The organism is Microlunatus sp. YIM B11417 (genome assembly GCF_059617205.1).
Map to the genome: position 1 here is coordinate 224936 of NZ_JCAMPJ010000006.1, position 57671 is coordinate 282606.

The window sequence follows — 57671 nt, forward strand, 5'->3', positions numbered from 1 at the left end:
GCCCCTCCTGCGACTCGACCCGGAAGTCCAGGGGCAGCTGCATCGGCACGCTCTCCGACGGCCAGGTCGGGGGAGTGGGTCCAGCTTCTCCTGGACGGTGAGCATCCGCCGATCTTCGCCACACCTCACCAACTTTCCTGTCGCTTTACCAGGGAAGCTTCTGTGGCAAAGCGACAGTTTTTCACGCAACGTGAAAAACCGGCCCGGCCCCGATCAGGGACGCGACTGCTCCAACAACCCGAGCAGGTAGTCGCCGTAGCCGGACTTGGCGAGCTTGCGGGCGCGCTCCTCGAGCTCGGCGTCGGACAGGAAGCCCTGCCGCCAGGCGGCTTCCTCGGGCGCGCTGACCTTCAGGCCCTGCCGGGCTTCGAGGGTACGGACGAAGTTGTTCGCGTCGTTCAGCGATTCGAAGGTGCCGGTGTCCAGCCAGGCGGCGCCGCGCGGCAGCACGGCGACCTGGAGCTTGCCGGCCTCGAGGTAGTGCCGGTTCACGTCGGTGATCTCGTACTCGCCCCGGGCCGACGGCTTCAGCTCGCGGGCGATCCGGACGACCTCGTTGTCGTAGAAGTAGAGGCCGGGCACGGCATAGTTCGACTTCGGCTTGGCCGGCTTCTCCTCGAGCGAGATCGCCTTGCCGGTGTCGTCGAACTCGATCACTCCGTACGCCGTCGGATCGGCCACCCAGTAGGCGAAGACCGCGCCGCCGTCAAGATCACGGAACCGGCTCAGGCTGGTGCCCACCCCGGGCCCGTAGAAGATGTTGTCGCCGAGCACCAGCGCGACCCGGTCGTCGCCGATGAAGTCCGCGCCGATCACGAACGCCTGGGCCAGCCCGTTCGGCGTCTCCTGCTGCGCGTACGTGATCGAGATGCCGAACTGGGAGCCGTCGCCGAGCAGCCGTTCGAACCCGGGCGCGTCGTGCGGCGTGGTGATCACCAGGATGTCCCGGATGCCGGCGAAGATCAGCGTCGACAACGGGTAGTAGATCATCGGCTTGTCGTAGACCGGCACCAACTGCTTGCTGATCCCGATCGTGACCGGGTGCAGGCGCGTTCCTGAGCCCCCGGCCAGGATGATGCCGCGCATCCACGGCTCCTCTCGCTGGCGGTGAAGGCCTGATATTACAAGCCTTCCAGCAGCCTGCGCAGGTTATCGCCGTCCCTGGCCGTGTCGAAGACGAAGTCGGAATGGAACGCGTCGGCGTTGAACTCGCCGTCCGGTGCCTGGATCAGCGCGGGGCACCAGAAATGGTGATAGCTGTCGCCCTTGACGGCGGAGATCAGATACTCGTTGGAGGCGGTGTAGCGGTCCGAGCCGATGACGATCCGGACGCCCGGCCGGTCGCTGTAGATCATGCTGAACATGGCCGAGCCGCCGTAGCCGGCGACCACCTGGGCGGTCGCGAAGATCGCCACCTGGTCGGGGATCGGCAGCAGTTCCGGCCGGACCACCTGGAACCCGTTGTCCAGGAAGATCTGCTCGACCTCGTCGCCGTTGCGGCACTGCCGGGTGCCGTCCGGCGGTCGCGGGACGAAGATCCTGGGCACCCGCTCGACCTTGGCGTCCGGACGGATCATGGCGCGCAGCTGGTCCCAGATCCGGCTCAGGTCCGGGTCGACGTAGCGCCGGTTGTGGAACTGCGGCGTGGCGCCGATCAAGGTCTCCACCCGGACCGGCTCGGAGAACGTACGGATGTCTTCCGGGCCGATCCCGAGAGCAGCCAGAAGCGTTGTCTGGAAGGGTTTCAGGCCGTCCGCGCCGCGCGGGACGGAGATCAGCAGCCGGCAGTCCGGGAACCGTTCCTTGGCCAGCCGCCAGCCCCAGAGCCGGGACAGGTCCTCGGTGACGAAGTGCCCGAAGTGGCCGGGGAACTCCGAGTCCAGGTGGAAGTAGGTGCCGGCCAGTTCCTCGACCGGCTCGAAGCTGTCGGTGAGCGCCGCCACCGTGTTGTTGATGTACGTGGTCCCGCGGGCGTGCCGCTTGTTGGCCAGCGGATGGTGGAACGACCAGGGCAGGATCGCGCCGTCCAGTACGGCCAGCTGCCGCGGCCCGCAGACCACGCCGTGATGCAGCCGGAGCACCCGGTCCGGCACCGGCCAGCGCTCCGGCAGCCGGAACGCGTACTGCGGATCGTTGACCGTGAGCCGGTTCCGCGCCGCGTAGGTGAAGCCGGGACGCCGGGTCAGCTCGCCGCCCCAGCGGTCGCCGAGCCTGGCGCTGAGGGCTTGCTGCACCTCCGCGTCGTACAGCTTGATCAAGTGTCGCCCGCGCTTGGTGATCATGATCGACCGCTCGGTGACGTCGGTGATCTCGAGATACTTGGCGAGCAGCGGCTCGGCGGCGATCAACGCCGACAGGTCGCGAGTGGTGGCCCGTCCCGGGCCCTTCCGCGCGCCCGGCGGCCGGTCGGCTTCGTCCTCCAGACCGGTGATCAGATAGCTGCCGCCGTCGACGAGGTAGTACGGGAAGCGGCGCAGCGCGTACTTCTTCACCCGGGTCCGGACCGTGGCGTCGATGATCGCGGGCAGCGGCGACAGGTCGCGCAGCAGTGCGGCGATCTCGGTCGCCTCGGTGACCGCCTCGACCCGGACCCGGTCCGGCAGTCCGGCCTGGGCCGAGACCAGCCGCAGCACCGGCCGCGGTCCCTTGCCGGTGATCAGCACCAGCAGCACCTCGGCGGCCGGGAACCGGTCCAGCGTGTCGGCCAGCTCGATCGGGGCGTCGGTGATGATCACGATCCGGGCCGGCTGTTCGGCCAGCAACGGCCGGACCTGCCGGGCCGGGATCCGGACCGGGCGGTGCCGGCGGACGAACGACGCCAGCGATTCCGACATCGAGCCTGGTGCGGCCGCGATCGCGCGGCGGGACTCCCCGGCGGCACGGAGCAGCCGACGACGGACTCGGCCGGGAAGTGCGCCGAGAGCGATGCGGCTCCGGCTGACCATGGTCCCCATCGTAGTGATCCGACGGCCGCGCCGCCCGCTCAGTACTAGGGTGTCAGCCATGTCGAAACTGCTGGTTACCGGTGGCGCCGGGTTCATCGGGTCGAACTTCGTCCGTTATCTGATCGAGCACACCGAACACACCGTGTCGGTGCTGGACAAGCTCACCTACGCGGGCGACCTGACCACGCTGGCCGGGCTCCCGACGGAACGGATGCGGTTCGTCCAGGGCGACGTCTGTGACCCGCAGTTGGTCGACGGACTGGTCCGTGACCACGACGTCGTGGTCCACTTCGCCGCCGAGTCGCACAACGACAACTCGCTGTCCGATCCCTCGCCGTTCATCCAGACCAACCTGGTCGGCACCTACACCTTGATCGACGCAGCCCGCCGGCACGAGGCCCGCTACCACCACATCTCCACCGACGAGGTGTACGGCGACCTGAAGCTGGACGACCCGGAGCGGTTCACCGAGCAGACGCCGTACAACCCGTCCAGTCCGTACTCGGCCAGCAAGGCCGGCTCCGATCTGCTGGTCCGGGCCTGGGTGCGGTCGTTCGGGCTGCAGGCGACGCTGAGCAACTGCTCCAACAACTACGGTCCGTACCAGCACGTCGAGAAGTTCATCCCGCGCCAGATCACCAACATCATCGACGGCGAACGCCCGAAGCTGTACGGGAACGGCCTGAACGTCCGGGACTGGATCCACGTCGATGATCACTCCAGCGCCGTGCTGCGGATCATCGAGCGCGGCCGGATCGGCGAGACGTACCTGATCGGCGCCGACGGGGAGAAGAACAACCGTGAGGTCGTCGAAACGATCTTGGAACTGATGGGCCGCTCGCGGGACGACTACGACCACGTGAACGACCGGGCCGGGCACGACCTGCGGTACGGGATCGACTGGACCCGGCTGCGCCGGGAGCTGGACTGGCAGCCGCAGTACCGCGACTTCGCCGCCGGCCTGGCCCAGACCATCGACTGGTACCGCTCCAACGAGTCCTGGTGGCGGCCGAAGAAGGCCGCGACCGAAGCCAAGTACGCCGCCGTCGGTCAGTGAGGGACTCGTGGCAGACCTGAAGATCGAGAAGACCGCCATCCCCGGGTTGTTGATCATCGACCTGGACGTCCGGGGCGACAACCGCGGCTGGTTCAAGGAGAACTGGCAGCGGCAGAAGATGATCGAGCTCGGGCTGCCCGACTTCGGCCCGGTGCAGAACAACGTGTCGTTCAACGCGACCCGCGGCGTCACCCGCGGCTTCCATGCCGAGCCGTGGGACAAGTTGATCTCCGTCGCAGCCGGCCGGATCTTCGGCGCCTGGGTCGATCTCCGGGAGGGTCCGTCGTTCGGCACCGTGGTCACGGTCGAGCACGGGCCGGAGCGGGCCGTGTTCGTGCCGAGCGGCGTCGGCAACGCCTTCCAGGTGCTCGAGGGCGGCACCGCGTACTCGTACCTGGTCAATGATCACTGGAGCCCGGCGGCGAAGGACTCCTACACCTTCGTCAACCTGGCCGATCCGACGCTGGCCGTCGACTGGCCGATCCCGCTGGCCGAGGGGGAGCTGTCCGAGGCCGACCGGAACCACCCGGCGCTGGCCGACGTGCGCCCGGTGCCGGCCGGGCGGACCTTGATCATCGGCGCCGGCGGCCAGCTCGGCCGGGCGCTGCAGCAGTTGCTGCCGGACGCCATCGCGCTGACCCGGGCCGACTGCGACCTGGCCGATCCGGAGGCCTTGGAGAAGATCGACTGGCGTTCGGTCGGGGCGGTGATCAACGCGGCGGCGTACACGGCGGTCGACGCGGCGGAGACCGAGGAGGGCCGGCGCCAGGCCTGGCAGGTCAACGTGCACGCGGTCGGCCGGCTGGTCGAGAAGGCCCGCGAGCACCGGCTGCCGCTGGTCCACGTCTCGTCCGACTACGTCTTCGACGGCACCCGGGAACTGCACGACGAGGACGAGCCGTTCGCGCCGCTGGGCGTCTACGGCCAGACCAAGGCAGCCGGTGACGCGCTGGTGCAGACCTGGCCGCGGCACTATCTGCTGCGGACCAGCTGGGTGGTCGGCGACGGCAAGAACTTCGTCCGGACCATGGCGTCGCTGGCCGACCGCGGCATCGCCCCGTCCGTGATCGACGATCAACACGGCCGGCTCACCTTCGCCGCCGATCTGGCGAAGGCGGCGGTCGACCTGTTGGCCGGCGCGAAGCCGTACGGGACCTACAACGTGTCCTGCGACGGCCCGGTCCGCAGCTGGGCCGACCTCGCCGCCGCCGTGTACGTCGCCCGCGGACGTTCGGCCGAGGACGTGACCCGGGTGAGCACGGAGGAGTACGGCCGGGACAAGGACCTGGCCCCGCGTCCCCGGCACAGCGCGCTCGACCTGACCAAGGCGAAGGCCGCCGGCCTCACCCTGCCCGACGGCGACCGGGCCCTGGCCGCCTACCTGGCCACGGTCGATCTGGAGTGAATTTCCGCCGGTCGGTCGCGGCGGGAATTCACCCGAGCCGGCCCCCGGAGCGTGCACGACGGCCTGCTGTCATCGTGCTAGCACACGATGGGGGTGATCGGCATGGCGACCATCGTGGTTCGCGATCTTGACGACGAGGTCAAAGCTGGCCTGCCGACACCGAAACGTCGGCCTGCCGACTGGGTTCGTCGGCAGGAGCGGCAGTTCTACGTCACGACGATCACGGTGGGCGAGGTCTTCGACGGGCTCGAGAGGTAGCCGGCCGGGCGCCGACGCAGCGAGCTGGAGGCGACTGCCGAGGAGCTCTTCGAGGACTTCCGCGACGTCATTCTGCCTTTCGACCACGCCGCCGCGCGAGGCTACGGGCGTTTGGTGGCTGCCCGCGAGGCTCATGGTCGGCCGATCAGCACGGAGCCTTCGTCAGTCCTTCTCGAACCGGCCGGGGACGGGGAGGTAGCGGCGCAGGAAGTCCTTGATCACCTGGTCGGTCCGGGCCGGGTCGGCGCCGGCGGTGTGGCCGTCGTTGAGGCAGATCGCGTCCGCGCTGCGGGAGCGGAGCAGCCGGTCCAAGGCGCCGGCGCCCGCGGCGGTGGACGGATCGACGTACTCGTAGGCGATCGGGCCGGGCACGGCGGCGCCGGTCGCGTAGGCGTAGCCCAGATAGAAGGAGCCGGCGGCGGCGACGTCGGCGGTGGTCCGGAACCGCGCCCGGCGGGTCGCCGCGAACACGTCCGGGAACTCGGTCTCCAGCGCCGTGATCACCGACCTGCGGGTGGCCACGGCGGCGTGGAAGTACTTGCCGAAGGTGAGCACGCCGAGCCGGTCGGCGAGCAGCCGGCGGGCGTTCTTGGCGGCGGTCGTGGAGGCGATCTCGCCGGCCGCCGGGGGATCGAGGTCGACGGTCAGCCGGGACGCGAAGAACTTCCCGATCCCGTTCGGGTGGAAGAACAGTTCCGGCTGCACCGGCCGGCCGATGATCATGTCGTCGTTGAGATAGAGGTAGTGCTCGGCCAGTCCGGGGATCCGGTGCAGGCAGGCCTCGATGGCGTGCGAGTTGAACGTCGGCAGGCCCTGGGCGTCCGGCCAGAGCTCGTCGTGTGCGACCACCGTCACCCAGTCGTCGTCCGGCCGCAGCCAGTGCGGGCGCTGGCCGTTGGTGACGATCCAGACGTGGTTGATCCACGGGGCGAACTGTTCGACCGAGCGGAGGCTGTGCCGCAACTCGTCGTGGTCGGTGAACCGGGACGGGTCGTCGGCGCGCTCGGTCGCGGTCTCCGGGTCCAGGGCGCCGGCGGCGGCCCGGCTGCGCTGCCAGTCGGGGTCGGCGCCGTCCACCCAGGTGTAGACGAGGTCGATCGGGAAGGTGACTGCGTGCACCGGCCGGCCGCCGAGCGCGGGTGGCACCGTCCCGCTCGGGCCGAGGTCGGACGGCCGCAGCCGGTCCACGATCTCGTTGCCGACCAGGCTGGTCAGCGACCGGTCCGGGCCCTCCCGCCAGAAGTGCACCTCGATCCGATGATCTTCACCGGTGCCGAAGCCCGGGTCCTCGGCGGCGACGCAGCACTCCCAGAGCGCGAAGCCGCGGGCGGCCGGCGGCAGCGGCCCGCAGGCCGGCCGGCTGACCCGCCCGGTCCGATCGCCGTTCTGACGCAGCGGTTCGGCGTACCACGCGGGGCCGAGCGCGGTGATCAACTTCAGCACCGCGGTACGGTCTCGCTCGCGGACCCCGAACGTGGCCCGGCGCCCCGGCCGGACCGGCAACGTCCAGAACTCGATCCGATGATCATGCAACAGTTTCCGGACCCGGTCGGCCACCTCGGCCGCGTGCTCGGGCAGCCGGAGTTCGGGCTTGGACCGGGCCAGCACCCAGAGCCCGTCGATCTTGGCCCTCCGGTACGCCAGCCCGCCGGGTCGCCCCAGCACGGCGCGGCCGGACGCGAACCGCCGGCGCAACTGGATCAGCTCGCGGACGGCGTCCTGACGCAACCCTCGCCGGCCGGTCACCCGGCCAGCTCCTGCCGGTGATCTCGGTCGTTCTCCCAGGGTGCGGGCACCGGGAAGTAGCGGCGCAGGAATCCCTTGATCAACTGTTCGTCGCCGTCCTCCCGGATCGCGTTCAGGCAGAACGCGTCGTAGCAGCGGTAGCGTGCGATGTCGGCCAGGTCGCGGGCGCAGGCCCGGCTCTCCACATCGACGTAGCGCTGAGTGATCCGGCCGGCTTTGGCCCGGCCGGTGGCCAGCGCGTACCCGTGGTGCAGGCTGCACGCGGCCAGGTCGGACAGCGACCGGAAGGTCGCCCTCCTGGTCTGCGCGAAGGCCGCCGGGAACATCGACTCCAGTTCGGCCAGCACGGACCGGCTCAGCGACTGCGGCACGTGCAGGTACTTGTGGTCGACCATCCGGCCGGTCGCCGCGGCGATCAGCATCCGGTTGTTCTTGCCGGACGCGTCCGGGGCCAGGTCGCGCGGCTCGGGCGGGCCGGGCGGCACCGACTGGTTGCTCGGGAAGACGATCGGCCGGCCGGCCGGGCCGTGGAAGAACGTCTCCGGCGCCACCGGACGGCCGAGGAAGAAGTCGTCGTTGAAGTAGAGGAAGCGTTCGGCCAGGCCGTCGATCCGGTGCAGGCAGGCCTCGATCGCCTGCGAGTTGAATGTCGGCAGTCCCGGCTCGCCGCGCCACAGGTCGGCGTGCGGGACGATGGCGATCCGGTCATGATCGCCGGAGTACCAGTGCGGCACCTGGCCGTTGGTGACGATCCAGATCCGCCGGGCCCACGGTGCGAACTCCGCGATCGACCGCAGGCTGTACCGGAGCTCGTCGTACTGCTGGAACCGGGCCGGTACGTTCGCCGCCTGGGTCGGCCGGCCGCCCGGCTGGGCCGCCGCGAACTGCCGCTGCCAGTCCGGATCGGCCGAGTCGACCCAGGTGTAGACCACGTCGATCGGCTCGGTGATCAACTCCGGCTCGAGCTCGTCGGCGCGCTCGGTGATCTTGATCCGCACCGCTGCCGGCCCGCCCAGGTGCCGCCCGGTGGTCGCGTCGACGGCATGCCCGGTGAGTTGCCAGGTGGTGCCGGTGAGTTCGGCCGGCAGGTCGCCGCCGGGAGTCCAGGGACGGCTGAGCGCCCGACTCGGCAGCAGCGTGGTCCTGATCGCCGGCCCGAGCACGAATCCGGCCAGGGTCCGGTCGGCCCGGCCGTCCTGGTCGCGTTCCTCGTCGTAGCCCTGCACCACCAGACCGGGGTGCCGGTCGGCCAGCGAGCGGACGGCCGTCCAGACCCGGTGCGGGTCGGCCTGGTCCACGGTGATCGTGATCGGTTGGTTCCAGCGCACGCTGCGCGTGGTCGGCCGGGCACCCGTACGGCGCAGTGCGCCCACCAGGTCCTCGGCGAGCCGGCGCCGGTGCGGGTCGAACAGCAGCCCGTCCACCTTGGCGGCCGGCACCGGGTGGCCGCGGTCGATCACGATCGCGGGTGCGCTGGCCGCGGCGGAGTCCCGGAGCGCCGAGCGGTGCCGGGTCCGTTGAACGAGATCGATGGCGAGGGCGAGCCGGTGTTGCAGGTTGAGCCTGGTCCGACGCAGCGCCCGGACGATGCCGCGAACGGTCGTGGTACGCGCGTGCACCACGACCGACGTCCAGGGCCGGGCCTCGCCGCCGGGTCGCGACATGCGCGCCACTCTACTGATCCCGGTGCACACGCCCGGTACACGGAGCCGAACGTGTCGGACGGCAGGTCCGGAAACCCGGCCGACAGGTCAGCGAAGCCGGGTCTGGCTGGTCGAGGTCTGCCGGCCGACCCGGTGCGTGACCGTCACCAACCGCGGCGGCTCAGTGCCCGCCGGCAGCTCGAACAGCCGGTAGACACCGCGGCCGGCGCCGACGCCGCGCTGCCAGGCCGCCTCGATCCCCTCGGCGGCGATCAGGACGTCCGCCGCCCGGTCGGCCTGGTTGAGAACGTGCACCGCGAGGCGGCGTCCGGTCAGCTCCGCGGCCACCCGGTACGGACGCGCCGGGTCGACCGGCTGCTCGGCCAGCGTCGCCTCCAGCCTCAGCGAGCCCGGGTGGATGATCTTGAGCACGTGCTGGGTCCGGGATCCGCCGAGCAGCTGTTGCGTGGTCGGGGCCAGGGTGACCGCGCGGTCGGTGTCCCAGGCCAGCCACAGGGTGACCTCGCCGCGGACGACCCGGAGGCCGCTCGCGACCCGGTCGACCGTGCTGCCGAAGACGTACGGGGTGCCGTCGGCGAAGCTGATCTCGTCCTCCGGCCGGAGCACCAGCGGGACCGCCTGCTCGGCCTCGCCGCCGGTGGTGAGCTGCTGGACGATGCCGTCGGACCAGAACGTGGTGGCGCTGCGGAAGCCCGGGTCGCCGGAGGTGCTGGTCGCGGCAGCGGCCGCGGTGAAGACGCCGGAGTGCCCGGTCAGTTGCTCGGCCGGGATCGCCGGCGCGGCCGGATCCGTACCGTCGTGATAGGTGGCGGGCAGGCTGCCGTACGCGGTGTGCGAGGCGGGCTGGTCCGGTGCCGCGGTGAGCCGCGAGGTCCAGGAGGCCTTGGTCCAGTCGTTCACCGACCAGAGCAGCGTGCCCGCGGCCGGATGCCAGAGCAGGCCGTTGCCGAACCGCTGCCGCGAGTAGCCGCTGACCCGGTTGCCGTGCAACGCGCCGAGGTAGTAGCCGGGCCGCCGGACGAACAGATAGTGCTGGCCCAGCGACGGCTCGCCGAACCGCAGCTCGGTGAACGCGTCCTCGGCGACGGTACGCCAGCGGGCGATCGCCGCCGCTCGCTGCGCGGCCGTCGGACCCTGCGGCGACCGCGGCACGTGCATCCAGGTCCGGGGCGACGTGTTGCCCTTCGCCGGCACCGGAACCGGCTCGGCCGATCCCGCCCAGGCCTCCCGCTCCGCGTCCTTCTCGGCAGCGGTCGGGTGGAACGCGGCGAGCGCGGGCACCCGGTCCAGGAAGACCCGGCCCAGCGACGACCGGTCGGCCGTGTCCGCGATCGTCGGCCGCTGGTCGGTGGCGCCGTTGCGGACGCACAGGCCCGAGTAGTGCAGCCCGCCGGACCCGTCCGGCTCCCAGACGACCGCGTACTGGTAGAAGTCGGCCAGGGCTTCGGCGAACCGCAGCGGCACCGGCGAATCGGTCTTCAGCGAGACGTCGGCGAAGTCGGGCAGCGCGACGGTGAACGAGTAGCCGAAGTCGTAGCCGAGCGGCTCGAGCGTGTGCCCGGCCGGGGCGTGGCTGTGCTGCCAGAGGAATTCGAGCCGGTCGTCGATCGGCGCGGCGATGGCGGGGTCGTCGAGCACGATCGCCACGTCGGAGACGCCGGCCAGCCCGGCGATCACCTGGTTGGTGACCGGAGTGGGCGTCCGCCAGTGCGGCCGGGACAGGTCGACCAGCCAGGCTGCCGCCTTCCGCAGCGCGGCCTCGATCTCGGTCTGCCGCTCGGGCAGGACGCCGGCCGCCCGGAGGTCGCGCAGAGTGGCGCTGAGGGCGACGGTGCCGAACGAGGTCGGGGCCAGCCCGTGCTCGGTCCAGGAGTACTCGGGCCAGGCCCCGTCGTCGTGCTGCAGGCCGAGGTAGAAGCCGAGCGCCGCGTCGAGCCGGGCCAGCAGCTTCGCGTCGCCGCGGTACGGATTCCACGGCCGCTCCGCCGCGTGGAACCAGGCCAGCGTGGCGACGTGCTCCATGATCCGGGCGTTGAACGGCTGGACAGGCGTCCGCCACCAGCCGTCCTCCATCCAGCCGTACCGTTCCGGGTCGTCGTCGACGATGCTGTTGGCCAGGGGCGCGACCAGGACCAGATAGGTGCCCATGATCTGCTCGTCGGGTGCGAACGTGCTCCGGTCCGGTGTCCCGGCCGGCAGCGGAGCGACCAACGGCAGCACGGTGCCGCCGGAGGTGGCGAAAGCGGGGAGCGGGCCGAGGCCCAGCCCGGTGGCGGCGAGGGCGCCGGTGCCGAGCAGCGCGCGGCGGGTCAGTGGGGGAATCGGATCGTCGGTCGTCCCGGTGCGGTGCGTCATCGCATCTCCAGAGTCGAAGAATGCGGGAGGAAGGGGGCGCCGTCGCCCACCCGCATGGACAAGCCTCATGCAGATTCTCGGGAATAACCAGAGAAGTTTAGGTACCTTCTCGATCGCTGGACGGGGGTGCGGTCGAGTGGCGGACCACCAGCGAGGTGGCCAGCTCGAGGTGGTGCGACTCGGGCTCGACGCCGGCGATCAGGTCGGCCACCATGCCGACCGCGACCGCGCCGAGCTGGTCCAGCGGCTGCCGGACCGTGGTCAGCGGGGGACTGCTCATCGTGGCCAGGATCAGGTCGTCGAAGCCGACCACGCTGACGTCCCCCGGCACCCGCAGGCCGAGCTGCCGGGCGGCCTCGATCACGCCGAGCGCCTGGAAGTCGCTGGCCGCGCAGATCCCGGTCGGCCGGTCCGGCCGGTCCAGCAGCCGGAGCGCCGCCGCCAGTCCGGCCTCGAAGGTGAAGTCGCCCGGCTCGGTCATGATCGACTCCGGCGCGATCCCGGCCGCGGTCAGAGCGGCCAGATTGCCGGAGGCCCGGGACTGCGACACCATCGACCGGTCGTCGCCGCGCAGCACCCCGAACCGCCGATGTCCCAAGCCCAGCAGGTGATCCGCGGCCGCGTAGCCGCCGGCCCAGTCGGTCGCGCCGACGCTGTGGTGGCCGACGTGCGGCGGCCCGAGCGGGTTCACCACGACCAGGGCGATGCCGGCCTCGGCCAGCCGGTCCCGCTCGCCGGCGTCGAGCACCGAGCTGATCGCGACCAGGCCGCGGATGCCGTGTGCCTGCAGGTCGTCGATCCAGTCCGGCCGCTGCCGATAGAGCAGCACCTCCAGCGGCATCCCGGCGGCGGCCGCCCGCTCCATCGCGCCGCGCAGCGGTTCGGCCGTGTTGGGCAGCCGCATCGAGCGCACCAGCAGCCCGATCCGCGGCCCGCCGGCCCGGCGCTGCCGGGGCGCGACATAGCGCTGTTCGGACAGGATCCCGGCCACCTTGGCCCGGGTCTGCTCGGCGACGTCCGGACTGTTGTTGGCGACCTTGGAGACCGTGGAGATGGAGACGCCGGCGAGTTCGGCGACCTCGGCCAGCGAGGGTCCGCGGCGGCGTCGGGCCGGGTTCGGCATCCTGACCTCCTGTGGGGACTGACGACGTTCCCGATACTATCGCTGAAACTTCTTGGCATGAGTTTCGACGAGTTCGCGAGGGGGAGTCATGGGCGAGGCCGGCGCTGACCTGTTGATCATCGGGGGCGGGCTCGGGGGAGTGTCCGCCGCCCTGGCCGCGCTGCGGCGCGGCCTGCGCGTGATCATGACCGAGCCGACCCGCTGGCTCGGCGGCCAACTGGCCAGCCAGCTGGTCCCGCTCGACGAGCACCTGTTCATCGAGCGCACCGGCGCGAACCGCAGCTACCGCGAGCTCCGGGACGGGCTGCGCGACTACTACCGGCGGCACTACCCGCTGACCGAGCGGGCCAGGGCCGACCCGTACCTGAATCCCGGCGCGGCCTGGGTGTCCCCGGTCAGCGTCGAACCACGGGTCGCGGTCGCGGTGATCGACGCGTTGCTCCAGCCGTACCTCACCGCGGGCCGGCTCACCGTCCTGCACGGGTACGAGCCGGTCGCGGTCAGCAGCACCGGCGACCGGATCGACGGCGTCACCGTCTGCGAGGTGGCCGGCGACCGCCGGCTGGACCTGACCGCTCCGTACGTCCTCGACGCGACCGAACTGGGCGACCTGCTGGACCTCGGCGGTGTCGAGCACGTGTCCGGCCGCGAGTCACGGGACCAGACCGGCGAGCCGGGCGCCGCTGAGACCGCCGATCCGGCCGACATGCAGGGCGCCACCTGGTGCTTCGTCCTTGATCATCGGGCCGGCGAGGACCACACGATCGACCGACCCGCCGACTACGACCGGATGAAGGCGCTGCACGATCATTCCGGCGGCGGGCAGCCGATGCTCACCTTCTCCCGGAAGCTCGATGAGAACGGCCGGCCGCGCCGGACGAACCGGCTCATTCCCAACCCGGACGACGATCCGGCCGAGGTCGATCTTGATCACCGGAACATGCCACCGGCGCCGGAACTGTGGACGTACCGGCGGATCGCCGCCCGGAACCAGTTCCGGCCGGGGTTCCTGGACAGCGATCTGGTCGTCGTGAACTGGCCGGCGAACGACTACACCGGCGGCCCGCTGTTCGGGGTGCCGGACGCGGCCGATCACTGGCGCGACTGCAAGGAACTCAGCCGCTCCCTGCTCTACTGGCTGCAGACCGAGGCGCCGCGCGAGGACGGCGGCACCGGCTTCCCGGGGCTGCGGCTGCGGCCGGACGCGGCCGGCACCGAGGACGGCTTCGCCCAGTATCCGTACATCCGGGAGTCGCGGCGCCTGCTGGCCCGGACCACGATCGTCGAGCAGGACGTCTCGGTGGCGTTGCGGGGCGACCGCGGCGCGGCGAGCTACCCGGACTCGGTCGGCGTCGGCCACTACTTCTGGATCGACCGGCATCCGACCACCGGCGGGCACCACTATCCGGGCGCGCTGCCGCAGCCGTTCGAGATCCCGCTCGGCGCCCTGGTGCCGCGCCGGGTGCGCAACCTGCTGGCGGCCGCGAAGAACCTCGGCACCACCCAGATCACCAACGGCTGCTACCGGCTGCACCCGGTCGAGTGGAGCATCGGTGAGGCGGCCGGTGAGACGATCGCGTACTGCCTGGACGAGAAGCTGGAGCCGCACCAGGTGGTCGAGGACCCGGCGCGGGTTACCGCTCTGCAGCGCCGGCTGAGTCAGGCCGGGGTTCAACTGCACTGGGATCCGGAACTGCGCTGGTCCCGTTGATCATGGTCTGGGCGCTGGTCACCCCGGAGTCCCGGACGAACAGCGCCGACAGCACCAGCAGGACCCCGATCCCGACGGCGCCCCAGAAGCCGGCCGGGGCGCCGAAGTGGTCGATCAACTGACCCAGTCCGGCGGCGCCCGCCGCGACGCCGGCCGCCATCCCGGTCGAGGTCCAGCCGAGCGCTTCGGTGAGCCGGGATGCCGGCACCGCCTCCTGGGTCACGGCGACCGTGGCGATCAAGGTCGGCGCGATGGCCAGGCCGCTCAGCACCAGCAGCAGGGCGACGACCAGCGGTTGCTGGACGAAGATCAACGGCACCATCGACGCGGCCAGCAGGACGGCACCGATCCGGAACCGTCGGGCCGGGCTGACCCGCCAGACGATGGTCCCGGTGATCACGCCGGAGATCAGCGAGCCGGACGACCAGGCCATCATGATCAAGCCGGCGAACGGCAGCACGCCGGCGGCCTTGGCGAACGCGACGATCAGGACCTCCATGCCGCCGAACAGCATGCCGAGCGCCGCGCAGCCGAGCACCACCGGCACCAGCCGGGCGGCCGACAACCGGGGCCGCGGTCCGGTCTGCTCGGACGGGTCGGTGACCGGCGGCTCGGTGCCGCGCTGGGCCGCCAGGGCGATCGCGCCGACCAGGCCGAGCACGACGCAGGCGATCAGGCCGAGTGCCGGATGCACCGACGTGGCCAGGAACGTCGCCAGCACCGGACCGACGATGAACACCACCTCGTCGACCACCGCCTCGAACGCGAACGCGGTGCTGAGCAGCGGCGAGTTCCGCAGCCGGTACGTCCAGCGAGCCCGGACCGCCGAGCCGGCCGACGGGTAGCCGAGGCCGACGCCGACCGCGGCCAGGCAGGTGACCGGGAGCGGCAGCCGGAGCAGCACGGTGATCAACAGCAGGGCCAGACTCAGGTTGCAGACCAGCCCGGCGATCACCAGCGACCGGGCCTGCCCGATCCGGTCGATCCGGCGGCCCCACCAGGGCGCGGCGACGGCGCCGACCAGGGTGGCGCAGGCGGTGACGATGCCGGCCTGCCCGTACGAGCCGGTCATCAGGGAGATCAACAGCACGATGCTGAGCCCGGTCATCGACACCGGGAGCCGGGCCACGAACCCGGCCACGGTGAACCCGAGCGCGGCCCGGTCCGACAACAGCCTCCGGTAGCCACCGAAGCCGGTCCGCACCGGTGCGTCCGGCCCCGTCGTCGCCGACGTCACATGTCCCTCCTTCGCCCGGCCCCCGCCCGCACTGGTCCGGTCCCGTTTGCAATGATCAGCAGGTGAGTGGTCCTGCCGCCTCTGTCCCCGACCTGAGCCCGTACGACGCCGTCCTGCTGGTCTCGTTCGGCGGGCCCGAAGGTCCCGCCGACGTCGTACCGTTCCTGCGGAACGTGACCCGCGGCCGGGGCATCCCCGACGAACGGCTGGCCGAGGTCGGCGAGCACTACTCCCTGTTCGGCGGACGCAGCCCGATCAATGATCAGTGCCGGGCCTTGCTCGCCGCGCTGTCGACCGAGTTCGACCGGCGTGGGATCAGCCTGCCGCTCGCCTGGGGCAACCGCAACTGGGATCCGTACCTGACCGAGGCGATGGCCGAGCTCGAGGCGGCCGGGCACCGGCGGGTGCTGGCGGTGATCACCAGCGCCTACCCGTCCTACTCGTCCTGCCGGCAGTACCGGGAGAATCTGTACGACGCCGCGGCCGGGACCAAGATCACGATCGACCGGCTGCGCCACTACGCGAACCATCCGGGCTTCGTCGAGGCCTCGGTGGACGCGGTGACCGAGGCGCTCGGCCGGCTCGACGACGCGGCGGATCCGCGGTTGATCTTCGTCACCCACTCGATCCCGACCGCGATGGCGGAGGCCAGCGGCGACGGCGGTTACGAGGAGTGGCACCGCACCGTGCTGGCCGAGGTGACCCGCCGCGTCGAGCAGCGGACCGGCCGGTCGTTCACCGCCGAGCTGACCTACTGCTCCCGGTCCGGGCCGCCCAGCCAGCCGTGGCTGGAGCCCGACATCAACGACCGGCTGACCGAGCTGGCCGGCCAGGGCGTGACCTCCGTGGTGGCGGTGCCGATCGGCTTCATCTCCGATCACATGGAGGTGATCTACGACCTGGACACCGAGGCCGCGGCGACCGCCGACCAGCTCGGCCTGGGCTTCGTCCGCGCCGCGACGGCGGGGGTGCACCAGGCGTTCGTGGCCGGTCTGGTCGACCTGATGGAGGAGCGGGCCGCCGCGGCCCGGGGCGAGGACCCGGAACGGCCGGTCGCCGCCGGACAGCCGGGCTGGTACGAGTGTCCGGTCGACTGCTGCCGCAACCTGCGCGAGCCGGACCGTCCTGCCCTGTGTCAGCGGGCCGATCAGGCGGTGCAGCGATGAGCGCGACGCTGCGGGCGGCCGTGATCGGCTACGGCGCGATGGGCCGCAACCACGCCCGGGTCCTGGCCGGCCTGGCCGGCGTCGACCTGGTCGCGATCGTGCGGCCCTCCGGCGACCCGGGCTCGGCACCCGCACCGGTCGTCCGGTCGGTCACCGAGGCGCTCGGGTACGGCGTCGACCTGGCCGTGGTCGCCGCGCCGACCAGCACCCACCTGGCCATCGGGCGCGAGCTGGCCGACGCCGGGGTACCGGCCTTGATCGAGAAGCCGCTGGCCGGGTCGGCGGCCGAGGCGCGCGAGCTGGCCGCGACGTTCGAGGCCCGCGGACTGCTCGGTTGCGTCGGCCACATCGAGCGCTACAACCCGGCCACCCGGGCCCTCCGGCAGCGGCTCGCCGACGGCGAACTCGGCGAGGTCCACTCGGTCGCGAGCCGGCGGATCGGCCCGTTCCCGAACCGGATCTCCGACGTCGGCGTGGTGCTGGACCTGGCCACTCACGACCTGCACCTGACCGCCTGGCTGACCGGGCAGCCGTTCGCCGAGCTGAGCGCACGGTCGGCCCGGCCCGGCGGCCGCGAGCACGAGGATCTGGTCACCATCGCCGGCCGGCTGGCCGACGGCACGGTGACCAGCCATCTGGTGAGCTGGCTGTCGCCGCTCAAGGAGCGTTGCACGGTGGTCACCGGAACCGGCGGGGCCTATGTCGCGGACACGCTGACCGGCGAACTGACCCGGCATGGCGACGGCGGCGAACGCACCGTTCTGGAGACCGACCGGCAGGAGCCGCTGGCGGTGGAGCTGGAGGCGTTCCGCAGCGCGGTCGCGGGCGAGGGCAGCGACGTGGTCACGCTCGCCGAGGGCGCCCGGGTGGTCGCCGCCGCCGAGGCTGTCCTGGAGGCCGCCCGGACCGGCGATTCGGTCTCAGTTCCCGCGGTCTGACGCTGGTGCCGGACAACGTTCCCTGAGCCTGTCGAAGGCAAGGCGGCGGTCGTCCTTGGCACTTCGACAGGCTCAGTGCGCGTTCGGCGCTCGGCTCCCGGCGGAGGGGTCGGTTCGCCACTATCATGGCGCGCGGATCGCGGGCGACACTGCGATGATCGGGCGATGACGGGTGCGTGAACGGTGCGGAAGGAGCGGCGACCGGTGTCCCAGCTGAGTCGGCTGCTGGCCGAGGTGCGGACCCAGCGGGTCTACCCGACCGCCTACCGCGCGGTACGCAAGCTGCACCGCCGCGTGATGGACGGCGAGCTGTTCACCGCGCCCCGGGCGACGCCGGCCGAGATCGAGGTGGTCTCCGGGCCGCGCCGGGAGGCGTTCTGGACCGCGCTGGTGGACGGACTGACCGAGCGCGGGATTCCGTACACGAGCGGGGGCAGCGATCGCGAATGGCGGCACCGGCTGCACCTGCGGGACCAGGACGCGGACGCCCTGCTGGCGCTGCTGGAGCAGATCGCGCCGGACCGGCCGGTGCTGTTCCAGGAAGGTCACCAGCCACACCTGCCGCTGACCATGATCACGAAGAGCTTCCGGCGGCGCCGGTTCAACCGGTTCGACCTGTGGCTGCTCGAGCAGTCCACCGGGGCACCCGGGGCGAAGCGGCCCGAGGGCCTGTTCACGGTGATCGAGATCGACTTCTGGGGCTCCCCGGAGCGGTCCTTCCGGGCCGAGCCGTACGCGGTGGCGCCACGGCCCAACGAGGTCGCGACCTCGATGCGGTGGCGCGAGCTGGACCAGGTCCTCGGCGTGACGGACCCGGCGACCCGGGCATCCGACCTGGCCGCCGTCGACCCGCTGCCCGACCTGCACGCCCGCGACTTCCCGATCGACATCGTCTACACCTGGGTCGATGATCAGGACCCGAACTGGCGGATGATCAAGAACGAGCACCTGCCGGACGGTTCCAAGATTACCGTCGGCGAGGGCCGGGCCGATCATGCCGAGCGGTTCCGGAACCGGGACGAGCTGCGCTACTCGCTGCGGTCGATCGAGATGTTCGCGCCGTTCGTCCGGCACATCTACCTGGTCACCATGGACCAGACGCCGGCCTGGCTGAATCTTGATCATCCGAAGCTGACCGTGGTCTCGCACTCCGACATCTACGCCGATCGGGCCGCGCTGCCGACGTTCAACTCGAGCTCGATCGAGACCCAGTTGCACCACATCGACGGTCTGGCCGAGCACTTCCTGTACTTCAACGACGACGTGTTCCTGGGCCGGCCGTGCTCCTGGCGGGACTTCTTCTGGGCCGGCGGGGCGACCAAGTTCTTCCCGGCCAACCACGCCGTCTCGGCCAACCTGATCCATGATCAGGCCGAGGAGTACCTGATCGCCGACCGCAACGCGATCCGGCTGCTCGAGGCCGAGTTCGGCAAGACGGTGCACCAGGGGATGATGCACACGCCGCACCCGGCCCGGCGTTCCGTGCTCTACGAGCTGGAGGAGAAGTACCGCGAGCAGTTCGCCGCCTGTGCCGCGAGCCGGTTCCGGTCCCGGCAGGACCTGCGCCCGATCGCGTTCTTCGGCCACCACTACGGCTTCGCCACCGGCCGGGCCATGCCGGCCGGGATCGGCAACCGCTACCTGGCGCTGTGGAAGCCGCAGATCGCCGCCCAACTCGCCGGCGTGCTGCGGACCCGCCGGTACCCGACCTTCTGCATCAACGACGTCGGCGTCACCGACGACCGCGAGGAGGAGGTCGACCAGCTGGTCGGCGCCTTCCTGGAGAGCTACTTCCCGCTGCCGTCTTCCTTCGAGCGATGAAGCTGATCAAGGAGAACCCCGCCCATGCACTACCTGTCGTTCCTGGCTGACCTGCACCAGCGGCTGCACCCGGAGACGTACCTGGAGATCGGGGTCCGCAGCGGCACCAGCCTCGCGCTGGCCCGGTGCCGGGCGGTCGGGATCGACCCGGACTACGCGATCACCGCCGAACTCGATCACTCGGTCGCCCTGTTCCGTACCTCGAGCGACGACTACTTCGCCCGGCCGGACCCGCTGCGGCCGACCGGCGGGCAGCGGATCGACCTGGCCTTCATCGACGGGCTGCACCTGTTCGAGTTCGCCCTGCGCGACTTCATGAACGTGGAGCGGCACGCCACGCCGCACTCGCTGATCGTGCTGGACGACATCCTGCCGAAGACGCCGGAGGCGGCGTCCCGGAACCTGCAGCGCGGCTCCTGGACCGGCGACGTCTACCCGATCCTGGCCGTCCTGGAACGCTACCGGCCGGACCTGATCGTGGTCCCGGTGGCGACCCGCCCGACCGGGCTGCTGCTGGTGTTCGGCCTGGACCCGGCCGACACCACGCTTCATGATCATTACGACGAGATCGTCGCCGAGTACCGCAGGCCGGACCCGCAGCCGGTGCCGCAGGAACTGATGGACCGCTTCGGCGTCTTCCCACCGCACCGGGTCCTCGAGTCCGACGTGCTGGACCTGCTGGCCGCTGTCGATCGCACCCTGCCCGCCGCCGAGGTACGCGAGCAGTTGGCGGAGCGGGTCCGCCGCGAGTGGGGCATCCAGTTCGCCCACGAGCCCGCCACCACCCGCTGACCCGACCCGTCCCGCCTCCCCCCGGGTGCGGCGTAGTCGACAATCCCACCTGATGTCTCCTGAGCGGCGTGGGTTTGTCGACAACCTCACCTTGGGCCGGGGCACGAAGGGTCGCCACGGGTAGCGCCTCAGGATCACCGGCGCGTCACTTCGCTGCCCGCCCTCGGCTCCGGGACCGCGGCCCCTGATCTGACACAGCCCCGCGACACCCGCGGCGCATCGTCCCAGACGTGCACCACCCGGGGGCCGGCGAGTGGACCCCTTGGGCAGCCATGCCGCACGGATCCGGGCCCATTCCGTCCACTCAGCGCCCAGCGCGCGATCGGCCGCGTGGTGGGCTGACCGTGGCTGCGCGGAGCCGGAGCCGGGTACGGTGACTGCGCGACTCGCCGGGCCTGTGCGGACGTTGCCCCCGAACCCTCCACCCGCATCGACCGGTCACTTCCGCGGCGACACGCCGCAGAATCGCCTGCTCTCGTGACCGGTCGGCGGGTCAGGCGGGGACGATGATCATGGCGCCGGCGTGCTCGATCCGCAGGGTCAGGCCGGTCGGGGTGGGGCGACCCTCGCCGAAGGTCATCGAGATCGGGTAGTCGCCGGACAGACCGCTGGCGAAGCACTCGACCCGTGACCCGTCCGGGCCGCCGGACAGCCGGGCCGGGAAGCTCAGCCGGCCGAACCGGACCGCGCCCTGCAGGACCGTCTGCCGGTCCGCGCGCACCTCGGGCAGGGTGATCGTCAGTCGCGAGCCGGCCGGCGTCTCGACCAGTTCGGTGTGCTCCGGCCGCAGCCCGGACAGCCCGCTCGAGGTCGTACCGCCGACGTCGAAGTGCAGCGTTTCGTCGGTGCCGCCGACGACGGCGATCAGCCGGTGGTCCAGGATCGCGGAGGGTGTGCCGGCCAGCGGCACCGGCAGCACGGGTGCGGTGTCGAGGGTGAGGCCGGGCAGGTAGCACGCGACCTGCCAGGTGCCGCCGGGCAGCGGCCCGCCGTGGTGCAGCCGGTCCGGGTCGAGCCGGGCCCGGGCGGTGAACCGCAGGCCGGGCCGGTCCGCCTCGGCGTCGATCGACCAGAAGCCCTCGGTCGGGACACAGTGCAGCGGTGCGGTGAGCCGGTTCCGGACCCCGAGGATGATCTTGGTCTCGGCGATCATCCGCTGGTACGCGGCGTTGCGCAGGTCCAGCGACGCCGGCGTCTCGATCCGGCCGGTCAGCTCGACCTGGAGCGCACCGTCGACCCACTGCGCGGCCCCGGACTCGGCGACCGCGCGCAGACCGCTGAAGCCGGCCAGCACCCGGGCGGCCTCGGCCCAGCGACCCTCCCGGAGATCGTCGACGACCAGCCGGGGGACCGGCGCCAGCAGCGGATCGAGCTCGGCCGGGCAGTTGATCCGGACGGCGTCCTGGACCACCGGCCGCAGTTTCTCGTCGGCCGGCAGGCCGAGCCAGTGCACCGCGACCGCAGCCTCGGCGGCGAGGAAGACGGCCCGTGCGCTCGCGTCCGCGGTTCGCTCCAACGCCCCGGCGACGTCCTCCCACCACTGCGCCCGGCTCGGCTCGGCGTCGCGGATCGGGTACGCCGCCGCGAGGCCGTGGCCGCGCGCCAACGGGTAGCCGGCGAACACGCCGACGGCTTCGGTACGGGCCAGGCACTCGGCGTGGAAGGTCCGGTCCAGCAGCCCGAGACCGGTCCGGTAGCGGAGGCTGTGCCGGTCCAGGAATTGCCGCCGGTACGCGACGAACGGATGACTGGTCGCGGCCAGCCGGAGCTGCGGGTCGAGCCGCGGCACGTCGGCGGTGGTCAGCGTCTGGTCGATCGACGGCCGGGCCGGCCCGACCCCGCGGCCGACGGTCAGGTCGCAGCCGTGCTCCGCGGCGAACGCCGTGAGCTTCTCCAGGGCCGCCGGGAACAGCAGCTCGCCCTGGCCGAGCGGCAGCACGAAGGTGCCCTCGGCAAGATCGATCCCGTGGTTGACCGCGTCGGCCAGGGCGCTGCCGGCGGGCAGCGTCGCCACCGTGACGTTGGGCCGGCGCCGCCGGAGGTGCTCGAGCCGGTCCAACGTCGGCCGGTCCGAGCCGTGGTCGACGAGCACCAGCTCGAAGGCGGCCGCCGGCAGCGTCTGTTCGTCGACCGAGTCGACCAGCCGGTTGATCGCGTCGCCCGGGTCCTTGACCGGGACGACCAGGCTGATCACGGGGTTGGGCATCGTTGCCTGTCCTTTCGGCGCAGCGAGCGCATCACGGGGTGAACCAGGGGTCGGCGAGCGCCTGGCGGAGCAGCTCCGGGTCGAGCGACCAGGGCGCCTTGGTCCGCCGGCCGCGTTCGGCGGGGTCGACCGGATCCCCGAAGACGTAGCCGAGGTGGTAGCGGCCCTGCGCGAGCAGGAGGTCGATCACCGTGAACCAGCCGGTCGAGCCGAGGATCAGCACGTTCGCCCCGGGCCGGGCGAAGACCGCGTTGTGCATCCCGGAGCCGCCGGGGCCGATCAGGTGGGTGGCCCGGTGGAAGACGGCGAGTTGATCGGGGATCGAGTGCTCCTGGGCGTGGAACACGTCGTAGCCGGCCTCGGCCGCGATCTTCTCCAGCTCGAGTTCGTTGACCAGCGGGCGTTCGTCGATCCGGCTCCGCGACACGTACACGCGCGGTCCGGGCAGCCCCGGCCGGGCGTCGGAGCGCAGTCCGCCGATCCGGTCGATCACCCGGCCGACGACCGGATGCACGTACCGCCGGGCGAGCACGGCGGGGGAGGCGACGAGGAGCCGGGCGCACCGGAGCGGGCCGGTGATCGGCACGATCCGATGTTCCGGGACGCCGAGCCGGGCCAGCACCTCGAGCACGTACGGGCGCAGCTGGATCGACGTCGCGAAGCGCAGGTCGTCGCGGTCCAGCAGATCCAGCGCCCAGGTCTGCAGCCACACCTCGAGCAGATGGTGGCCGTAGATGTCGGGGAATTCACAATCGAGATAGAAGACCGAACCGTCGACCCGCCGTTCGTCGCGCTGGTGGAATCTCCCGCGTGGCTGATAAACGCGATCACCGACGAGATTGAGACCGAAATGGCGTTGCCGTGGCGTCTTCTTGAACGACTGCGACAACACCTGCCGACAGGTCCCGTCGAGAATGACGTGCCGCGGCAGCAGCACGACGTCGTGGAGTTCGTCGACCCTCAGATCCGGGTACGCATTCGCGCTCGGCAGGTCCGTGTCGGCGGGCGGGAATTCGGCCCGGCCGAACAGGCGCGGCAAGTCGAACGGCCGCCGCGGCAGCCGGCGGATGATCTCCACCGGGGTGCTCGCGGCCGCCGCCCGGCCGTCGGCGTAGGCGAGTTCGCCGATCATGAACCGTCCTTCTCGAACGAGGAGCGCTGCGGGAAATACCGTTGCAGCCAACGGGGAATCCACTGCCGACGCTCCGCGCTGGTCTCCACCGTGTCGTTGATGCAGAAGGTGTCGGTGTCGCGCTCCCGGAGCAGTTGGTCCATCCGTGCCTCGGTGTCCGGACGGGACACGTCGAAGTAGCCGTACCGGATCGAACCGGGCACCGCCCGCTCGGTGAAGAAGGCGTAATAGTGGTACAGCCAGGAATTGACCTCGAAGTCGTCGGCGGATCGGAACGGGCTGCCGGAATTCTGCCGGAACACGTCCGGGTATCGCCGTTCGAGCTCGTACAGAACGCTGCGTCGTTGGGCATTCGGTACGTGATAGAACGCCCGGGTCGGCATTCGGCCGAATTCGGACCGGAGCAGTTCCGCCGCATTCCGCCGGGCGCCTTCGTGGGCCGATCCGGACAGGTCCAGGCCGGTCGGCAGGGTGGACTTGGACAGATGGAACTGGGTGACGCCGTTGGCGAGGAAGAAGAGGTTCGGCGAGGTGAGCCGGCCGAAGAACAGGTCGTCGTTGAGATAGAGGTAGTGCTCGCTGAGGCCCTCGATGTGGTGCAGATTGGCGCCGATGGCATGCGAGTTGAACGTCGGCAGCCGGGAGCCGGACGGGAAGATGTCGCGGTGGTCGACCACGGTGACCCGCGGATGATCTTGGTCCAGCCAGGCCGGCACCTGGGCGTCGGTGACCAGGTAGACGTGCCGGATCCACGGCGCGAACAGTTCCAGCGAACGGAACGAGTAGCGCAGCTCGCCGTTGTCGCTGAAGCGGGCGGCCGCCTCCGCCGGGTCCTCGGCCGGCGCCGCGGAGTCCGGCTCCCGCGCCCGCAGCTTGCGTTCCTGCCAGGCCGGGTCGGACCCGTCGACCCAGAGGTAGACCGCGTCGATCGGGAAGGCGGGGTCGAACAGATGCCCGGTGGACAGCGGCGCGTAGCTGCGGACCGGCCGGTCGCCGGTCTCGATCCGGACGACGCGCTGCGCCTCGGCGCCCAGGTACTCGGTCGCGTGGTTGTGGTTCGGCGCGCTGAGCCCGCCGTCGGCGTCCCGGGCCCAGCGCTCGACGATGCAGCCGTGCCCGCGCAGCCACGGCGTCGCTGACTTGCCGGCGGCCAGCGGCACGAACACCTCGACCCACGGCTGTTCCCGGAGCGCGCGCCGGATCCGCGGGTCGGAGGTGAGCTCGGACCAGCGGCGCTGCTCGCCGCCGCCGGCCACCGCCCGCACCCCGACGTAGATCGGCTCGGCCGTGCCGCGCTCGATGATCCGGTCGACGAACCGGTGCCAGTGCTCCTCGGCGATGCCGACCCGGTGCCGGGACCCGACCGGCTCCGGGATCGCGAAGTGGTCCAGGTCGAGCTCTTCGCAGACGTCCAGCACCAGGTCGCGATTGAGCCGGTCGGCGTCGGTCGGGCCGATCCCCGGCACCGTCCGGATCAGGTAGAGCCGGCCCTGGCGCCGCTCCAGCCGAACCCCTGGCGCCGCGGACACGGCCGGGTGCAGCCGCCGGTAGTTCTCCCGCTCCAACCGGTCCACCGTACGGAAGGCGAGCCGCGACCGCTTCCGTACCGCGGCGGCGAGGGAGGGGCGTGGCAGTTCGGGCAGATAGACGTCGTCGCCGGTCGTCATCAGTTCCAGGTCCTCCGCGGTGTCACGGGCTGCTCGGCGTACAGCTCGTGCCGGGCCGGTGCCGGCAGCCAGCGGGACAGCGCAGCGCGGACGACGGCCGCGGTCGCCGGGTCGCCGTACGCGCCGTTGCCGAGGGTGGTCACCTCCACGTGCCGGTCGCGGAGGACGTTCCGCAGCCGGGCCCGGACATTGCCCCGGGTCGCCTCGACGAACTCGGCGCGGACCCGGCCCGGCGCGGCCCGGCCCGTGAAGTGGGCGTAGTAGTGGTGCAACCAGATGGTGATCTCGTAGTCCGCGGCGGTCCGGACCTGGCTGTACCAGTTGTGCTTGAACAACTCGGGGAACCGGCCCTGCAGCTCGAGCAGCAGGTCCCGGCGCTGCGGGATCGGGCCCGGCGCGAAGGCCTGGGTTGGGCGGCGGCCGAAGGACTGCTCGAGCAGGTCGGCGACGTTGCGCCGGACGGCCACGTCGATCGGTGCGGCGGCGGGGTCGACCAGCGGCAGCGTGGCCCGGTCGAAGCCGAGCTTGAGCAGGCCGTTGGCGTGGAAGAAGTGGTCCGGCGGCAGCGGCTTGTTGATCATGGTGCCGGGCTCGATCACCAGGTAGTGGTCGGCCAGGCCGTCCAGGTGGTGCAGCGACGACCGGACCGCCTCCGGATTGAACGTCGGCAGCGCGCCGCGCGGCTCCAGCAGCTCGGCGACCTCGGTGGTCCGGACCAGGGCGGCCGACGGGTCCAGCCAGGCCGGGAACTGCCCGTCGGTGACCAGATGGACGGTGCGGACCCAGGACAGATGGTGCGCCACCGACCGCAGCGTGAAGCGGAGCAGCGCCGGGTCGCCGATCGGGGTGGGGACGAGCGCGTCCCGCGGGGCCGGCGCAGCCTCGGGGTCGCCGTCCGTGGTGCCGGCGAGGTGCCGGGCCCGGCGGGCCAGCCAGGTCGGATCGGTGTCGTCGATCCACGGCACGACGACGTCGATCGGGAAGTCGACGGTCAACGCGTTGGGCTCGGCGAAGGCGGCCAGCGTCGTCACCGTACGGCCGCGGTCCTCGACCGTGACCGGGCTGCGGCCGGCCGGCCCGACCGCCTGGGTGACCCGGTTGACCACCGGTGCTCGCAGCACGCCGTCCCTGTCCTCGGTCCAGCGCTCGATCAGGCAGCCGTACGGGCGGCCGAGGCGGATCGTCGACTCCGGCAGCGCGTACTGGACGAAGACGAGCACCCGGTGCGCGGTCAGCAGCCCGGCCCGGGCGTCCGGGTCAGCGGTCGGCGCCGCCGGCGTACGGCGCTCGTCGTCGGACCACGACTCGAGGTAGAGCGGCGCCGTGAGCCCGGTCTCGGCGATCGCCTCGGCGAGCCGGCCCCAGTCGGCGTCGGCCACCGCGATCCGGCCGGACGCCTCGGAGCGGTCGACCAGGGCGAAATAACCGATCCCGGCCCGCTCGCAGAGGTCGATCACCAGGTCCCGGTTGCGCCGGTACGCGTCCCGGGTGTCCAGGTCGGGCACGTCCTGGACCAGTTGCCAGCCGCCGCGGACGGCCACCACCCGAACGCCGGCGGGCAGGTGCCGGGCGACGGGGTTGGTCGCGACGAACCGGTCCAGGGCGGCGGCTGATTCCGGTGTACGGTGCGCGGCGCCGCGAGCGGTCAGCTTGCCGAGCAGCCGCGAGGACGTCCGTCGCACTCGGGCGGTCAGCCGCTTCCTCACTCCAGCTCTCCCTCGTGGTCGTCGCTGGAGAATTGTTACCGATGGTCGCGGCCTCGACAACCTGTCGTCACCGTGACGTCACCCGCCGGGTCCTTGCTGGTCAGCGCGGCGTGTCGCGGCCCGCGGGCAGCCCCGGACCCCGCTGCTCTACACTCAGGCGGATGGTCGAGCGCGCGGACGTCTCGTTGATCATTCCGTGCTACAACGTCGCGGACTATCTGCCGGAGTTCCTGAAGTCCCTGTCAGAGCAGGATTTCCGCGACCGCGCCACGGAGTTGATCTTCGTCGACGACGGCTCGACGGACCACGGTGCGGCCCTGATCGAGGACTGGATCGATGATCATTCCGACGTCCCGGCGCGGCTGATCCGGCAGCCCAACGGCGGCCTCGCGGCGGCCCGGAACGCGGGACTCGCGGTGGCCCGCGGCCGCTGGGTGAGTTTCCCGGATCCGGACGACGTGCTGGGGGAGGACTATCTGACCCGGCTGCTCGGCTTCCTCCGGTCGCCGGCGGCCGACGGCGTCGCCCTGGTCTGTGCCCGGGTCCTGATCTTGGACGACACGACCGGCGAACTGACCGACACGCACCCGCTGCGATTCCGGTTCGGTGACGGAACCCGGCCAGAGCTGGTGTCGGCCCTGGAGCGGCCGGACCGGATCCACCTGCAGGCCGCGTCGGCCTGCTACCGGCTGGACCGGCTGCGGTCGGCCGGGCTGGAGTTCGACGGCCGGGTCCGGCCGAACTACGAGGACGGCCAGCTGACCGCTCGCTACCTGTGGACCGAGGCGGAGCCGGTGATCGCCTTCCTGCCGGCCGCCGAGTACCGCTACCGGCGCCGGGCGGACGGCAGCTCGCTGGTGCAGACGTCCTGGCGGCAGGCCGGGCGCTACACCGATGTGATCGAGTACGGCTACCTGACGGTGGTTCGGGAGCTCGCCGCGCGGCACGGCTCGGTGCCCCGGTGGGCCCAGCTGCAGGTGCTGTACGACCTCTTCTTCACCTTCCGCGAGGACGAGCGGCTGCACGCGGCCAGCGGCCGGCTGGACGCCGCGATCACCGAGCGCTTCCACGCCCTGGTCGGCCGGCTCCGCCCCTATCTGGACGACTGGCTGATCGACGGGTACGAGCTCACCTGGACCTCGGACCGGATGCGCCAGGCGCTGCTGCACGGTTACCGCCCGGAGCCGTACCGGCCGGACGAGGTACGGATCCAGCGGCTGGACGCCGAGCGACGGATGGGCCTGATCCGCTATTACTTCACCGGCCCGGAGCCGGCCGAGGAAATCCGCTACGACGGCCGTCCGATCGAGCCGCGGCATGCCAAGACGCGCGCGGTCCGCTATCTCGACCGGCCGCTGCTCTGGGAACGGCTGATCTGGGTGCCGCTGCTCGGCGAACTCGAGTTCAGCCTGGACGGCCGGCCCCGGCCGATCCGGCTCGGCCCGCCGGACCGCAACCGCTACGCCACCGACCCGGACCAGCTCCGGCAGCGGCTGGCCAAGGCCGCCCAGCAGGCACCCTTGGCCCCGCCGGCCCCCGAGCCGGTCGACCGGCCGGCCGAGGCGATCAAGCTCGCCAAGCGGTTGGCCCGGCTGGCCATCGATCCGCTGAGTGCCATGATCAAGGGCAGCCTCGATCCATCGAAGGGCAAGCCGGAACGTTCCCTGAGCTTGTCGAAGGGCAAGGCACCTTCCGACCCCGTCCTTCGCCCGGCACAGGACTCGGCGGACGCGATGAAGCGACGGGCGATGTCCGAGGAGGCGGTCGCCCGCTACGGGGAGTGCTGGCTGTTCGTCGACCGCGACGTCCAGGCCCAGGACAATGCGGAACACTTGTATCGATACGTCCGTACCGAGCGGCCGGAGATCAACGCCTGGTTCGTGTTGCGAGCCGACAGTCCCGACTGGGACCGGCTCCGGGCGGACGGGTTCCGGCTGATCGACTTCGGCTCCGACGAGCACACGCTCGCGCTGCTGAACTGCCGGCACCTGCTGTCCTCGCAGGCCGACCACTATGTCTCCCGCCCGCTCGACACGGCGGTCTACGGCAAGCCGCGCTGGCGGTTCACCTTCCTGCAGCACGGCGTGATGCAGGACGACCTGTCCCGGTGGCTGAACAGCAAGCCGATCCAGACCTTCGTGACCTCGGCCCGGCCGGAGTTCGCGGCGATCACCGGCGACGGCACGGCCTGGAACTTCACCTCCAAGGAGGTGCGGCTGACCGGGATGCCGCGGCACGACGCGCTGCTCGCCAAGGCCGAGCGCAGCACCGACCGGCCGGCGTTGGTGATCATGCCGACCTGGCGCCGCTGGCTGCTCGGCCCGGACACCGAGGACGGCAACGATCGTCCTTCCATGACAGGGTTCTGGGACACCGAGTACGCCCGCCGGTGGACCGAGCTGGTGACCGATCCCGGGCTCGCCGAGATCGCCCGCGCGGCGGGCACGCCGATCGTCTTCGTACCGCATCCGAACCTGCGCCGGTACTTCACCGGCGTGGTGCCGTGGCCGGACCGGGTCGAGGTGTACGACTACGCCGGCGACGACCTGCAGGACGTGATCGCCCGGGCCGCGCTGCTGATCACCGACTACTCCTCGATCTCGGCCGAGGCGGCCTACCTGGAGCGGCCGGTGCTGCACTACCAGTTCGACCGGGACGCCTTCTACGGCGGCGATCACCTGGGCCGCAGCGGCGGCCAGGTGCCGGACGCGCTGCGGTTCGGGCCGGTGCTGAACACGGCCGCCGACGTGGTGGCGGCGGTCCGGGCCACGGCCGGCCGCGGCTTCGTCGCCGAACCGACGTACCTGGACCGGATGCGGGCGGCGTTCCCGCACCGGGACGGCGGCTGCTGCGAACGGGTGGTCGAGGCGGTCCGGGCCAGCCGCCGACCGGCCGCCGACGACGAGATCTTCAGACCGGCCCCCGCGGAAGGTGAGGTAGCGTGACGCTCTCCATGTCTGAACGACTTCTGAGCAACAAGGTACGGGCCGGTCTGCGGTCGCTGCGCCGTCGCGGCGAAGCTGGAGCCGTCGACGAGCCCGCCGTCGAGGCGCGCCCGGGTCTGCTGTCCGACGCCGGCATCGAACCGTCGCCGCGGGCCGACCGGTCGGTGATCATCCTGACCCAGGGCGACACCCGGACGCCGGTGGTGGAATGGCTGTCCGAGTTCGCCGGCGAGCGGCTGCACGTGATCTCGCTCGACGCCGACCCGGAGTGGGACCTGGACGGCCACGGCGCCGCGCATCACCGCGCCGAGACCCTTGATCAGTATCACTGGCTGCTGAAGCCGATCGGCCCGGTCGACGTGCTGATCGATCTGCTCCCGGTGGACGACGCCACCCATCTGCTCACCTGGCAGCGACTGTTCCTGCACCTGCGCCCGGGCGGGCTCTGGCTGGTGGACCGCCGGGCCCAGGGCCAGTCGGCGTTCACCGCGGCGTTCGCGGCCTGGGTGCAGACCATGATCGCCGCCGGCGGCACCGAGGACGTCGGAGCCAACGCGCGTGACCTCGAGCTCGGCGCCTCGACGGCGCAGGTCAGCATCAGCCGGGACCTTCTGGTGATCAAGAAGCGGCGCTGGCATTTCCTCAAGCTGCGCGACGCCGAGACCAACCGGGTGCTGGAGAGCCGCGAGCCCAACCTCCGGATGCGCGAGCTGGCCGCCGTCAAGGGCGGCGAGCTGGCTGTCGGCTCCCGGATCGTCTCGCACGAGTCCACGGTGCCGATCCCGGACCTGAACACCACGCTGACCTATCCGGACCTGCATCTGCGGCACTACACCGGCAAGATCGCGTACGTCTCCAACGCCCTGGTGCACGGGGAGTCGACGATCCTGCCGGACTCGTTCCGGCACCACCTGGAGGCGTCGCCGCGCAACGTCCGGGTGAACAGCATCTCGGCTGCCTGGGGCCGGATCCGGCAGGACCTCCGGCCGAAGGACGCGCTGCCCGGCCACTACTACCAGCTGGACTGCGAGAACCCCGGCCACTTCGGCCACCTGATGACCGAGGTGATCTCCCGGCTCTGGGGCTGGGACGCCGCCAAGGCGGAGATCCCCGACCTGAAGGCCCTGTTCCGGATCAGGTTCCCGCACGAGCGTGACCCGGCGCTGGAACGGCGCCTGTTCACCGCGTACGGGATCGACGAGGCCGACATCGTCTGGGCCGACCATCCCGTGTACGTGGAGTCGCTGGTCGCCGCCACCCCGCAGTTCCACAACCAGCGCCCGCACTATGTCCACCCCGGCCTGATCGACACCTGGCGCCGCATCGGCGAGAAGTTGATCAACCGGTCGGTGGAGACTCATGATCAGATCTTCATCTCGCGCAAGGACACCTTGTCCAACCGGGTCTGCCGGAACACTCGCGAGGTGGAGCGCTGGTTCGCCGATCACGGGTTCACGATCATCTACCCGGAGACGCTCGACCTGAGCGAGCAGGCCGGGGTCTTCGCCGGAGCCCGGGTGATCGCCGGGTTCGGCGGCTCGGCGCTGTTCAACGCCATCCACGCGGAGAAGCTGGAGACGTTGATCATCCTCAACCACGAGTCGTACACGGCCCGCAACGAGCACCTGATCTCCGCCCTGCTGAACTGCGACGTGCACTACTTCTGGAGCCGGTCCGACGTGGCCCACCCGCCCGGCGGCTGGTCGGAGGAGGCCTACTACTCCAGCTGGGAGTTCGACTTCGACCACAACCGGGCCGAGGTCGAGAAGCTCCTCGCGGAACTCTGACCCGGTGTTCACGCCGGGGGAGCGGGACGCCCTCAAGGCGGCGTTGATCGAGTGGGCCCGGACGGATCCCGACGTGAACGCCGCTGCCGTACTGGGTTCGGCTGCGCTCGGCGCCGAGGACCGCTGGTCCGACATCGATCTGGCGCTTCGCCTCCGGCCGGGCGCCGATCATGATCAGGTGATCGAACGCTGGACGGCGGCGATGATCACCGAGCACGGCGCGGTGGACCGGCTGGACGTACGGGCCGCCGGAGCGCTCTACCGGGTGTTCCTGCTCGCCTCGTCGCTGCAGGTCGACCTGTCGTTCTGGCCCGCGGACGCGTTCCGCCCGCACGGTCCCGCCTTCCGGCTGATCTTCGGCGAGGCGCTGGCCGGCGAGGATCCGGTGCCGCCGGAACCGGAACGGCTGATCGGGCTCGGCTGGCTGTACGCCCTGCACGTCCGTTCGGCCCTCGCCCGCGGCCGGCCCTGGCAGGCGGTGATCATGCTCGACCAGTTCCGCGAGCAGCTGATCCAGCTCGCCTGCCTGCGTTACGACCTGCCGGCCCAGCAGGGCCGTGGCGTCGACCGGCTGCCCGCGCCGTTCCTGGCGACCCTGGCGGACGCCCGGGCGGGCTCGCTGGAGCCCGCCGAGCTGCGCCGGTCGGGGGCCGCCCTGCTGCGCTGCCTGGCCGCCGAGGCTGCCGAAGTGGATCCCGCGCTGGCCGAGCGGCTGGCGCCGGTGCTGACCCTGTTGACCCCGGAGGAACCATGATCATCAACGCGGTCGTCCTGAACGGCGGCTCCAGCTCCGGCAAGAGCTCGCTGGCCAGGGCCCTGCAGGACCTGCTGCCCGACCCGTGGCTGACCTTCGGCGTGGACGCCTTCATCGAGGCCCTGCCGCACCGGCTGACCGGCGACGGTGACGGGATCTCCTTCGCCGCGGACGGCGGGGTCGACGTCGGCGCGGCCTTCATGGAGCAGGAAACCCTGTGGATGAAGGGAATCGGCGAGATGGCGCGAGCCGGCGCCAAGATCATCATCGACGACGTGTTCCTCGGCGGCGATCATTCCCAAGGTCGCTGGCGCACCGCCCTGGCCGGCGCCGGTGTCCTCTGGGTCGGCGTCCGCTGCGCCCCCGACGTCGCCGAGGCCCGCGAGCGCGCCCGTGGCGACCGCACCGTCGGCATGGCCCGCCGGCAGGCCGACCTGGTGCACCGCAACGTCACCTACGACGTGGAGGTCGACACCGCCACCCAGACCCCGGCCGAGGCCGCCGCCCGGATCGCCGAACTCCTCACCGAAGACTCCGCCGACCGGTCACAAAAGCAGGCATTCTGACGGCGTGTCGCAGCGGAAGTGACCGGTCGATCAGGCTGGGGAGGGAGCGGCGCAGGGGAGATCGAGCTCTGCGGGCAGGCTGCGGGAAGCCCGGGTGCAGGAGGACAACGGGCGGGGCCGAGGTCCGGGACCGCGAGGTGCGGGGAGGCCGAGGTGTAGGGAAGCCGGGGGGGGTGACGGGAGGCCCGGGTGTGGGAGGCCTGGGGTGCGGGAGGCCAACGGGCGGGCGCCGAGGGTCCGGGACCGCGAGGTGCGGGGGCACGGGGTGCGGGAGCGCGAGGAAGCGAGGTTCGGATGGCCGAGATGCGGGAGCGCGAGGCCCGGGGGGGGTCGAAATGCGGGAGGCCGATGTGAGGGGCGCGGGTGCGGGCCGCGAGGTGGGGGCGCGGGGTGCGGTTGGCCGAAGTTGCGGCAGGCCGCACTGTGGAAGGCCGAACTGCGGTAGCGCGAAGTGCGAGAGGCCGACGTGCGGGAGACCGACGTACAAAGGGGCCGAGTGCCGTGCGGCTGAGGCGGCGGGACGTGCGGAATGTCTGGGATCGGTGTGCCCGTCCGGGGCGCCAGGTTCCGTGCCCGATCTGAAGCGGGATCGGTGCGGGCCTGGAGGGGATCGCTGCCGATCCGAAGAACGAGGCTCCCCGTACCGTGCTCGGCGCCGCCTCATCGAGTGTGACGATACGACCCTCCGAGATCGATTTCGCGCGGTGCCAACCTCAGACTCGACGACTTGATCGGTGCTTCGCCGGTGATCGACTCCTGTGACGCCCGGCTGTCGCAGTGTTCCGCCGGTTCTCGCGTTGGTGGCGCCGTGTTCCGCTGACTTTCGCGCTGGCCGCAGCCATCGGCGAGTCATGGGCAAGGTCTTGCCCAAATCTGGAGCTCGTGTGAACAATTCTCACATGGTGACGCTGCGGCAGGTTCCCCGACGGCTTCTTCTCTGGCTGGCGCTGCTGGCCCTGGTGTCCGCCGGGCTGGCCGGGCTGCCGGGTACGGCACAGGCCAGCCAGCAGCCGGTGACGGTCACGATCGACAAGACCAGGGTGGACCTCGTCTTCAACGATCCGGTGGCCAACAGTGGCGAGGACCGTACCCAGCTGAACAAGATCATCAGCCTGTTCGACGGTGCCCCGGCCGGCTCTACCGTCCGGATCGCGCTCTACAGCATCACCGCCAACATCGTCGGCGATGCGATCAAGCGAGCGGTCGACCGCGGTGTGAACGTCTACGCGGTGCACAACGGTGAGGACCAGAAGTCGACCGACGACTCACCGCCGGCGCTGGCGAACCTGCTCGGCTCGCGGCACCACTGGTGTGATCACGGCAGCGCGACGCTGGCGTACGGCGGCGGCTGTCTGTCCAACAGCGACACCGGCCTGATGCACATGAAGTACATCCTGTTCTCGCGCACGAAGGACGCGTCCGGAACCGCGCGGGACTGGGTCACCTGGGTCAGCTCGGCCAACATGACGTACGCGTCGGGCGCCAAGCTGTTCAACAACACGTTCACGTTCTACGGCGACCAGGCGCTCTACGACGGCTTCGTCAACCAGATCTGGACGCCGCAGTGGAACGAGCAGACGTTCCCGAACAACGACTTCTATGTCGCGTCGACGCCGCGCGGCTACTTCGGCTCGGCCGACTCGAACACCACCGTGTACGCGTCGCCGGAGCAGACCACCGACCTGGTGGTGAACCGGCTCGACTACCTCACTCCGGACTCGGCCTGCCGGATCCGAGTCATGCAGGCCTCGATCAACGACACCCGGCTGGCGGTGATCAACAAGCTGGTCCAGCTCAAGCAGGGCGGCTGCCACGTCTGGGTCGCCGTCGAGAACATCCAGCCGCAGGCCCTGGCCGCGCTGAAGGCCGCCGGCATCCCGGTCCGGAAGGCGCCGATCCACGACAAGATGTTCCTGATCTACGGCAAGTACGGCGACACGACCGTCGACCGGACCGTCGTCCTGGCCGGCTCGCACAACCTGACCCTGTCCGCGCTACGGCACAACGACGAGTTGTTGATCAAGGTCACCGACAGCCAGCCGATGTACGACGCGTTCTACACCCACTTCAACGACGCCTACAACACCGGCTCCGCCCTCTAGGGAAGGTCAATCGCGCACTGAGCCTGTCGACGTGCCGAGCCGGACCGGTCCTTGCCCTTCGACAGGCTCAGGGAACGGGTGGGGACCCCAGACCTCGTCAACCACCCGGGAGGCCGCGGAGCCGTCGTCGCGCGGCGCGAACCGTTCGACGAAGCCGCGGTAGCGCTCGCCGTGCCGCTCGAAGAAGGTCGGCAGCAGCCGTAGTTCTCGGACGACCGCCGCCTGATCATGGCAGACCGGTCCCGGCACCGTGTCCTCGTAGTCCAGGTAGAACCCGCGGGTGCTGTCCCGGTAGGTGGCGAGGTCGGGTGCGAGCAGCAGGATCGGCTTGCCGGTGACCGCGAAGTCGAACATCACCGACGAGTAGTCGGTGATCAACACGTCCGCGGCCAGCATCAGATCGTTCAGGTCCGAGTACTTGGTCACGTTGATCACCGACTTCGGCACCGTGATCTCCGACTGCGCCGTGTTCGAGTGCCCGCGGAGCAGGAAGGTGCTGTGCGGCAGCTCGGAGCCCAGCCGGGCGAAGTCGAGGTGGCTGACCAGCGCATACCGGTTGTTCTTGGTCACGTTGTCCCGCCAGGTCGGCGCGTACAGCACCGCCGTCTCCGTCTCGCCGATCGCGAACAGCCGTCGGATCGCTCGTCGCCGCTCGTCCGCCGCCTCGCCGAGCAGGGCGTCGTTGCGCGGGTAGCCCGTGTTGATCACCGGGCCCCGGTAGCCGAAGGCGCGGGGGAGCGCCTCGGCGGAGAAGTCGTTCTGGGCCAGCAGATGGTCCCAGAACTCGGCCTCGCGCCGCATCAGGCCGCGGTACGAGAGCGACAGGTTCTGGGGCGGCACGTCATGGCCGATCCGCTTCAGCGGCGTGCCGTGCCAGGTCTGCAGATAGGTCTGGTGCGGCCGCTTCCGGAAGTAGAAGGGAAAGTTGTTGTTGTTGACCAGGTAGCGGGCCCGGGCCAGCACGTCCATCCACTCCCGCGAGTGCATCAACAGCGGCGTGCCGCCCTCGGGCGGCTGCACCCCATGATCATCGACGGACCAGAACAGCTGCAGCCCAAGATCACGACGGTGCAGCTCCTGGTGCAGCGCCAGCACCGAGTCGCCGACCGAGCGTCCGTTGTAGCTCTCGAACAGGACGGCGTCGAGGGGCTCGACCGGGCGCTCGTCGAGGAAGATCGCGTGCAGCCGGCGCTGCGCCAGCCGGCCCCGCTCATCCGCCCGGTACGGCTTGCGCGGCTTCACCCAGAGCGCCGCGGCGCGCGGGGTCCGGCTCAACCGGACCGCGCTGGTCCGGCTCTGCAGGTCCAGCGGGAACCGTGCCTGCAGCCGCTCCTCGACCCGGACCCAGCGCTCGATCTGCCCGCCGTCCGGCTGGAAGGCGGCGAGTCGCAGGCTGAAGCCACCACCGGACAGCCGCCGGCCGTACTCGCTGAGCAGCGGGATCCGGCCGCTGAACGTCCCGGTCACCGGGTCGACGTCGGCCACGACCGAGGTGGTCGGCGCCGCGGACCCCGCGATCCGGAGTTGATACTGCGGTGCGGTCGGCGTCGACAGGGAACCGCGGACGACAAGGTCGTCGCCGTCCAGTTCGACGTCCTCGACGGCTGCCCACCAGTGGTTCTGCAGCAGCCGAATGGTGCCGATCCGGGAGCAGATCGCCCGCAGCCGGTGATGGGTCGGCGAGAGCCGGTCGAGCTCGTCGGTGCCGCCGGGCCAGATCAGCCGGAGCCGGCGGTCGACGCCCGGGATCAGGCGCACGTTCCAGACGTGCTCGTCGGCGCGCTGCCTGCGGTCGACGAGTTCCGGCAGAGTGACCTCGAACGTGGTCCGGTCCGGCCGGTCCGGATCGCGCCGGCCCGGCGTGGTGAGGGTCTGCTTCAACGAGGGTGCGGTCAGTTCCAACGCCGTGACCGGGGCGCCGGTCACCACGAGCCGTACCGTCAGGTCGTCCAACCGCAGCGACTCGAGCGTGACGGCAGGCAACTCTTCGTGCTTGAGCACCAGCCCGGCGTCGCCGGCGAACTCGATCACCCAGCGCCCCTGCTCGGACAGCGGGCAGACCGGCAGCCGGGAGGCCGAGCCGCGCAGGTCGCGGCGGTTCAGCGGGCCCTCCCGGGACTCGCCGTGTGCTTCCACGCCGACCCGCAGGTGCCAGGCCCGCTGCTCCGGATGTCGCTGCCGGAACTCGTCCAGCAGATCGGCGTCGATCCGGCCGACGAAGCCGGTCGAGGCATAGCTGTTCCAGGCATCGCCGGACTCCTGGTCGATCGCCTCGTCGGTCCGCCGCTCCAGCGGTACGGTCAGCGTCGCCGGCTCCGCCTCGCCCGCGTCGTCGCCGACCAGCTGCAGCCGGATCCCGGTCACCTGATCACCGGGCAGGCCCGCGATGTAGGCGTGCCCGGTCACCTCGAGCACCCGGCCGGTCCAGTCGATCCGGTCCACCCGGGTGACGAAGCCGAGGTCGGACTCGGCGAGCCTGAGCCGAGCCGGGTCCGGCGCGATCACGGCGAGGTCCTCGTCGTAGCTCGGGTCGAGCCGGATCCCGTCCGCGTCCGCCACGGTCGGCACCCGCCAGCCGTACTCGCTGCGCCGGGTGACCAGCCGGGTCACGGTGTCCCGCCGGTCCGCGACCAGGGCCAGCGTGGCCAGCCGGTCGATGATCGGGATCTGGTTCCAGCCGTCGGTGTCGAGATCGGCGGCCAGTTGCGCGGTCGCCTGCTGCAGCGTGGTCCAGTAGTCGAGGTCGGTCCGCGGCACCTGCTCGACGTAGGAGCGCAGGTCGAAGCCGACCGCCTTCGCCAGCCAGGCGGTGTAGGTGACCGGGTCGGCCTGCTCGCGCAGGATCTGCCGGACCCGGTGCTTGACGGTGAGCCGGTCGGCCAGGTCGTCCGGGTCGGCCTTCTGCTGGGTGATCGAGGAGCCGTCCTCGCGGACCCGCCAGTCGTAGGTCACGGCGGCCAGCACGTCGAAGGTGCCGGCGGTGAAGGCCTTGGCGGTCGGCTCCTGGTCCTCGTACCGGATGCCGACCGGGAATCGCTGCACGACCCGCTGGAAGAAGTCGGTCCGGAACAGTTTGTTGCAGACGAAGACGTCCTTGAGCACGTCCGGGAAGTCGCGGACCTGGACCCCGTACCGGTCCCGGGCATGCACCTGGCCGGCCCAGTCCGGCACCCAGCGGCGCTGCTCGGTCATCCGGCGCGGGGTGCCGATGGCGAAGTCGGAGCCGCTCTTCCGGAGCGCCTTGACCAGCGTCTCGATCGCGTCCGGCGGCAGTTCGTCGTCGGAGTCGGCGAAGGTGAGGAAGGCACCCCGGGCGTGCCGGAGGCCGGTGTTCCGCGCGGCGCCGAGACCCTGGTTGTGCTGCCGGATGATCCGGAACCGCCGGTCCTTCCTGGCGTACGTCTTCGCGATGTCGATCGACCCGTCCGGCGAGCCGTCGTCGATCAACAGCACCTGGAGGTCCTGGTGGGTCTGCCGCTCGATCGACCGCAGGCACGCGTCGAAGTACTGCTCGACGCGATAGAAGGGAACGATCACCGTCACCAGTGCGTTGGGTCGGTCCTGCACCACCTGGCGTACCGTGCGAACCGCCTGCCGGAGCACGGGCGGAGACTTTCGCTGCCAGTAGGTCTTGACCGCGTCCGGGACGGTTGGGGGCATCGGCTACGCATCCTCCTTCGGCGAACGGTCAGGGAGCGTACACCAGATCGTGACCATCGCGGGGGGACCCGGAGCGCCCGATCAGCAGGTGTCGAAACCAGGGCTCCGGAGCCGGAATTTTCCCGCGGGGAATGCGTTGAAGGTCCCGACACGAGGGTTGGGAGGGAACAGCGACTTGAACGATGTGATAAGTATGCGCACGACTTCAGCAGTCAGGCTGGGCGAACAACCCCAGGAAGGGAACGATGGCGACCGATTACGACGCCCCACGTAAGACCGAAGAAGAACTCAGCGAAGACAGCATCGAGGAGCTCAAGACCCGCCGCAATGACAAGAACTCGGGGACGGTGGATGAAGACGAGGCGGAAGCCGCCGAGAGCTTCGAGCTGCCCGGGGCGGACCTGTCGCACGAGGAACTGACGGTACGGGTGCTGCCTCGGCAGTCCGACGAGTTCACCTGTGCCGGGTGTTTCCTGGTCCGACACCGCAGCCAGATCGCGGAGCAGAAGGCGAACGGGGACGCCTACTGCTTCGATTGCGCGGGCTGACACCTCGCCGGAGCGATCGGTCGACAAGGGCGCAACTCACTCAACGAGAGCCGCTCACCGAAGAATCACAGAAGAATCGAGGCGCCGCACCCGATGATCGGGTGCGGCGCCTCGGTCTGTGGCCAGTGAACCACTCGCCACAACGTTAGATCTTGAGCTTGATCCCGGGGATCGCCGTCGGCGCGGCGCCGGTCTGGTTGGACCAGCGGCGGGCGGCGAGCCGGGTCACCAGCAACTGCGTGACGCCGACTCCGACGCCGCTGGCGATGGCCCAGCTGACCGCGACCTTGACCGGCGTGTCCGGGTCGGTCGGGCTCGGCGGCGCGTCGCCGGTGGCCACCTTCCAGGCGGTCGTGACGATCTTCTGGGCGGCGATCGTCGTGACGGCGCCGACCACGCCGATGTACACCTTCCACAGCAGCTTCTGCTCCACACCGCCACCCTAGTACCAACGGCGCGCTCTATAGGGTGACCGACGTGGGGTATTCGGAGCGTCTGCTGCCGCCGCTGTCGTGGTGGTTGATCACGCTGCTCGGCGCGGTGGTGCTGTGGCCGGTGGTCGGCATCGCGGTCGGCTTCTGGTGGGGACTCGCCGTCGCCGCGGCCGTGTTCGCCGTGATCGGCGCGATGCTGCTGGCCGGTTCGGTCATGATCACGGTGGACGCCGACGGGCTGCGGGTGGGCCGGGCCTGGATCGAGCACCGCTACCTGGCCGGCAGCCGGGCCCTGGATGCCGATCGGACCAGGTCGCGGCGCGGGCCGACGGCCGACGCCCGGGCCTACCTGGTGCTCCGCCCGTACCTCCGCGAGGCGGTGGAGATCGAGCTCGACGACCCGGCCGACCCGGTGCCGTACTGGCTGGTGTCCTCCCGGCACCCGGAACGTTTGGCCGACGCGCTGCGCGAGGCTGCGGCGCCGGCGACCCCGCGCGGCTAACCTGACCCGGTGTCTCCGCTCGATCACGCCGCGCGCGCCCAGGTGATCCCCGCGACCGAGACGGTCCGGGTCCAACTGCTCCGGCTCGACCCCGGCCTGGAACCTCCCGACTACGCCCGGCCCGGCGACGCCGGCGCCGACCTGCGGTCGAGCGAGACCGCCGTCCTCGAGCCGGGGGAGCGGCGGGTCCTCGGCACCGGCGTCGCGATCGCACTGCCCGACGGGTACGCGGCGTTCGTCCACCCGCGGTCCGGCCTGGCGGCCCGGCACGGGATCACGGTGGTCAACGCGCCCGGCACGGTGGACGCGGGCTACCGGGGCGAGATCAAGGTCTGCTTGATCAACACCGATCGGTCCGAACCCGTCACGATCAACCGGGGCGACCGGATCGCGCAGCTGGTCGTGCAGCGGGTCAGCCGGGCCGAATTCGTTGCCGTGGAAGCACTTCCGGACTCGGTCCGCGGCTCCGGCGGGTACGGCTCGACCGGCGGCCACGCGAGCCTGGTGGACACTGGGCATACGGATCAGACCCGATGACGCTAAGGTGCGGCAGGTGATCTTTCGACGGAGGAAGCGCCGCGATCAGGAACCGGAAGCGGCGACGGCCGACGAGGCCCCCGAAACCCCCGCTGACGATGAAACCCCCGAGGCCGACGACACCGACTCCGGGCGGGCCGAAACCGACGCGGTGACGGACGATCACGAAGACGCCGACGACGCGGATTCCGACGACGCCGAGGACGAGGGCGACTCGGAGGATCCCGACGCCGAGGACCCCGAAGCGGCCGAGGACTCCGACGGTACGGATCTCGACGTCGACGACCTGGACGGCCGGGAGTGGCGGCACGAGGGCCCGTACGACGTGACCGAGGTGGACCTCGAGGCCGAGCCGGAGGCCGGCCCGCGGATCGATCTGGGCAGCATGATCATCACCGGCATCGAGGGCGCCGAGCTGCGGCTGCAGGTGGCCGACGAGACCCAGCAGATCGTCTCGGCGATGTTGATCAGCAAGGACTCCGCCCTGGAACTCGGCGCGTTCGCCGCTCCGCGCAGCGGCGGGCTGTGGTCCGAGTTGCGCGAGGAGCTGATCGAGGCGGCCGGCGCCGCCGGCGGTTCGGCCGCGGTGGTCGAGGGCCCGTTCGGCGTGGAGCTGCGGCGGCTGCTGCCGGTGCAGACGCCGGACGGGGAGCAGGGCTACCAGCCGTCCCGGATGTGGGTCGCCGAGGGGCCGCGCTGGCTGCTCCGCGGCATCGTCTACGGCCAGGCGGCGCTGGTCGACGGCCTGGAATCCCCGGTCGCCGAGCTGCTGGACTGCTTCCGTGCCACCGTGGTGCGACGCGGCGAGGAGGCCCGGGCTCCGGGAGATCTGCTGCCGTTGACGCTGCCCCGTACTGAATCGGTACAACAACCCGGTGACGACGGTACCGAGGAGGTTGAAGGTGCGGGATAATGGAGTCGTACACGCCTCACATCGGAAGTGATGATCATGGGCAAGGCCGGCGAGTTCTTCTCCCGGGTGCTGCAGCGGCTGGCGTCCTCGAATGAGGACCTGGAGTCGGCGGAGCTGCAGAAGAACGTTCGCGACTCCGGAGCACGGCCGATCAAGCAGTGCAAGGACCGCGAGGTCGTCGATCTGGCCGGCACCATCGCGGCCGTGACGATCAACCCACGCGGCGGCCACCCGGCCCTCGAGGCGGAACTCCGCGACGGCTCCGGCGCGGTCACCCTGGTCTGGCTCGGCCGTCGGCAGATCGCCGGCATCGACGCCGGCCGGTCGGTGAAGGTGAGCGGCCGGATCAGCTGTGGCGGGGAAGGCCGGATCATGTACAACCCGCGGTACGAGCTGATCCAGAGCACCCACGCCGGATGACGGACACCACCGCCGCCGAGACGGGTCCGAAGCAGTTCCGCTACGTCGAGGAGTGGGTCCGGCACGAGGTCGGCCAGGCGCTCGGCGGCCCCCGCGGCATGCTCGAGGGTGCACTCCCGTTCGTCGCGTTCACGCTGGCCTGGGTGTTCGGCCAGGACCTGCTCCGCGCGATCATCGCGGCCGTCGCGGTCGCCGTCGTGCTGGCGGTGGTCCGGCTGGTCCAACGCCAGCCGATCCGGTACGTCCTCCAGGCGGTGGTGCCGACCGTGGTCGCGGTCGTGGTCGCCGCGCGGACCGGCCGGGCGGAGGACGCGTTCGTGCCCGGCATCCTCTACAACGCCGCCCTGGCCGCGCTGGCGATCATCACGATCGCGGTCCGGCGGCCGCTGTTCGGCTTCATCATCGGCGCCGCGCTCGGCGACGCACTGAGCTGGGCCGGCGACAAGGGCCTGGTCCGGATGATGAGCAAGCTGACCGCGGTGATGGCGGCCTCGTACACGATCCGGGTGGTGGTCCAGTTGCCGCTCTACCTGGCCGACCAGGTGCTGCTGCTCGGCATCGCCAAGGTCGCGCTCGGCTGGCCGCTGCTGATCGCCGCGCTGGCCGTGATCGGCCTGCTGCTGTCCCGAGGCCGTACCCCGATCGAGGACTCGCCGCTCGCCCAGGCCGCCCTGCGGAAGCAGGACGAGGATGAGAACGCGCACTGAGCCTGCCGAAGTGCCGCCCAGGCGCAGGGAACGGGTTCCGACCTAGCTGCGGACCGCTCCAGCTCCCGGCACGCTGCGGACCTCGCCGCGCGGGGACAGCATCTCGGCCAGTTCCCGTTCGTAGTCCTGGGCGGTCACGAAGAGCAGTTCGTCCCCGGTCTCGAGGGTGCCGTCCGGGTCCGGCGGCCGGGCATGGCCGTCCCGGATCACGGCGACCAGCACGACGTCGCCCGGCCAGCTGATGTCGCCGACCCGGACGCCGACCTGCGGGCTGCTCTCCGGCAGCGTCATCTCGACCAGGTTGGCCTCGCCCTCGTGGAACGTGAGCAGCCGGACCAGGTCGCCGACGCTGACCGCCTCCTCGACCAGGGCGCTCATCAGCCGCGGCGTGGACACGGCGACGTCGACGCCCCACACCTCGTTGAACAGCCACTCGTTCTTCGGGTGGTTCACCCGCGCAACCGTACGGGGCACGCCGAACTCGGTCTTCGCCAGCAGCGACACGACCAGGTTCACCTTGTCGTCGCCGGTGGCGGCGATCGCGACGTCGCAGCTGTCGATCTCGGCCTCCTCCAGCGAGGACAACTCGCAGGCGTCGGCGAGCAACCACTCGGCCTCGGGCACGGTCTCGGTCTTGATCGAGCGCGGGTCGCGGTCGATCAGCAACACCTGGTGACCGTTCTCGACCAGCTCGGCCGCGATCGAGCGGCCGACGTTCCCGGCTCCGGCGATGGCAACACGCATGATCAGTCCTCCTCCGGGGGTGCGCCGAAGATCGCTTCCACGTCGGCCAGCCGGGAGTCCTGGACGGCGGCGTAGACCAGGTCACCGTCCTGGAACACGGAGGTCGGCTTCGGGATGTGACCGGTGCCGAGCCGGGCCAGGAACGGGATCCGGGCGCCGCTGGCCTGCTCGAGCTGGCTGATCGTGCGGCCGACCCAGGCCGGATGGACGTGCACCTCCATCAGCCGCACGCTGCCCGACGGGTCCCGCCACTGCGGCTCCGAGCCGGCCGGCAACAGCCGCCGGATCACCTGGTCCGCGGTCCAGCGCACGGTCGCGACGGTGGGGATGCCCAGCCGTTCGTACACCTCGGCGCGCCCGGGGTCGTAGATCCGGGCGACCACGTTCTCCACCCCGAACGTCTCCCGGACCACGCGGGCGGCCAGGATGTTGGAGTTGTCGCCGCTGGACACGGCCGCGAACCCGCTGGCGTCACCGATCCGGGCCTCGACGAGCACCTCGCGGTCGAAGCCGACCCCCTTCACCGTGGTGCCGGTGAAGTCCGGGCCGAGCCGTCGGAACGCATCCGGTTGCATGTCGATCACCGCGACCGTATGGCCGCGGCGCTCCAGAGCCCGGGCCAGCGTCGAGCCGACGCGGCCGCAGCCCATGATCACGATGTGCACGCCCAAGACGCTACACGACCAGCGTGGGTGGGGCCTCGGAGCCGGTCGTGGGTCTAGAGTGTCGGGACGTGAGTTTGTCCGACCTCGGCAAGCGCCTGCTGGTTGGGCGCAAATTACGCAGTACGCAGCTCGGCGAGACCCTGCTGCCGAAGCGCATCGCGCTCCCCGTCTTCGCCTCGGACGCGTTGTCCTCGGTGGCGTACGCGCCGGACGAGATCCTGCTGACCCTGTCCCTGGCCGGGATGGCGGGCTTCGCGTTCTCCTGGCCGATCGCGATCGCGGTCGCCGTGGTGATGCTCGTCGTCGTCGCCTCGTACCGGCAGAACGTGCACGCCTACCCGTCCGGCGGCGGCGACTACGAGGTCGCGACCGTCAACCTGGGCCGCAACGCCGGCACCACGGTGGCCAGCGCGTTGCTGGTCGACTACGTGCTGACCGTCGCGGTGTCGGTCAGTTCCGGCGTCCAGAACGCGAAGTCGGCGCTGCCGTTCATCGACGGCCACGAGGGCTGGATCGCTGCCGCCGCGGTGGTGCTGCTGATGGCGATGAACCTGCGCGGCGTCAAGGAGTCGGGCACGCTGTTCGCCATCCCGACCTACTGCTTCGTGATCGGCATCCTCGGCATGGTGCTGGTCGGGCTGTTCCGGATCCTGGTCATGCAGGAGCCGGTCCGGGTGCACAGCGCGCAGTACGAGGTGCAGGGCGATCCCGCCTTCACCTCGCTCACCGGCGTCATGCTGGTGATCTTGGTCGCCCGCGCGTTCTCCTCGGGCTCGGCGGCCCTGACCGGCGTGGAGGCGATCTCCAACGGGGTGCCGGCGTTCCGTAAGCCGAAGAGCAAGAACGCCGCCACGACCCTGCTGCTGCTCGGCACCATCTCGGTGAGCATGTTGATCGGCGTCATCACGCTGGCCAACCTGACCGGACTGCGGCTGATCGATCCCGGGCACTCGTTCTACGCCCTGAACGGCGTGCGCGTCGACGTCACCGAGGAGACCGCGATCGGCCAGCTGGCCCGGGCGATCTTCTCCGGCTTCCCGGTCGGCTTCTACTTCGTCGTCGCTGCGACCATGATCATCCTGTTCCTGGCCGCGAACACCGCCTTCAACGGCTTCCCGGTGCTGGGCTCGATCCTGGCCCGGGACGGCTACCTGCCGCGGCAGCTGCACACCCGGGGCGACCGGCTCGCGTACAGCAACGGGATCATCGTGCTGGCCGCGCTGGCGATCATCCTGATCCTGGCCTTCGACGCCGACGTGACCGCCCTGATCCAGTTGTACGTGGTCGGCGTGTTCGTGTCGTTCACGGTCAGCCAGACCGGCATGGTCCGGCACTGGACCCGGGAGCTGAAGTCGGAGACCCGGCCGGAGGTGCGCGGCCGGATGCAGCGGTCCCGGGTGATCAACTGCATCGGCCTGACCATGACCGGCACGGTGTTGATCATCGTCCTGCTGTCGAAGTTCCTGCAGGGCGCCTACATCGCGATCATCGCGATGGCGGTGCTGTTCGTCCTGATGAAGTTGATCAAGCGCCATTACGACGCGGTGGCCCGGGAGACCACGCTGGTGCCGGGCGAGGCGAAGACGCTGCCCAGCCGGGTGCACGCGATCGTGCTGGTCAGCAAGCTGCACAAGCCGACCGCGCGGGCGCTGGCGTTCGCGAAGGCGTCCCGGCCGAGCACCCTGGAGGCGATCACGGTCGACGTCGACGCCGACGACACGAAGCGGTTGGTCGAAGCCTGGGACGAGGCCGGCATCGAGATCCCGCTGAAGGTGGTCGCGTCGCCGTACCGCGAGGTGACGAACCCGATCCTCGAGTACGTGAAGACGATCAGGTCGGAGAGCCCGCGCGACGTGGTCACCGTCTTCATCCCCGAATACGTGGTCGGTCACTGGTGGGAGCAGATCCTGCACAACCAGAGCGCGCTGCGGCTGAAGGCGCGGTTGTTGTTCACGCCGGGTGTGATGGTCACCTCGGTCCCGTACCTGCTGGCGTCGTCGGACGTGGCCGAGCGCCGGTTCGCCCGGTCCGACCTGCAGGGCGCCCGCCGGCGGCGCTAGTGCCCGAGAGCGAGCAGGACCCGGTCGGGCCGGATGTCGTCGGCCCGGTCCTGGTCGGGCCGGTCGCGCACGGCGGGCACTGGGTGGCGCGGCACGACGGTCGGGTGATCTTCGTCCGGCACACGCTGCCGGGGGAGCGGGTCATGATCAAGATCACCGACCGGAGCCATGACCGGTTCTGGCGCGGCGACGCGGTCGAGGTGCTCGAACCCGCCGCCGGCCGGGTGCCGCCGCCCTGTCCCATCGCCGGGCCGGGCCGGTGCGGCGGCTGCGACTTCCAGCACGTCGATCTGCCCACCCAGCGCGAGCTGAAACGGCAGGTCGTCGCCGAACAGCTGGAGCGACTGGCCGGGATCTCCTGGGACGGGATCGTCGAACCGGTCGAGGACGCTGACGGGCTGGGCTGGCGGACCCGGATGCGCTACCACCTGGTTCATGATCAGCACGGCGGTGAGAGCCGGGCCGGGCTGCGCGCGCACCGGTCGGACCGGGTGATCGAACTGCCGCCGGAAGGCTGCCGGATCGCCGCGCCGCCGCTGCGGGTGCCGCCGCCGGTGCCCGAGGACGAACTGGTCGGCGTGGCCGTCGGTGACCAGGCCGTCTGGGCGGCGGGTGATCATCCGCCCGGGACGGTACGAGAGCGCGCGCTCGGCCGCGAGTTCACGGTCGCCGTGGACGGCTTCTGGCAGGCCCACTCCGCCGCGCCGAGCGTCCTGACCGGTGCCGTGCTGGACGGGCTCGCGCCCGAGCCCGGCGAAACCGCCTTCGACCTCTACTGCGGCGTCGGCCTGTTCGCGGCCGCCCTGCACGACCGCGGCTGCGTCGTCACCGGGGTCGAGGGCAACAAGCCCGCCGTTCAGCTCGCCCGCCGCAACCTGGCCGACGCCGGCGACCGGGCCCGCTTCGTCGCGGGTTCGGTCGACCGGGTGCTGAACCGCCCGGAGCACCGCGGCGGCCTGCCCGCCCGCACCGACCTGGTCGTCCTCGACCCGCCCCGCACCGGCGCCGGCCGCAAGGTGATCACCGCCCTGACCCGCCGCCACCCGCGCGCCATCGCCTACGTCGCCTGCGACCCCGCCGCCCTCGCCCGCGACCTCGGCTACCTCGCCACCGAGGGCTACCGCCTCACCTCCCTCCGCGCCTTCGACCTCTTCCCGATGACCCACCACATCGAATGCGTGGCCACCCTCCACCCCTGACCCCTCCAGAAAAGAGACCGCCGACCGGTCACCAAAGCAGCCGTTTCTGCGGTGTGTCGCTGCAGAAGTGACGTGTCGATCGGCGAGCGGGGGACGGCGCGTACGGAGCGTGCGATGAGGCCGGCCGACCACCGAGCCGGCGAATCGACCTACCACCCCTAGGTACTCCGGCATTCGACGTCGAGCGTCGTCCCCCGGCGCCCGCCGTCGGCTATCGTCGGGTCCGTGAAGTGCCAGCCGTTGATCTTGTGGTGGGCCGCCGGTTAGGCGGGCCGCTGTTCTGATGCTGGGCAAGGGGCCGTCTCTGGTGGCGGCCGACTTCTGACGTTGATCTCCAGGGCACGGGCCGTAACCGACCTGGAGGTTTCATGATCATCGAAAGTACGACCTGGCGCTCGTTGCTGCTGGCGTTGGCCGAGCGGCGGGATCTGTCCGCCGCGGAGACCGGCTGGGCCGTCCGGGAGACCGTGGCGGGACGGGCGCCGGCCGTGGCGCTGGCCGGGTTCCTGGCTGCGCTGCGGGTGAAGGGCGAGACTGTCACGGAATTGCTCGGGGTGGTCGAGGCCCTCCTGGAGGCTGCGATTCCGGTCCGGGTGGACCGTCCGTGTCATGACATCGCCGGTACGGGTGGTGACGGCACCGGGGCCATGAACCTCTCGACCCTGGCCGCCATCGTCGCAGCGGGCGCGGGCCGTACCGTCGTCAAGCACGGCGGGCGGGCGGCGTCGTCGCGGACGGCGGGGTCCGCGGATCTGATCGAGGCGCTCGGCATCCCGTTGACGACCTCGGCCGGGCCAGGGCGAGACACCGGACGGTTCAGATATCTGTTCGCCCCCGCTTTCAACCCCGGGCTTCGGCACGCCGTGGACGCGCGGCGCGGGCTGGGAATCCCGACGATCTTCAACCTGGCGGCGCCGCTGATCAATCCCGCCCGGCCCGAGCACCCGGTGATCGGCGTCGCCGATCCACATCGGGTACGGACGCTGGCCGAAACCCTGCAGCGGCTCGGCCGCCGCGGCCTGGTCGTGCGCGGGCGGGACGGTCTGGACAAACTCACGACAGCGGACGTCTCCGAGGTGTGGATCGTGCGGGAGGACATGCTGCAGCACCTGGTGCTCGACCCGACCGTGCTCGGGCTGCCGCGCGCGAGACCGGCGGAACTGCGCGGGTCCACGGCGGCCGAGAATGCGGAGCGTGCGCGGGCCGTGCTCGGCGGGCAGCGCGGACCGTTGCGTGACGCGGTCGTCCTCAACGCGGCGGCGGTCCTGGTCGCCGGGGACCTGACGGCGGCGGACGCCCTCAGCCAGTTCGGGGCCGCCATCAGCCGTGTCGAGGCCGTGATCGACGACGGCAGGGCAGCGGCCGTCCTGGACGACACGCGGCACGATCGCATGCGCGCTCACCCGCCGACTGATGAGGTGGATTCGTGATCATCTGCCTGATGGGGCCCGCCGGATCGGGGAAGTCGACACTCGCCAAGGAACTGGAGCGAGTACGGCCGGAACGGTTCGCGCGGGTGCCGGTCGACTACTTCTTCGTGCCGCGCCCCGCCGGCGAGCCGATGGCCGACTACCTGGCCCGGCCGTTCGCGTACGACTGGGCTGCCGTCGACCGGGCCCTGGCCGCCACCGGTCCGGAACGGAGCACGCCCGACTGCGACTTCACGGCGATGCGTCGGCGGGCTCCGTACGGCGGACTCCCGATCGGCCCGGGTCCGCTGGCGGTCCTGGACGGCATGCGGCCGCACCCGCGCTGCGACCTGCTGGTCGTGCTGGATCTCGACCCGGACGAACAGCGCCGCCGACTGCTGGACCGCGATCGCCGCTGGCGGACGGACGTCGCCGAGCGCCATGATCATCTCGCCGCGACGTTCCACCAGGGACTGGCCGAACGGCCCCGTGAACCCGACCTGCGGCTCGCTGCGGCGCAGCCCGTCGACACGATGATCACCGCGCTGCTGACCGTCCTGACCTGACCAGCGGGATCCAGCGGGGTGGGAGAATTCGCAGCGTGAATGGGCACTCGGCTGGAGCAGATGGTCTGGCGGTACGACGTGACCGGTACGCGAAGCTCAGTACGGAACTCGCGCACCTCGACGACGTCGCCCTGCGGAGACTGGTGGGCGGCTCGACGGGAACGCCCGGTTGGGGCGGCGTCCGGACCGTCGAGTTGGCGGGAGAGCGGGTGTTCGTCAAGATCATTCCGCTGACCGACCTGGAACTGACCCGCTCCTACTCGACCCGGAACCACTACCGGCTGCCGGCCTACTACCAGTACGGCGTCGGGTCCGCCGGCTTCGGCGCCTGGCGGGAGATCGTCGCTCAGCTGACGACGACGAACTGGGTGCTCGCCGGGACCCGGCCGAACTTCCCGCTGACCTATCACGTACGGGTCGTCCGCCGGGCCGGTCGAGTCCCGGGCCCGCCGGACCTCGATCGCTACGTCCGGTACTGGAACTCCAGTCGGAACATCGAGCGCTACCTCACCGAACGGGCCACCGGGACGCACGAGGCGATGATCTTCCTCGAGCTGCTGCCGTACTCCCTCGCGGACTGGCTGGCCCGTCGGCCGGAAGACGCTCCGCGGCTGGTCGGGCAGCTGATCGATACGGCCGGTTTCCTGCGTGGGCAGGGAATCGTCCATTTCGATGCGCATCTCGGCAATCTGATGACCGATGGCGAGACCAGCTACCTCACCGACTTCGGCCTGCTGCTGGACCGGCGGTTCGCCCTGACCGAGCGGGAGCAGGAGTTCCTGGACCGGCATCGGCTGTTCGACCTCGGCGAGCTCCTGACCGCCTCCGCGGCGCAGCTGGAGCTCTGGTTCCGGGCGCTGCCGCGGCCCGTGCAGGACCAGGCCGGGACCATGATCGGTGCCGACGCCGAGGCGGGACCTCTCCTGCGCCAGAACCTGGTCCGCTACGCCGAGCGTCTCGACGGGCTGACCCCGCGGCCGCTGCTCGAGGACGTGGTCCGCCACCGCGCCGTGATCGAGTTCATGACCGACTTCTTCGCCGGGCTGCAGGCCGATCCCCGGAAGAAGACGCGCTACGACGACAGCCGGCTGCAGGCGTTGCTCCAGGAAGCGAGCGTGCCGACCGACTGATCGCCGTGTCCAGACCGATTCGCCGACCGGTCAACTCTGCAGCGACACGCCGACAGAACCGCTGCTTTGGTGACCGGTCGGCGGATCTTTCAGGCGGTGAGGAGGTCGACGAGGTAATCGAGGCGGGGCGGCCGACGCCGGCGGATCGCTTCGTTCTGGCTGAGCTGGTGGTGCCCGACGTAGAACCCGTACGCGAGCCAGGCCCGGTCCCGGGCGCCGGCCGGCGTGAAACCGAGGTCGCGGAAGACGGAGCGGAGCAGATCGAGGCGGGTCTCGGTGACCCGGGCGACGGCGCCGGCGACGACCGGGTCACCGGCGAGGGCGGCCAGGGCGAGCTCGATCGGATCGGCCCGCTCGGCGTAGACACGGCGCACGATCAGGCGCAGCCGCTCGACCGGGTCGGCGACGGCGACCGCCTCGGCGAGCTGTTCGGTGGTGTTCTCCCGTTCCCACCGGTCCAGCGTCGCGGTGATCAGGTCGTTCCGGTCGGAGAAGTGCCAGTAGAAGCTGCCCCGGCTGACGCCGAGCTGCTTGGCCAGCCGGTCCACCGCGATCCCGGCGGGGCCACCGTCGGCCAGCGCCTGCAGCGCGGCGCCGGTCCAGTCGTCCCGGGCGAGCAGGGGCTTGCCGTCACGTTCCGCCACCTTCCGTACACTAGCGTATGGTTTCCATACAGCACTGTACGGAAGGTGTGTTCCATGCAACGTTGGATTCCCTGGCTGATGATCGGCTGCGCGGCCGTGCACCTCGGACTCGGCCTGTTCGATCCACCCTGGCCCGGCATCCTGGCCGACGGCGTGATCAACTCGGTGCAGAGCATCGACCGGGTGGCATCGCTCTGGTTCATGACGGCCGGCCTGGCGTTCCTCTGCCTCGGCCTGGTCACCCTGAGGATGGTCCGGCTGACCGGCCGGGTCCCGGCCGAGGCCGGCTGGGGCCTGCTCGCGATCGGCCTGCTGATCGTCCTGCTCCGGCCGCTGGACGGCGGCTGGATCCCGCTGGCCGTCGGCGTGCTCACCCTGATCGCCGCGGCCCGAACCCCGAAATCACCGAGGTCGGCAGCCACGACGCCTTGATCGAACTCGGCGGTCGCTACGCCGAGCTGTACGACCTGCAGGCGCGTTCCTACCGCTGAGGGTCGGTGGGGTATAGCGTCTCGAGCATGTTGATCTCCACCCGTTCGCTGGCGGAGTACCGGGCGATGTTCGATCTTGCCGAGGCGGACCTGAAGGGCACGATCCTCGACTGCGCGGCCGGCGGGTCGAGCTTCGTCGCCGAGCTGGGCGAGGCGGCGGACGCGGTCGCGACCGATCCCGTGTACGCGCAGACCCAGGGCGAGCTCGCTGCGGCGCTGTCCGCGGATCGCGAGCAGTGCTTCCGGATGACCAACGATCATCAGGACGAGTTCGTCTGGGACTGGTACGGCTCGCCGGAGCGGCGGGACCGGATGCGGATCGCGGCGGCGGAACGGTTCCTGTCCGACCGGGCGGCCCGGCCGGACCGCTACCGGGCCGCGTCGTTGCCGGAGCTGCCGTTCGGCGACGACGCCTTCGACCTGGTGCTGTGCTCGCATCTGCTGTTCACCTGGGACGGCCCGCTCGATCAGGACTGGCACGCCGCCGCGATCACCGAGCTGATCCGGGTCAGCCGGGGCGAGGTCCGGCTCTACCCGCTGGTCCGGCGCGGCGCCGGCGACCCGGTCCCGTATCTCGATGATCTTGCCGAAGCGGTACGCGCAGTGGGCCACAGCTGGGAACAACGCGAGGTCGGCTTCCGGTTCCAGCGCCGGGCCGGCGTGATGGCTGTGATCACGAAGTGAACCTGACGGCGGCCCGGGTCGGGCACGGTGTCACAGCGGCCGTCGGGATCGTCGCGATCGTGGCTCAGCTGGTGCTGGTGTTCCTCGGCGTCTCGGTGTTGATCACCGACGACCCGCCGTCGTTGCCGGAGCGGCTGCGCCGGTTCGTGCTCTACTTCACCATCCAGGGCAACGTGCTGGCTGCGATCGCGGCGGTGTCCCTGACGATCAAGCCCGACCGGGACGGCGCCTTCTGGCGGGTGCTCCGGCTGGACGCGGTGGTCGGCATGATCATCACCGGAATCGTGCACTGGTTCCTGCTCCGGCCGCTGCTGGACCTGGAGGGCTGGTCGTACGTCACCGACAAGCTGCTCCACGTCGTCGCGCCGATCCTGGTCCTGGGCTGCTGGATCGCGTTCGGCCCGCGGCCGCGGATCGACCTGCGGACCGGCTTGCTGGCGCTGATCTGGCCGATCGCCTGGGTGGTGCTGATCATGGTCCAGGGAGCGGTCAGCGGCTGGTATCCGTACCCGTTCCTCGATGTCGGCAGCCAGGGCGTCGGCCCGGTCCTGATCGCGATCGGGGCGGTGGCGGTCGGCATGATCGTCACCGGACTGCTGACTGCGGTCGCGGAGCGGCGGCTGCCGGTGTGGTTCGGACCGGATCGCCCACGATCACCCCGAACGAGCCCGGCCGCAGGTAGCGCACGGCGAGATTCGCGGCCGTGACCAGCCGGTTCCGGCCGCCGAGCAGGTAGACGATGTGGATGGCCAGCCAGGTCAGCCAGGCCAGCGGCCCGGTGATCTTGGGCCCGACCGGCAGTTCGACCACGGCCGACCCCTCGCCGATCGTCGCCATGATGCCCTTGTCGAAGTAGCGGAACGGTCGCAGCGGTTGATCACGTTCCAACCGGAGGATCTGCCGGGCCGCGTGCTTGCCGGTCTGCAGCGCCGGCTGGGCCAGCTGGGGCAGGGGATAGGACCGGATCACGGCCGCGTCGCCGGCGCCGAACACCTCCGGCCGGCCAGGCACCCGGAGGTCCCGGTCGAGCAGCACCCGGCCGGCCCGGTTCCGGTCCAGTCCCCAGGTCGGCTCGGCGGCTCCGCGCACCCCGGCGGTCCAGACCACCAGGGACGCCGCCAGGTCGCTGCCGTCGGCCAGCCGGACCGCCTCGGGGCCGACCTCGACGATCGGCGTGTTGAGCCGTACGTCGACGCCGCGCCGGCGCAGCTGAGCCAGCGTGTAGTCCTGCAGCCCGGGCGCGAACGGGCCGAGCAGCCGCGGCCCCGCCTCCAGCAGGATGATCTTGACCTGGTCCCGGTCCAGCTCGGGATAGCTGCGCGCCAGACCATGATCACGAAGCTCGGCCAGGTTGCCGGCCAGCTCGATCCCGGTCGCCCCGCCGCCGACGATGATCACCGAACGGGCCGTCCCGTCACCGGCGCGGGCCGCGTCCTCCAGCACCCCGAACAGTCGGTCCCGCACGGTCAGCGCGTCGGAGCGGGTGTAGATCCCGATCGCGTGCTCGGCGACACCCGGGATCCGGAAGTCGTTGGCCACCGCGCCGCCGGCGACGATCACGTAGTCGTAGCCGATCCGCTGCCCGCCTGCGGTCGTGATCATGGCCCGGTCATGATCGATCTCGGTCACCCGGTCGCAGACGAAGTGGACGCCGGGCCGCCGGGCCAGCACGTTGCGGATCGGATAGGTGATGTCGCCGGCGTTCAGCCCGCCGGTCGCCACCTGGTACAGCAGCGGCTGGAAGGTCGCGTAGGTGCGCTGGTCGATCAGCGTCACCTCGGTGCCGGACCTGGCCAGCTCCTTGACTGCGGCCAGGCCGGCGAACCCGGCGCCGATCACCGCGACCCTGGTTGCCGGATCGTACGTGCCGGGCCGGCACACCGGCCGGCTCCGACGGGCCAGCGACACCGCGCCGACGGCGAGCGCGGTGCCGATGCCGCCGAAGGCGAGCCCGCCGAAGATCACCATCAGCGGCAGGTCCAGCCCGGGAACCGCCGGATCGACGGGCAGGTCGATCACCCCGGCCAGGCCGAGCAGCCCGCCGACCAGCAGCGGACAGCCGTACCCGATCAGAGGGATCGCGGCCAGCGCGGCCGGCACCACCAGCACCGCGGGCGGCAGCCGGCGCGGCAAGCGGGCCAGCAGCAGAACGGCTAGGATCATCCCGGCTCCGGCGGCCAGCACGGTGAGGTCGAGTCCGGCTTCGGCCAGCCAGCGGGCCGGCGGCGACATGACCGTGAGTTCCGCGGCGCGACGCCAGGCGTCGCCGGTGACGCCGAGCAGCGTCGCCCCGAACCCCCAGCCGAGTTTCACCACCGCCCACGGGAAGACGGCGACCAGGCCGAGTGCGGAGACCACGCAGACCGCGGCGGAGGCCATCACCGGCTCCGCCCGATCCAGCGTCGGCCGGGCGGGGGACCGATGCCGCCCACCGCAGTGCAGGCAGCGGCCGTGGACCCGTCGCGCCTCGATCCGGATCAGCCGGACGAAGCCCAGCAGGGCGATCACGGTGACCGCCTGCCAGAGCAGGGCCGCCGGCGAGCCGACGCGGCCGGCGGTGCCGATCTCGATCACGGTGAGCGGAAGGGTGCTCGCCTGGGCCGTCGTGGCGATCAGGCCGGCGCCCAGCCCGCCCAGCGCCAGCGGCCGCGGACGCCGGCGGGAGCGGAGCCCGAAGCCGGAGAACACGGCGCCCGCCGCGAGCACCGACAGCGCGACGACGATGCCGCCGAGCCAGGCCATGGCCGCCGGCCCGAGCCGCGGCACGCCGGCCCCGTCGAGCAGCGGGAAGAGATACGGCATTCCGATCGCCCAGGTCGCGGCGACCGCGACCGACGCGACGGACCAGACTCCGGTCACGATCAGGGCCCGCCGGGTCCTCCGTGGCTCCTCGGCAACGGCATGCGATGCTGTCATGAGTCCAGCCTCGCGCTGGCCGACCACCGAACAGATCCCCTGACCAGCGGGTTGGCCCTCACCCGCCAGGGGGACCATTTCCTCTCCGCGAGGAAGTGATATCTTGACATCAAGACAACTAGACCCCCACGGAGTGTTCATGAGCGTCAACAGCTTCCGTCCCGTCGACAGCTTCGGGGCCCTCGGCGACCTCGAGGTCGGCGACCGCTCGTACCAGATCTTCCGGTTGTCCGCCGTCGACGGTGCCGACAAGCTGCCGTACAGCCTGAAGATCCTGCTGGAGAACCTGCTGCGGACCGAGGACGGCGCCAACATCACCGCCGACGACATCCGGGCGCTGGCCGACTGGGACCCGAACGCCGAGCCGAGCAAGGAGATCCAGTTCTCCCCGGCTCGCGTGGTGATGCAGGACTTCACCGGCGTCCCGGCGATCGTCGACCTGGCCACCATGCGGGAGGCCATGGCCGACCTCGGCGGCGACCCGACCAAGATCAATCCGCTGGCCCCGGCCGAGCTGGTGATCGACCACTCGGTGATCGCCGATGTCTTCGGCACCGCCGACGCGTTCACCCGGAACGTGGAGATCGAGTACGGCCGCAACAAGGAGCGCTACCAGTTCCTGCGCTGGGGCCAGACCGCGTTCGACGACTTCAAGGTGGTGCCGCCGGGCACCGGCATCGTGCACCAGGTGAACATCGAGCACCTGGCCCGGGTGATCTTCCCGCGCGAGATCGACGGCAAGACCTACGCCTATCCCGACACCTGCGTCGGTACGGACAGCCACACGACGATGGTCAACGGCCTCGGCGTGGTGGGCTGGGGTGTCGGTGGCATCGAGGCCGAGGCGGCCATGCTGGGCCAGCCGGTGTCGATGCTGATCCCGCGAGTGGTCGGCTTCAAGCTGGCCGGCAAGCTGCCCGAGGGCGCCACCGCGACCGACCTGGTGCTGACGATCACCGAGATGCTGCGCAAGCACGGCGTGGTCGGCAAGTTCGTCGAGTTCTACGGGCCGGGCGTCTCCGAGGTGCCGCTGGCCAACCGCGCCACCATCGGCAACATGAGCCCCGAGTACGGCTCCACGATCGCGGTGTTCCCGATCGACGACAAGACCATCGAGTACCTGAAGCTGACCGGCCGCGACCAAGATCAACTCGCCCTCGTCGAGGCGTACGCCAAGGAGCAGGGCATCTGGCACGACGATGATCGCGAGGCCGCCTACTCCGAATACCTGGAACTCGATCTCGGCACCGTCGTGCCGAGCATCGCCGGCCCGAAGCGACCGCAGGACCGGGTCTCGCTTTCCCATGCCAAGCAGGGATTCCGGGAGGCGCTGCGCGACTACGTGAGCGAGGACGAGCAGGGCTACGACGAGGCCGTCGCCGAGTCGTTCCCGGCCTCCGATGCGCCGTCCCACGCCACCGGCAACGGTGCGGCCGCGCCGAAGGAGTACGGCGAGCACGGCGACGGCGGCCGGCCGCGCAAGAAGGTCCCGGTCACCCTGGCCGACGGGTCCAGCTTCGAACTCGATCATGGTGCGGTCGTGATCGCCGCGATCACCTCCTGCACCAACACGTCCAACCCGAGCGTCATGATCGGCGCCGCGCTGGTCGCCAAGAAGGCCGTCGAGAAGGGCCTGAACCGCAAGCCGTGGGTGAAGACGACGCTGGCGCCCGGCTCGAAGGTGGTCAGCGACTACTACGACCGGTCCGGGCTGACCTCCTACCTGGACAAGCTCGGCTTCAACCTGGTCGGCTACGGCTGCACCACCTGCATCGGCAACTCCGGCCCGCTGATCCCCGAGGTCAGCGACGCGGTGAACGAGAATGATCTTGCCGTCGTGTCGGTGCTCTCCGGCAACCGGAACTTCGAGGGCCGGATCAACCCGGACGTGAAGATGAACTACCTGGCCTCGCCGCCGCTGGTGGTCGCGTACGCCCTCGCCGGCACGATGGACCTGGACCTGCAGAACGACCCGCTGGGTACCGACGAGGCCGGGAATCCCGTGTATCTCAAGGACATCTGGCCGACCGAGGCGGAGATCGACGAGATCGTCTCCAGCGCGATCGGTGCCGAGATGTTCACCGAGTCCTACGCCGACGTGTTCGCCGGTGATCAGCAGTGGCAGTCGCTGCCGACCCCGGAGGGCCAGACCTTCGAATGGGACGCCGACTCCACCTACGTCCGGAAGCCGCCGTACTTCGACGGGATGCCGGCCGAGCCGGAGCCGGTGACCGACATCGCCGGCGCCCGGGTGCTGCTGAAGCTGGGCGATTCGATCACCACCGACCACATCTCGCCGGCCGGTTCGATCAAGGCGGACAGCCCGGCCGGGGCGTACCTGACCGAGAACGGCATCGAG

General features: G+C 70.9%; 44 protein-coding genes and 1 pseudogene (1 of these 45 cut by a window edge). 28 read left to right on the top strand and 17 right to left on the bottom strand.

Features of this window, described 5'->3' with window-relative positions:
• Nucleotides 1–213 precede the first annotated feature (213 nt).
• Both rfbA and AC6CCG_RS25905 read right to left on the bottom strand, forming a co-directional pair.
• A complete protein-coding gene (gene rfbA, locus AC6CCG_RS25900; protein WP_496657637.1) occupies nucleotides 214–1086 on the bottom strand; it encodes a glucose-1-phosphate thymidylyltransferase RfbA in 873 nt (290 codons plus the stop codon).
• Nucleotides 1087–1121: 35 nt separating this feature from the next.
• Nucleotides 1122–2945, bottom strand: a complete 1824-nt coding sequence (locus tag AC6CCG_RS25905; protein WP_496657638.1) for a glycosyltransferase family 61 protein — start codon at nucleotides 2943–2945, stop codon at nucleotides 1122–1124.
• A 58-nt stretch (nucleotides 2946–3003) separates the two neighbouring features.
• On the opposite strand from AC6CCG_RS25905, the gene rfbB reads away from it, so the two are divergent.
• The 3 genes from rfbB (at nucleotide 3004) to AC6CCG_RS25920 (ending at nucleotide 5665) form a co-directional block, all read left to right on the top strand.
• Entirely contained in the window at nucleotides 3004–4002 is a 999-nt protein-coding gene (rfbB, locus tag AC6CCG_RS25910) for a dTDP-glucose 4,6-dehydratase (RefSeq protein ID WP_496657639.1), read from the top strand.
• Between the two features lie 7 nt (nucleotides 4003–4009).
• Complete coding sequence (locus tag AC6CCG_RS25915) at nucleotides 4010–5407, top strand: sugar nucleotide-binding protein (RefSeq protein ID WP_496657640.1); 1398 nt, start codon at nucleotides 4010–4012, stop codon at nucleotides 5405–5407.
• A gap of 102 nt (nucleotides 5408–5509) precedes the next feature.
• Nucleotides 5510–5665, top strand: coding sequence for a hypothetical protein (locus AC6CCG_RS25920; RefSeq protein ID WP_496657641.1), 156 nt, complete (start codon nucleotides 5510–5512; stop codon nucleotides 5663–5665).
• Between the two features lie 162 nt (nucleotides 5666–5827).
• Here AC6CCG_RS25920 and AC6CCG_RS25925 read toward each other — a convergent pair whose 3' ends face one another.
• From AC6CCG_RS25925 to AC6CCG_RS25940, 4 genes are all read right to left on the bottom strand, one after another.
• Entirely contained in the window at nucleotides 5828–7411 is a 1584-nt protein-coding gene (locus AC6CCG_RS25925; protein ID WP_496657642.1) for a stealth family protein, read from the bottom strand.
• Entirely contained in the window at nucleotides 7408–9075 is a 1668-nt protein-coding gene (locus tag AC6CCG_RS25930) for a stealth family protein (RefSeq protein ID WP_496657643.1), read from the bottom strand. Before AC6CCG_RS25930 ends, AC6CCG_RS25925 begins: the two co-directional genes overlap by 4 nt.
• Nucleotides 9076–9162: 87 nt before the next feature.
• Entirely contained in the window at nucleotides 9163–11430 is a 2268-nt protein-coding gene (locus AC6CCG_RS25935; RefSeq protein ID WP_496657644.1) for a hypothetical protein, read from the bottom strand.
• Between the two features lie 97 nt (nucleotides 11431–11527).
• On the bottom strand, nucleotides 11528–12553 hold the full coding sequence (locus AC6CCG_RS25940; RefSeq protein ID WP_496657645.1) for a LacI family DNA-binding transcriptional regulator: 1026 nt from the start codon (nucleotides 12551–12553) through the stop codon (nucleotides 11528–11530).
• 88 nt (nucleotides 12554–12641) lie between these two features.
• Here AC6CCG_RS25940 and AC6CCG_RS25945 point away from each other — a divergent pair, with 88 nt between their 5' ends.
• On the top strand, nucleotides 12642–14264 hold the full coding sequence (locus AC6CCG_RS25945; protein WP_496657646.1) for an FAD-dependent oxidoreductase: 1623 nt from the start codon (nucleotides 12642–12644) through the stop codon (nucleotides 14262–14264).
• On the opposite strand, the gene AC6CCG_RS25950 is transcribed toward AC6CCG_RS25945, so the two are convergent.
• The gene (locus AC6CCG_RS25950) at nucleotides 14188–15501 is read right to left on the bottom strand and encodes an MFS transporter (RefSeq protein ID WP_496657647.1); all 1314 of its coding nucleotides are present in this window, start codon (nucleotides 15499–15501) and stop codon (nucleotides 14188–14190) included. The genes AC6CCG_RS25945 and AC6CCG_RS25950 overlap by 77 nt on opposite strands.
• 62 nt (nucleotides 15502–15563) lie before the next feature.
• Between AC6CCG_RS25950 and AC6CCG_RS25955 the strand changes: the two genes are divergently transcribed.
• The 4 genes from AC6CCG_RS25955 to AC6CCG_RS25970 all read left to right on the top strand — a co-directional run bounded on the left by AC6CCG_RS25955 (nucleotide 15564) and on the right by AC6CCG_RS25970 (nucleotide 20218).
• A complete protein-coding gene (locus AC6CCG_RS25955) occupies nucleotides 15564–16667 on the top strand; it encodes a ferrochelatase (RefSeq protein ID WP_496657648.1) in 1104 nt (367 codons plus the stop codon).
• A complete protein-coding gene (locus AC6CCG_RS25960; RefSeq protein WP_496657649.1) occupies nucleotides 16664–17605 on the top strand; it encodes a Gfo/Idh/MocA family protein in 942 nt (313 codons plus the stop codon). The genes AC6CCG_RS25955 and AC6CCG_RS25960 overlap by 4 nt, the downstream gene beginning before the upstream one ends.
• A gap of 204 nt (nucleotides 17606–17809) precedes the next feature.
• Complete coding sequence (locus AC6CCG_RS25965) at nucleotides 17810–19426, top strand: stealth family protein (protein ID WP_496657650.1); 1617 nt, start codon at nucleotides 17810–17812, stop codon at nucleotides 19424–19426.
• A 24-nt stretch (nucleotides 19427–19450) separates the two neighbouring features.
• Complete coding sequence (locus AC6CCG_RS25970) at nucleotides 19451–20218, top strand: class I SAM-dependent methyltransferase (RefSeq protein WP_496657651.1); 768 nt, start codon at nucleotides 19451–19453, stop codon at nucleotides 20216–20218.
• Nucleotides 20219–20711: 493 nt separating this feature from the next.
• Here AC6CCG_RS25970 and AC6CCG_RS25975 read toward each other — a convergent pair whose 3' ends face one another.
• Genes AC6CCG_RS25975 through AC6CCG_RS25990 form a run of 4 tightly spaced genes read right to left on the bottom strand, consistent with a single transcriptional unit; the run spans nucleotide 20712 to nucleotide 26929 of the window.
• The gene (locus AC6CCG_RS25975; protein WP_496657652.1) at nucleotides 20712–22424 is read right to left on the bottom strand and encodes a glycosyltransferase; all 1713 of its coding nucleotides are present in this window, start codon (nucleotides 22422–22424) and stop codon (nucleotides 20712–20714) included.
• A 31-nt stretch (nucleotides 22425–22455) separates the two neighbouring features.
• Nucleotides 22456–23556 carry a glycosyltransferase family 61 protein gene (locus AC6CCG_RS25980; protein WP_496657653.1) on the bottom strand — a complete coding sequence of 367 codons (1101 nt, stop codon included), beginning with the start codon at nucleotides 23554–23556 and terminating at the stop codon, nucleotides 22456–22458.
• Entirely contained in the window at nucleotides 23553–25223 is a 1671-nt protein-coding gene (locus AC6CCG_RS25985) for a stealth family protein (RefSeq protein ID WP_496657654.1), read from the bottom strand. The genes AC6CCG_RS25980 and AC6CCG_RS25985 overlap by 4 nt, the downstream gene beginning before the upstream one ends.
• Nucleotides 25223–26929 (bottom strand): hypothetical protein, encoded by a 1707-nt coding sequence (locus AC6CCG_RS25990; RefSeq protein ID WP_496657655.1) that lies wholly within the window; start codon nucleotides 26927–26929, stop codon nucleotides 25223–25225. Before AC6CCG_RS25990 ends, AC6CCG_RS25985 begins: the two co-directional genes overlap by 1 nt.
• 161 nt (nucleotides 26930–27090) lie before the next feature.
• Between AC6CCG_RS25990 and AC6CCG_RS25995 the strand changes: the two genes are divergently transcribed.
• The 5 genes from AC6CCG_RS25995 to AC6CCG_RS26015 all read left to right on the top strand — a co-directional run bounded on the left by AC6CCG_RS25995 (nucleotide 27091) and on the right by AC6CCG_RS26015 (nucleotide 35083).
• Complete coding sequence (locus tag AC6CCG_RS25995) at nucleotides 27091–29874, top strand: bifunctional glycosyltransferase/CDP-glycerol:glycerophosphate glycerophosphotransferase (protein ID WP_496657656.1); 2784 nt, start codon at nucleotides 27091–27093, stop codon at nucleotides 29872–29874.
• 8 nt (nucleotides 29875–29882) lie between these two features.
• Nucleotides 29883–31661 (top strand): glycosyltransferase family 61 protein, encoded by a 1779-nt coding sequence (locus tag AC6CCG_RS26000; protein WP_496657657.1) that lies wholly within the window; start codon nucleotides 29883–29885, stop codon nucleotides 31659–31661.
• 4 nt (nucleotides 31662–31665) lie between these two features.
• Nucleotides 31666–32415 carry a nucleotidyltransferase domain-containing protein gene (locus AC6CCG_RS26005; RefSeq protein WP_496657658.1) on the top strand — a complete coding sequence of 250 codons (750 nt, stop codon included), beginning with the start codon at nucleotides 31666–31668 and terminating at the stop codon, nucleotides 32413–32415.
• Complete coding sequence (locus AC6CCG_RS26010; protein WP_496657659.1) at nucleotides 32412–32981, top strand: chloramphenicol phosphotransferase CPT family protein; 570 nt, start codon at nucleotides 32412–32414, stop codon at nucleotides 32979–32981. The genes AC6CCG_RS26005 and AC6CCG_RS26010 overlap by 4 nt, the downstream gene beginning before the upstream one ends.
• 899 nt (nucleotides 32982–33880) lie before the next feature.
• Nucleotides 33881–35083: a phospholipase D-like domain-containing protein gene (locus AC6CCG_RS26015; protein ID WP_496657660.1), complete on the top strand. Its 1203-nt coding sequence runs from the start codon at nucleotides 33881–33883 to the stop codon at nucleotides 35081–35083.
• A 6-nt stretch (nucleotides 35084–35089) separates the two neighbouring features.
• Here the strand turns inward: AC6CCG_RS26015 and AC6CCG_RS26020 are convergent, their stop codons facing one another.
• Nucleotides 35090–38743 carry a bifunctional glycosyltransferase/CDP-glycerol:glycerophosphate glycerophosphotransferase gene (locus tag AC6CCG_RS26020; protein ID WP_496657661.1) on the bottom strand — a complete coding sequence of 1218 codons (3654 nt, stop codon included), beginning with the start codon at nucleotides 38741–38743 and terminating at the stop codon, nucleotides 35090–35092.
• A gap of 245 nt (nucleotides 38744–38988) precedes the next feature.
• Between AC6CCG_RS26020 and AC6CCG_RS26025 the strand changes: the two genes are divergently transcribed.
• A complete protein-coding gene (locus AC6CCG_RS26025; RefSeq protein ID WP_152364081.1) occupies nucleotides 38989–39291 on the top strand; it encodes a DUF4193 domain-containing protein in 303 nt (100 codons plus the stop codon).
• Between the two features lie 145 nt (nucleotides 39292–39436).
• Here the strand turns inward: AC6CCG_RS26025 and AC6CCG_RS26030 are convergent, their stop codons facing one another.
• Nucleotides 39437–39724, bottom strand: coding sequence for a DUF4235 domain-containing protein (locus tag AC6CCG_RS26030; RefSeq protein WP_496657662.1), 288 nt, complete (start codon nucleotides 39722–39724; stop codon nucleotides 39437–39439).
• A 44-nt stretch (nucleotides 39725–39768) separates the two neighbouring features.
• On the opposite strand from AC6CCG_RS26030, the gene AC6CCG_RS26035 reads away from it, so the two are divergent.
• From AC6CCG_RS26035 to AC6CCG_RS26055, 5 genes are read left to right on the top strand one after another with little or no spacing between them, the layout of a single operon-like run.
• The gene (locus AC6CCG_RS26035) at nucleotides 39769–40227 is read left to right on the top strand and encodes a DUF3093 domain-containing protein (RefSeq protein WP_496657663.1); all 459 of its coding nucleotides are present in this window, start codon (nucleotides 39769–39771) and stop codon (nucleotides 40225–40227) included.
• Nucleotides 40228–40236: 9 nt separating this feature from the next.
• Nucleotides 40237–40764, top strand: a complete 528-nt coding sequence (gene dut, locus AC6CCG_RS26040) for a dUTP diphosphatase (protein WP_496657664.1) — start codon at nucleotides 40237–40239, stop codon at nucleotides 40762–40764.
• Nucleotides 40765–40780: 16 nt separating this feature from the next.
• Nucleotides 40781–41677, top strand: a complete 897-nt coding sequence (locus AC6CCG_RS26045) for a DUF3710 domain-containing protein (protein ID WP_496657665.1) — start codon at nucleotides 40781–40783, stop codon at nucleotides 41675–41677.
• Between the two features lie 36 nt (nucleotides 41678–41713).
• The gene (locus tag AC6CCG_RS26050) at nucleotides 41714–42097 is read left to right on the top strand and encodes an OB-fold nucleic acid binding domain-containing protein (protein ID WP_496657726.1); all 384 of its coding nucleotides are present in this window, start codon (nucleotides 41714–41716) and stop codon (nucleotides 42095–42097) included.
• A complete protein-coding gene (locus tag AC6CCG_RS26055; protein WP_496657666.1) occupies nucleotides 42094–42804 on the top strand; it encodes a DUF3159 domain-containing protein in 711 nt (236 codons plus the stop codon). Before AC6CCG_RS26050 ends, AC6CCG_RS26055 begins: the two co-directional genes overlap by 4 nt.
• Before the next feature lie 42 nt (nucleotides 42805–42846).
• On the opposite strand, the gene AC6CCG_RS26060 is transcribed toward AC6CCG_RS26055, so the two are convergent.
• Nucleotides 42847–43548, bottom strand: coding sequence for a potassium channel family protein (locus AC6CCG_RS26060; RefSeq protein WP_496657667.1), 702 nt, complete (start codon nucleotides 43546–43548; stop codon nucleotides 42847–42849).
• Between the two features lie 2 nt (nucleotides 43549–43550).
• Nucleotides 43551–44198 carry a potassium channel family protein gene (locus AC6CCG_RS26065; protein ID WP_496657727.1) on the bottom strand — a complete coding sequence of 216 codons (648 nt, stop codon included), beginning with the start codon at nucleotides 44196–44198 and terminating at the stop codon, nucleotides 43551–43553.
• A gap of 83 nt (nucleotides 44199–44281) precedes the next feature.
• Here AC6CCG_RS26065 and AC6CCG_RS26070 point away from each other — a divergent pair, with 83 nt between their 5' ends.
• The 5 genes from AC6CCG_RS26070 (at nucleotide 44282) to AC6CCG_RS26090 (ending at nucleotide 50577) form a co-directional block, all read left to right on the top strand.
• Nucleotides 44282–46273, top strand: coding sequence for an APC family permease (locus tag AC6CCG_RS26070; RefSeq protein ID WP_496657668.1), 1992 nt, complete (start codon nucleotides 44282–44284; stop codon nucleotides 46271–46273).
• Nucleotides 46273–47472, top strand: coding sequence for a class I SAM-dependent RNA methyltransferase (locus tag AC6CCG_RS26075; RefSeq protein ID WP_496657669.1), 1200 nt, complete (start codon nucleotides 46273–46275; stop codon nucleotides 47470–47472). The genes AC6CCG_RS26070 and AC6CCG_RS26075 overlap by 1 nt, the downstream gene beginning before the upstream one ends.
• Before the next feature lie 368 nt (nucleotides 47473–47840).
• Nucleotides 47841–48902 carry an anthranilate phosphoribosyltransferase gene (gene trpD / locus AC6CCG_RS26080; protein ID WP_496657670.1) on the top strand — a complete coding sequence of 354 codons (1062 nt, stop codon included), beginning with the start codon at nucleotides 47841–47843 and terminating at the stop codon, nucleotides 48900–48902.
• Nucleotides 48899–49447: a hypothetical protein gene (locus AC6CCG_RS26085; RefSeq protein ID WP_496657671.1), complete on the top strand. Its 549-nt coding sequence runs from the start codon at nucleotides 48899–48901 to the stop codon at nucleotides 49445–49447. Before trpD ends, AC6CCG_RS26085 begins: the two co-directional genes overlap by 4 nt.
• A gap of 35 nt (nucleotides 49448–49482) precedes the next feature.
• Nucleotides 49483–50577, top strand: a complete 1095-nt coding sequence (locus AC6CCG_RS26090; protein WP_496657672.1) for a hypothetical protein — start codon at nucleotides 49483–49485, stop codon at nucleotides 50575–50577.
• 89 nt (nucleotides 50578–50666) lie between these two features.
• Here AC6CCG_RS26090 and AC6CCG_RS26095 read toward each other — a convergent pair whose 3' ends face one another.
• The gene (locus AC6CCG_RS26095) at nucleotides 50667–51221 is read right to left on the bottom strand and encodes a TetR/AcrR family transcriptional regulator (protein ID WP_496657673.1); all 555 of its coding nucleotides are present in this window, start codon (nucleotides 51219–51221) and stop codon (nucleotides 50667–50669) included.
• A 54-nt stretch (nucleotides 51222–51275) separates the two neighbouring features.
• Between AC6CCG_RS26095 and AC6CCG_RS26100 the strand changes: the two genes are divergently transcribed.
• The 3 genes from AC6CCG_RS26100 to AC6CCG_RS26110 all read left to right on the top strand — a co-directional run bounded on the left by AC6CCG_RS26100 (nucleotide 51276) and on the right by AC6CCG_RS26110 (nucleotide 53103).
• The gene (locus tag AC6CCG_RS26100; RefSeq protein ID WP_496657674.1) at nucleotides 51276–51653 is read left to right on the top strand and encodes a DUF6463 family protein; all 378 of its coding nucleotides are present in this window, start codon (nucleotides 51276–51278) and stop codon (nucleotides 51651–51653) included.
• An 86-nt stretch (nucleotides 51654–51739) separates the two neighbouring features.
• Nucleotides 51740–52396 carry a class I SAM-dependent methyltransferase gene (locus tag AC6CCG_RS26105; RefSeq protein ID WP_496657675.1) on the top strand — a complete coding sequence of 219 codons (657 nt, stop codon included), beginning with the start codon at nucleotides 51740–51742 and terminating at the stop codon, nucleotides 52394–52396.
• Nucleotides 52393–53103 carry a Pr6Pr family membrane protein gene (locus AC6CCG_RS26110; RefSeq protein ID WP_496657676.1) on the top strand — a complete coding sequence of 237 codons (711 nt, stop codon included), beginning with the start codon at nucleotides 52393–52395 and terminating at the stop codon, nucleotides 53101–53103. The genes AC6CCG_RS26105 and AC6CCG_RS26110 overlap by 4 nt, the downstream gene beginning before the upstream one ends.
• A gap of 220 nt (nucleotides 53104–53323) precedes the next feature.
• On the opposite strand, the pseudogene AC6CCG_RS26115 reads toward AC6CCG_RS26110, so the two are convergent.
• Nucleotides 53324–55453: pseudogene (locus AC6CCG_RS26115) on the bottom strand (NAD(P)/FAD-dependent oxidoreductase); the annotation flags it as partial.
• On the opposite strand from AC6CCG_RS26115, the gene acnA reads away from it, so the two are divergent.
• A protein-coding gene (gene acnA, locus AC6CCG_RS26120) for an aconitate hydratase AcnA (RefSeq protein ID WP_496657677.1) crosses the window boundary here: on the top strand, nucleotides 55452–57671 show its 5' portion. The gene runs 591 nt beyond the window's last position; 2220 of the gene's 2811 nt are visible here — the first part of the coding sequence; its start codon is at nucleotides 55452–55454; the stop codon falls past the right edge of the window. The pseudogene AC6CCG_RS26115 and the gene acnA sit on opposite strands and share 2 nt — an antisense overlap.

Bases quoted from the DNA above. Each gene is read 5' to 3' on its own strand.
- trpD (WP_496657670.1), top strand. From the start codon at position 47,841: ATGATCATCGAAAGTACGACCTGGCGCTCGTTGCTGCTGGCGTTGGCC.
- AC6CCG_RS25920 (WP_496657641.1), top strand. From the start codon at position 5,510: ATGGCGACCATCGTGGTTCGCGATCTTGACGACGAGGTCAAAGCTGGC.
- AC6CCG_RS26015 (WP_496657660.1), top strand. From the start codon at position 33,881: ATGGTGACGCTGCGGCAGGTTCCCCGACGGCTTCTTCTCTGGCTGGCG.
- AC6CCG_RS25995 (WP_496657656.1), top strand. From the start codon at position 27,091: ATGGTCGAGCGCGCGGACGTCTCGTTGATCATTCCGTGCTACAACGTC.
- AC6CCG_RS25930 (WP_496657643.1), bottom strand. From the start codon at position 9,075: ATGTCGCGACCCGGCGGCGAGGCCCGGCCCTGGACGTCGGTCGTGGTG.
- AC6CCG_RS25985 (WP_496657654.1), bottom strand. From the start codon at position 25,223: ATGACGACCGGCGACGACGTCTATCTGCCCGAACTGCCACGCCCCTCC.
- AC6CCG_RS25960 (WP_496657649.1), top strand. From the start codon at position 16,664: ATGAGCGCGACGCTGCGGGCGGCCGTGATCGGCTACGGCGCGATGGGC.
- AC6CCG_RS25980 (WP_496657653.1), bottom strand. From the start codon at position 23,556: ATGATCGGCGAACTCGCCTACGCCGACGGCCGGGCGGCGGCCGCGAGC.
- AC6CCG_RS26020 (WP_496657661.1), bottom strand. From the start codon at position 38,743: ATGCCCCCAACCGTCCCGGACGCGGTCAAGACCTACTGGCAGCGAAAG.
- AC6CCG_RS26025 (WP_152364081.1), top strand. From the start codon at position 38,989: ATGGCGACCGATTACGACGCCCCACGTAAGACCGAAGAAGAACTCAGC.
- AC6CCG_RS25940 (WP_496657645.1), bottom strand. From the start codon at position 12,553: ATGCCGAACCCGGCCCGACGCCGCCGCGGACCCTCGCTGGCCGAGGTC.
- AC6CCG_RS26065 (WP_496657727.1), bottom strand. From the start codon at position 44,198: ATGGGCTGCGGCCGCGTCGGCTCGACGCTGGCCCGGGCTCTGGAGCGC.
- AC6CCG_RS26105 (WP_496657675.1), top strand. From the start codon at position 51,740: ATGTTGATCTCCACCCGTTCGCTGGCGGAGTACCGGGCGATGTTCGAT.
- AC6CCG_RS25945 (WP_496657646.1), top strand. From the start codon at position 12,642: ATGGGCGAGGCCGGCGCTGACCTGTTGATCATCGGGGGCGGGCTCGGG.
- AC6CCG_RS26100 (WP_496657674.1), top strand. From the start codon at position 51,276: ATGCAACGTTGGATTCCCTGGCTGATGATCGGCTGCGCGGCCGTGCAC.
- AC6CCG_RS26050 (WP_496657726.1), top strand. From the start codon at position 41,714: ATGGGCAAGGCCGGCGAGTTCTTCTCCCGGGTGCTGCAGCGGCTGGCG.
- AC6CCG_RS25975 (WP_496657652.1), bottom strand. From the start codon at position 22,424: ATGCCCAACCCCGTGATCAGCCTGGTCGTCCCGGTCAAGGACCCGGGC.
- AC6CCG_RS26010 (WP_496657659.1), top strand. From the start codon at position 32,412: ATGATCATCAACGCGGTCGTCCTGAACGGCGGCTCCAGCTCCGGCAAG.
- AC6CCG_RS25935 (WP_496657644.1), bottom strand. From the start codon at position 11,430: ATGACGCACCGCACCGGGACGACCGACGATCCGATTCCCCCACTGACC.
- AC6CCG_RS26055 (WP_496657666.1), top strand. From the start codon at position 42,094: ATGACGGACACCACCGCCGCCGAGACGGGTCCGAAGCAGTTCCGCTAC.
- AC6CCG_RS26060 (WP_496657667.1), bottom strand. From the start codon at position 43,548: ATGCGTGTTGCCATCGCCGGAGCCGGGAACGTCGGCCGCTCGATCGCG.
- AC6CCG_RS25905 (WP_496657638.1), bottom strand. From the start codon at position 2,945: ATGGTCAGCCGGAGCCGCATCGCTCTCGGCGCACTTCCCGGCCGAGTC.
- rfbB (WP_496657639.1), top strand. From the start codon at position 3,004: ATGTCGAAACTGCTGGTTACCGGTGGCGCCGGGTTCATCGGGTCGAAC.
- AC6CCG_RS25970 (WP_496657651.1), top strand. From the start codon at position 19,451: ATGCACTACCTGTCGTTCCTGGCTGACCTGCACCAGCGGCTGCACCCG.
- AC6CCG_RS26000 (WP_496657657.1), top strand. From the start codon at position 29,883: ATGTCTGAACGACTTCTGAGCAACAAGGTACGGGCCGGTCTGCGGTCG.
- rfbA (WP_496657637.1), bottom strand. From the start codon at position 1,086: ATGCGCGGCATCATCCTGGCCGGGGGCTCAGGAACGCGCCTGCACCCG.